Here is a 55,219-nt window from a genome sequence, read left to right on the forward strand (position 1 = left end):
CTTCCTGCCGAGCGCCGCGACGCAGGCCGCGCGCCTGGCCGCGCTGCCCGACCCGGCGGCGCTGGCGGCGCGCCTGGCCGCCGCGCGCGCGGGGCTGCCCTTCCGCCCCACCGCCTTCGATCCCTTCCTGGCCGATGTCGCGGCGGCGCGCGGCTTGGCGCCACTGACGCCGGAGGGGCTTGCCGATGCCCCGCTGCTCGCCGCGCGGATCGCCCCGCTGCTGCGCCGCGAAGGCGATGGCTGGCGCGCCCTGCTGCTGCCCACGGAGCTGCGCGACCTGGCCGCGCTGCGCGCCGCCGCCGCCGGCGTGCCCGGCTTGCTGGTGGTCGACATCAAGGCGGAGACCGAGGCGCTGGTCGCCACCCATACCGGCGCCGCGCTGCGTTGGGGCCTGCTGGGGGGCGTGGCGGTGCTGGTGCTGCTGGCGGCCGGGCGGGGCGTGCTGGCGGGGGCCCGGATCGCCCTGGCGCTGGCCGGGGCGCTGCTGCTGACCTTCGCCGCGCTGGCGGCGCTGGGCGAGGCGATCACGCTGTTCCACCTGACCGCGGCGCTCTTGCTGGCGGGCGTGGGCATGGACTATGCGCTGTTCATGTCACGTTCCGAGAACAGCGACCGGGAGGAGGCGGCCCGGGCGCTCGGGTCGGTGATCACCTGCATGGTGACCACGCTGCTGACCTTCGGCCTGCTGGCGCTGTGCCGCACGCCGGTGCTGCACGCCACTGGGCTGACCGTCACGATCGGCGTGGCCTGCGCTTTCCTGCTCGCCTGCGCGCTGGCGCCGCGGCGGAGCGCGCCCATCTGACCGCCATGACACCGTTGCGGATCACCGCCATCACCGCGACCAGCGCCATGGGGGTGGGGCTGGCGGCGATGCGCGCGGCGCTGCACGGCCGGCGCGGCGGCCTCGCACCCTGCGCCCTGCCGGCCATGCCGCCCGGCATCTGGATCGGCCGCGTGCGGGAGGCCGAGGCGATCGACCCGCCGCCGCCGCTCGGGGCCTTCGCCTGCCGCAACACGCGGCTGGCGGAACTCGCGCTGCGCCAGGATGGCTTCGTGGCGGCGGTCGATGCAGCAGTGGCGCGGCACGGCGCGGGACGGGTCGCGGTGGTGCTCGGTACCTCGACCTCCGGCATCGAGGAGACCGAGCGCGCCTGGGCGCGCGCCGGCGCCGATCGCGCGCTGACCGGCTACGACTACGCGCGCACGCACGACCTGCATGCGCTGCCGCGCTACGTGCGCGCGCGGCTCGGGCTGGCGGGGCCGTGCGTGTCGATCTCCACCGCCTGCACCTCCGGCGCGCGGGCCTTCCTCGATGCCGGCACGCTGATCGCGGCGGGCCTGGCGGATGCCGCCGTGGTGGGCGGGGCGGATACGCTGTGCCGCCTCACGCTGCACGGATTCGGATCGCTGGAACTGCTGGCGAAGGGACCGACCCGGCCCTGCGCCGAGGATCGCGACGGCATCTCGATCGGCGAGGCGGCGGCCTTCGCGCTGCTGGAACGCGCCGGGCCCGGCGATGCCGGTGCGCTGGCGCTGCTCGGCGCCGGGGCGTCGTCGGATGGTCACCACATGTCCTCGCCGCAGCCGGACGGGCATGGCGCGGTGGCGGCGATGCAGGGCGCGCTGGACAGCGCCGGGCTGGCGCCGGGGCAGATCGGGTACGTCAACATGCACGGCACCGGCACGCGGGCGAACGATGCCATGGAGGACCGCGCCATCGCGCGGCTGTTCGGCGATGCGGTGCCGTGTTCCTCCACCAAGGGCTGGACCGGGCATACGCTCGGCGCCTCCGGCGCGCTCGAGGCCGCGGTCGCGGCGATCTGCGTCGAGGACGGGCTGGTGCCGGGCTGCCTGGGCGTGGCGCGGCCGGACCCGTCCTTCACGGCGCGCATCGCCGTGGCCAATGCCGCCGCGCCGGTCGACCGCGTGCTGTCCAATTCCTTCGGCTTCGGCGGCAGCAATTGCGCGCTGGTGATCGGGCGGCTGGCGTGACGCTGGCGGTCGGGATCGCCGGCATCGGGGTGCTGGCGCCGGGCATGGCCGGCTGGGCGCAGGCGGCGCCGGTGCTTGCCGGGCGGGCGCCCTACGATCCCGCGCCGCTGGTCCCGCCCGCGCCCACGCTGCTGCCCGCGACCGAGCGGCGGCGCACCGGGCCCTCGGTGCGCCTGGCGCTGGCGGTGGCGACCGAGGCCGTGCAGGCCAGCGGCCTGGCGCCGGAGGAGCTCGACACCGTCTTCGCCAGTTCGAATGGCGAGGGCCAGGTCATCACCTCGATCCTCGAGGCGCTGCATGCGGATGGCGGCGCCATCTCGCCGACGCAGTTCCACAATTCCGTGCACAACGCGGCGGCGGGGTATTGGGGGATCGCGGTCGGATCGTCCCGGCCATCGGTCAGCCTGGGCGGGCATGACGGCGTGTTCGGCACCGGGCTGCTGCAGGCCGCGGCGCAGGTGGTGGCGGGCGGGCGCGCGGTGCTGTTCGTCGCGCATGACGTGCCGATGCCGCCCCCGCTCGATGCGCTGCGGGTCACCACCGAGCCCTTCGCGCTGGCCCTGGTGCTGGTGCCCGGCGCCGGCCGCCACGGCGCGCTGGGCCTGACGCCGCAGGACGGCGCGGCGGCCCTGCCGGACCTGCCGGGCGGGTTGCGCGCGCTGCGCGATGCCAACCCGGTGGCGCGCGCGCTGCCCCTGCTGGCGGCGCTGGCCGGCGGCGCCGCCGCCACGCTGGACCTGCCGATGCTGGATGACGCGCGGCTGCGCGTGGCCTTCGCGCCATGACGCTGCCGCAGACCCGCGCGGCCATCGCGCGCCTCATTCCCCATCAGGGCGCGATGTGCCTGCTGGAGAGCGTGTCGGCCTGCGACGCCGAACGCATCGCCTGCGCCAGCGCCACGCATCGCGACCCCGGCCATCCGCTGCGCCGCGACGGCGCGCTGCCGGCGATCTGCGGCGCCGAATACGGCTTGCAGGCGATGGCGCTGCATGGCGCGCTGACCGCCGGCGCGCCGCAGCCCGCCGGCTTCGTCGCGGCGCTCGCGGGGGTCGAGCTGGCGGCCGAACGGCTTGACGACGTGCCGGGCGCGCTGGAGGTGACCGCCACCGCGCTGTCGCGCGAGACGCGCGGCTTCATCTACGCCTTCGCGGTGGCCGGCGGCGGGCGCGTGCTGGTGTCCGGGCGCGGCACCGTGGTGCTGGCGTGATGCGTGCAATCCGCGCATTGGTGACAGGCGGGACCAGCCCGCTGGGCGGCGCGATCTGCCGCGCGCTGGCGCGCGACGGGCACCAGGTGATCGTGCATGGCCACGCCAATCCCGACCGTGCCGCGGCGCTGGCGGCGGAGCTCGGCGGCAGCAGCACGATCTTCGACATCGCCGACCACGACGCCACGCGCATGGCCTGCGAGGCGCTGCTCGACTCCGGCCCGATCCAGGTGCTGGTGCACAATGCCGGCGCGCATGACGACGTGCCGATGGCGGCGATGACGCAGGCGCAGTGGCAGCGCGTGATCGGCGTGTCGCTGGATGGCTTCTTCCACGTGGCGCGGCCGCTGCTGCTGCCGATGATGGGCACGCGCTTCGGGCGGATCGTCGCGATGTCGTCGGTGTCGGCCATCATGGGCAATCGCGGCCAGGCGAACTACGCGGCGGCCAAGGCCGGGCTGATCGGGGCGGTGCGCGCGCTGTCGCTGGAATGCGCGCCGCGCGGCGTCACGGTGAATGCGGTGGCGCCGGGGCTGATCGACAGCCCCGCCATCGCCGCCGCCGTGCCGCCCGAGGCGGTGAAGCAGATGGTGCCCGCGCGCCGCCTGGGCCGGCCCGAGGAAGTGGCCGACCTTGTCGCGTTCCTCTGCTCGGACCGCGCCGGCTACATCACCGGCCAGACGGTGTCGATCAATGGCGGGATGGCGTGATCGCGTTTCGTGCCCTCAGGCGCCGGGCGCGGCCCCTGGCCGCTTGGCTTTCGCCGAAGTCCCCGCCGGGCGGCAGGTCGATCCTGAGCGACGGGCGCTATTCGTAGCTGACCACCGGCCCCGAGGCCGGCACCGCGTCGCTGCCGCCGCGCCCGCCGCCCGAGACCGGCAGCCCCGCGCCGCTGCCCTGCAGGATGGCGCGTTCCAGCGCCTGCACGCGGTCATTGTAGGCCGAGTGGATCTGCGCCCCGTTGTAGTCGAGGTTCACGCTGTTCACGTAGCGGATGGTGAAGGTGCGGATGTCGAAGGAGATGTCGACCGTCATCTGGTGGCTGCGCCAGGTATTGGTGGCGCGCAGCAGACCCGGGCGCATGGACTGCACCGACCAGCCGCCCTGGGAGGCTGCGGCGCGGCGGATCAGCGCCTCGCGCTCCGCCAGGCTGCCGCGCCCCTGGAACTGGCCATTGGCGCTTTCGTAGATCGGCTGGGCGCGGCAGGCGCCCAGGCCGATGCCGGCGCCGAGGGCGATCAGCACCGGTGCAAAGCTGCGCAGCGTGGAACGGCGATCGATCACGGCTTCGGTCCCTTCTCCATGCCCGGGCGGGTGGCCAGGCTGCGATAGAGCCCGGCCGGATCCATCCCGCGGGCGAACAGCTTGCCCGCCACCATCATCACGATGCCGGCGATATCCGCAACGGGCCTGAAATGGCTGGCCCGCCGCAGCGTGCCCGCATAGAGCGCGGGGATATCCGCCGCCACCGTGGTGATGCCCTGGCGCGCCGCGTCGATCAGGATCTCGCTTTCGAACGAAAAGCGCCGTGCGCGGCCCTCGTAGCGGTCCAGTTCCGTCAACGCCGCCACCGGGTAGATGCGAAAGCCTGACTGGCTGTCGGCCACCGGATGCCGCGCCGCCCAGGAGATCCAGAAATCGGCCACCCGGTTGGCGCGCCGGCGGGCAGCCGGCTGGCCCTGCGCGTGGCGGCGCGACCCGAGGACGATGCGGTCCGGCCGTGCCAGGGCGGCCAGGCGGGGCAGGTCCTCGGGCCGGTGCTGGCCGTCGCCGTCCAGCGTCGCGACGAAGGCGGCGCCGCGCGCGATGGCGGCGCGCATGCCCCGGCGCAGCGCCGCGCCCTTGCCCTCATTGGCGGGGGCGGCGATCAGCTCGGCCCCGGCATTGGCGGCGATGGCGCCGGTGCCGTCGGTCGATCCGTCATCGACCACCAGCGGCACGATGCCGGGCAGCGTGGCGCGGATGCGCCCGACCAGCGCGGCGATGGTTGCCGCTTCCTGGTAGGCGGGCACCACCACCGTCAGGCCCGGCGGCAGCGGCGAGGGGTCCGTGGCGGTTGCTTCGGTCACTGCTTGTCGTGTGAAATGGTGGCCCCACCCTACGACTGAAGCGTCCCGGAACCCAGGGCCATGCCGCTCGATGCCTCGCCGACCCCGCTGGTGGGGGAGACCGCCTGCGACGTGCTGATCATCGGCGGCGGGCCGGCGGGGTCCACGGCGGCCACGCTGCTGGCCGAGAAGGGCCGCCGCGTGGTGATGCTGGAGAGGGACCGCCACCCGCGCTTCCACATCGGCGAGAGCCTGCTGCCGCTCAACCTGAAGGTGTTCGAGCGCCTGGGCGTGACGGACGAGGTCGCGGCGATCGGGGTGCACAAGCCCGGTGCGCGCTTCGTCTCGGACGAGCACGGCAAGCACACTGCCTTCTCCTTCGCGGCCGGGTTGAACCAGGACTACACCTATTCCTACCAGGTGCGGCGCAGCAGCTTCGACGAGGTGCTGTTCCGCCGCGCGCAACGCGCCGGCGCCGATGCGCGCGAGGGGATGCGGGTGTTGGATGTCGCGCTGGAAGCGCGCGGGAGAGGTGCGCTGGAAGCGCGCGGGGGAGGTGCGCTGGAAGCGCGCGGGAGAGGTGCGCTGGAAGCGCGCGGGGGAGGTGCGCTGGAGGCGCGCGGGAGAGGTGCGCTGGAAGCGCGCGGGAGCGGCGCGCTGGATGCGCCGGGCGGCCATCGCGTCACGGCGCGCGACGAGGCCGGCGCCATCCACGCCTTCCGCGCGCGCTTCGTGATGGATTGCTCGGGCCGCGACACGGTGCTGGCCAGCGCGATGGGCAGCAAGGCGCGCAACCCGCACAACAACACCGCGGCGCTGTATGGCCATTTCCGGGGTGTCGCGCCGTTCGGCGCGCGGGACGATAGCGCGCCGCTCAGTGCGCCGGACACAGGTGCTCCGCTCGGCGCCGCCGAGGACGGCAACATCACGATCCACCTGTTCGACGAAGGGTGGTTCTGGATGATCCCGCTGCCCGACGGCGTGATGAGCGTGGGCGTGGTCTCCAACCCCGGCTTCTTCAAGCGCCGGCGCGGCGAACCGCGCGAGTTCTTCCTGGAGACGCTGCGCGCCGTGCCCTCCGTCGCGCGCCGCATCGCCGATGCGGAGCTGGTCTCGGACGTCACCACCACGGGCAACTACTCCTATGCGTCGACGGTGATGCACGGGGATGGCTGGCTGATGGCCGGCGATGCCTATGCCTTCATCGACCCGGTCTTCTCCTCGGGCGTGCTGCTGGCGATGGCGAGCGCCGAGATGGGCGCCGACGTGGCCGATGCCTGGCTGGATGACCCGGCGCGCGCCGCGCCGATGGCCCGCGCCTTCGAAGCGAAGGTGAAGCGGGCGATCGGATCGCTGTCCTGGCTGATCTACCGGATCAACACGCCGGTGCTGCGCGACATGTTCATGGAACCGCGCAACCGGTTCCGCATGCGCGAGGGCCTGGTCAGCCTGCTGGCCGGCGATGTCCACACCAATGCCAACCGGCAATTGCCGGTGCTGGCGTTCAAGGGCGCGTTCTACGCGCTGTCCCTGGCCTATCGCCTGGGCTACCGGCTGCGCCCGGAAGGCTTGGTGCGGGTGCGCGCCGCGGCACCGGCGCCATAGCGCGGCGCGTCACGCGCCGATCCGTTCGAGCCAGGCCCGCCGCCGCAACACGCGCGACAGCCAGCGGCCGGTCACGTACCAGTGCACCATGAAGCCTTCCAGCAGCAGCCGCGCCAGGTCGGGCCGATAGGCCGGCTCGGCCGCCACCGGCGCGGGGTCCAGGCCCAGGCCACGCGCCGTGATCAGCGCGCGGTGCAGGTGCAGGCGGCTGGTGACCAGAGCCTCGGCGGCTGCGGCGGGATGCGCGGCGCGGTGGTTCGCCAGGTTCTCGATGGTGTGGCGGGAGGCGGTCTCGACGCCGATCCGCGCGGTGTGCAGGCCGCGCGCGACCAGCCAGTCGCGGCCGGCCTCGGCCTCGGCGGGCGCGCCCGGCGTGGTCTGGCCGCCCAGCACCAGCACGCGTGCGGCGGGGGCGGCCGACGCCAGCGCCAGCGCGCGCTCCAGCCGCGCGGCGAAGGCGGCGGACACCGCGCCGCCAGACAGCCGATGGCCGAGCACCACGATGCGCGCCGGCGGCCAGGGCGGCGCGGTGCCGGCATCTCGCGCCGCGCGCCGCACCGCGCGGGCCGCCAGCAGCGGCGCGAGGCCCATCGTCAGCACCGCCCCCAGCAGCGCCGCCGCCAGCGTGATCGCCCCGTCATGGCCGAGGAACGGCGGCGGCCGCGCCGTCACGCCGCCAGCCAGGCGCGGGCGGCGGCCTCGGCGCCCGAGGGCAGGATCGCGCGCCGGTCGGCCGCCCAGGCGGTGATGTCGCCGGCCACCAGCGCGCCCTGCGTGTCGCGCAGCAGCATGTGATAGCCGCCGGGGTAGAAGCCGATCCGCTGCGCCCCGTCCGGCGGCAGGGTGGCCAGCAGCCGGCGCGTCGGGCCGGCCGGCACCAGGCGGTCGCGGCCGCCATAGAGCAGCAGCGCGGGCGCCTGGAAGCGCGGCGCCGCGGCCACCGCCGCATCCATCAGGTCGACCAGCCCGGCCAGCGCATCGACCCGCGTGTGGCGGATCAGCAGCGGGTCGCGCGACCAGCGCTGCCAGGCGGCGATGTTGTCGGTCGGCTGGAAACCCGGCGCGGAATTGGCGAATCCCATCATGGGCACCACCGTGACCAGCGCATCGAGCATGCCGCGGGCGAACCAGCCCAGGCTGGCGCGCCCGACCACCGCGGGGGCCAGCAGGACATAGCCATCGACCGGCGGCGGGCTGGCCGAGGCGCCGGCCACCAGCAGCACGGCGCCGCCCATGCTCTCGCCCATCAGCACCAGCGGCACGCCGGGGTGGCGGGCGCGGACCAGGCGGGCGGCCTGGGTGGCGTCGGCGGCCATGGTCTCGTGCCCGGCCCAGATGCCGCGGTTGGGGGACCCGCCGAAGCCGCGCTGGTCGTAGGCATAGAGCGCGACGCCCTGGCTGGTGAACCACGGCGCGGCGTCCTCGGCGAAGGCGCGGGCGTGTTCGTTCATGCCGTGCAGGCCGATCACCACCGCGCGCGGCGGGCTGGGCGGCAGCCAGGCATGGAGCGGCAGGCGGGCGCCATCGGGCATGACCAGCGCGTCGTCGGCGATGCCCGGGGGGATGACGGGCGGGCCCATCGGCGCGCGGGCCGGCGTGCAGGCCGGCAGCGCCAGGCCCGCGAGCACCGCACGGCGCGGCAAGGTCGCCCGCCCTCCGCCATCAGTCCCCAACGGCCAAAAAAAGGAGGGGGATCGGGGGAGTTCCCTCCCCTGACCTTCCTTCTTCGCGCCTTCGTCCTGCCCGGTCATCCTGCGGCTGATGCTACCTGCCCCCAGGCTGGCCCGCCACGCTTGCCGCGACTATGCTGCCGGGCCTGTGACGAGGACCACGATGCGCGACCCCCTGATGACCGGATACGGCCCGAAATTCGTGGAGGGCCTGACCCCCGACCAGCGCGTCGAGGTGCACGCCCGCAAGGTCGCCTGCGACGGCGAGGCGGCGGGTGCGCTCGGCCACCCGCGCATCTGGCTGCATATCGACGACCACGAGGTCACCTGCCCCTATTGCTCGATCACCTACGTGCTCGCGCAGGGCGCGGGCGAGGATCATGGCCACTGACGGCGGCGCGGTGACGGCGGAGGCCGCCGGGCCGCTCGCGCCCGTCGCCCCCGGCGAACGCCACCTGATCCTGGTGGACGGGTCCGGCTACATCTTCCGCGCCTATCACGCGCTGCCGCCGATGACGAACCCCGAGGGCGTGCCGGTGAATGCCGTCTATGGCTTCACCACCATGCTCTCGCAGTTCCTCACGCGGCATGCCGGCAGCCACATCGCCGTGGTGTTCGACGCGCACCGGCTGAATTTCCGCAACGACATCTACCCCGACTACAAGGCGCATCGCCCCGACCCGCCCGAGGACCTGGTCCCGCAATTCGCGCTGATCCGCGACGCGACCGATGCGCTGGGCGTGTGCAAGGCGCAGCTGGAGGGCTTCGAGGCGGACGACCTGATCGCCGCCTATGCCAAGGCGTATCTCGCGGAGGGGCCGGGGCTGGTCACCATCGTGTCGTCCGACAAGGACCTGATGCAGCTGGTGCGGCCGGGCGTGCAGCTGCTCGACCCGATCAAGCAGAAGCCGATCCGCGAGGCGGAGGTCTTCGAGAAATTCGGCGTCACACCCGACAAGGTGGTCGAGGTCCAGGCGCTGGCCGGCGATTCCACCGACAACGTGCCGGGCGTGCCGGGCATCGGCATCAAGACCGCGGCGCAGCTGATCAACGAATACGGCGACCTCGAAGCCCTGCTGGCGCGCGCCACCGAGATCAAGCAGCCCAAGCGGCGCGAGGCGCTGATCGAGAACGCCGAGAAGGCGCGCATCTCCCGCCGCCTGGTGCTGCTCGACGAGGACGCGCCGCTGCCCTGCCCGATCGCGGACATGGTCGCGCGGCCGCCCGCCGATGGCAGGCTGGAAGGCTTCCTGCGCGCGATGGGCTTCCGGTCGCTGCTGGCGCGCATGGGCAAGCTCGGCGAGGGCAATGACCCGCCACGCCGTGGCGCCCCGCCCGCGGCATTGCGCCACGCGCCCACGGCCGGGCCGGTCGCGCCGGACCTCGCCGCGCCCTTCGGCGCCTATGACTGCGTGACCACCGAGGACGCCCTGGCGCGCTGGATCACGGATGCCACCGCGGCGGGCGTGGTCGGGCTGGATACCGAGACCGACAGCCTGGATGCGCGGCGTGCGAAGATGGTCGGCTTCTCGCTGGCCGTCGCCCCGGGCCGCGCCTGCTACGTCCCGATCCGCCATGGCGATACCGGCGACATGCTCTCCGGCCCCGCGCCGGAGCAGATCGCGCCGGAACGCGCCTTCGCCCTGCTGCGCCCGCTGCTGGAAGACCCCAGCGTGCTGAAGGTGTTCCAGAACGCGAAATACGACCTGGAGGTGATGGCGCGCGAGGAAAACGGCGGCTTCGCCACCATCGCGCCGATCGACGACACCATGATGCTGTCCTACGCCATGGAGGCCGGCCGGCACGGGCATGGCATGGACGAGCTGTCGGTCCTGCACTTCAACCACGCCCCCATCAAGTTCGACGAGGTGACCGGCACCGGCAAGGCACGCATCCCCTTCGGCCTGGTCGCGCTGGACCGCGCCACCGCCTACGCCGCCGAGGATGCCGACGTCACGCTGCGTCTGTGGCTGCTGCTGAAGCCGCGGCTGCGCGAGGATGGCGCGCTTGCCACCTATGAACAGGTCGAACGCCGCATGATCGGCGTGCTGCGCGACATGGAAGCCGCCGGCATCAAGGTGGATGGCGCGGAGCTCGCGCGCATCGGCGAGGATTTTTCCCAGCGGCTGGTCGTGCTGGAAAAGCAGATCCACACCCTGGCCGGGCGCGAATTCAATGTCGGATCGCCCAAGCAACTCGGCGAGATCCTGTTCGACGAGATGAAGCTGTCGGGCGGGCGCAAGGGCAAGACCGGTGCCTATTCCACCGATGCGGCGGTGCTCGATGAATTGGCCGCGCAGGGGGTGGAACTCGCGTCCCGCGTGCTGGAATGGCGCCAGCTGGCCAAGCTGAAATCCACCTATGTCGAGGCGCTGGCCGCGCAGATCGACCCGGTGGACCGGCGCGTCCATACCTCCTACGGCATGGCGGGGACGTCGACCGGGCGGCTCTCCTCGAACGACCCGAACCTGCAGAACATCCCGATCCGCTCGGAGGAAGGGCTGCGCATCCGCCGCGCCTTCGTCGCCGAACCGGGCCATGTCCTGCTCGCGGCCGACTACAGCCAGATCGAACTGCGCCTGCTCGCGCACCTGGCCGATGTGCCGACGCTGCGCGAGGCCTTCGAAAACGGCGAGGACATCCACGCCCGCACCGCGGCGGAAATCTTCCACCTGGAGCCGGGCCGCGTCGACAAGGAAGCGCGCCGCCGCGCCAAGATGATCAATTTCGGCATCATCTACGGCATGTCGGCCTTCGGCCTGGCGACGCGCCTGGGCATCCCGCCCGGCGAGGGCCGCACCATCATCGACGCCTATTTCGCCCAATACCCCGGCATCCGGCAGGAGATGGAACGCTGCAAGGAGGAAGCCCGCATCCACGGCTTCGTCCGCACCCCCTTCGGCCGCAAGCTCTGGATCCCCGACATCGCCACCAAGGACCCGGTGCGCCGCGCAGGAGCCGAACGCGCCGCCATCAACGCCCCCTTCCAGGGCGGCGCCGCCGAGATCATCAAGCGCGCCATGGTCCGCCTGCCCCGCGCCCTGCGCGAGGCTGGCCTGTCCGCGCGCATGCTGCTCCAGGTGCATGACGAACTGGTATTCGAAGTGCCGGACGCCGAGGTCGAAGCAACCTCCGCCGTGGTGAGGGACGTCATGGAATCGGTCGCCGTGCTGCGCGTGCCCTTGTCGGTCGAGATCGGCACCGGCCAGTCCTGGGCCGAGGCGCACTGACCATGGCCGCCGGCTGGACCGCCGACGAACGCCGCACGCTGATGCAGATCTGCGCGGCGCATTTCGTCAGCCACGTGCACTACCTGGTGATCCCGCCGCTGTTCCCGCTGCTGCGCGAGAGCCTTGACGTCTCCTACGTGGAGCTCGGGCTCGCGCTGACCGCCTTCAACGTCGTGTCCTTCTTCGTCCAGGCGCCGATGGGCTTCGTGGTGGACCGCGCCGGGCCGCGGCGGATGCTGGCGGCGGCGCTGATGCTGGGCGGGCTGTCCTTCATCCTGCTCGGGCTGACCGGCACCTATGCCTGGCTGATCGCCGCGGCGGCCATGGCGGGGCTGGCCAACAGCGTCTACCACCCGGCGGACTATGCCATCCTGGGGTCCTCGATCGCCGAGGAACGGGTCGGGCGGGCCTTTTCCATCCATACCTTCGCGGGCTTCCTCGGCGGGGCGATCGCGCCGGCCTTCGTGCTCGGCATCGCCGCCTGGCAGGGCATGTCGGCGGCGCTGATCGCGGCCGGGCTGCTCGGGCCGCTGGCGGCGCTGCCGCTGCTGCTGGGCAGCGCACCGGTGGCCGCGCCGCGCGTGGCCATGGCCAAGGCAGCAGCCAAGGCCGGCGGTGTGCGCGCCGTTCTCACGCCAGCGGTGCTGGCGATGATGCTGTTCTTCGTCACCCTCGCGATGTCCAACGGCGCCATCCAGAACTTCTCGGTCGCCGCCTGGGTCGATGGGCAGGGCCTGTCGCTGACCCTGGCGAATGCGGCGCTGACCGCCTTCCTGTTCGCCTCCGCCGGCGGCGTGCTGTTCGGCGGCATCGTCGCCGACCGCACGCGCAACCATGGGTTGGTGGCGGCCGGCGGGTTCGGCTCGGCCGCCGCGCTGGTGCTGCTGGTGGGCAGCGGCGCCATTCCCGGCCTGGTGCTGGTGCCGGTGATGGCGGCGGCGGGGTTCCTGTCGGGCATGATCATGCCATCGCGCGACATGCTGGTGCGCGCCGCCGCCCCGCCGGGCCAGGCGGGGGCGGTGTTCGGCATCGTCTCGACCGGGTTCAACCTCGGCGGCATGGTTGGGCCGCTGCTGTTCGGCTGGCTGCTCGATGGCGGGCAGCCGCGGCTGGTGTTCTTCGGCGCGGCGGGGTTCATGCTGCTGACCGCGCTGATGGCACTCGCGCAGGAGTGGCGGCTGCGGCGCCGGCGTCGCCTGGCCCCGGCCCCCGCCGAATAGCGCAACCGCAGCGAGGCCTTGATCGCCGCAGGCCGGATGCGGCAGCCTGCGCGCTGCCGTGGCCGGGCCGGGGGCGGAACGGCAGCCCATCCCGCGCGCCTGCCATCCCCGTCGTGGTCCCCGGGGTCGCGGCGAAACGCGCGATAGGATGATTCGCAACGCGGCGATGATCGAGGACAAGGCCCGGTTGGACACGGCGGCACCACGCACAGGACGCAGCAGGCCGGCGCCGATCTCCGCGGTGATCGTCCTGGTGCTCGCGGTCGCCATTCCCCTGGGGCTGATGGCGCTGCTGACCAGCCAGGACCGCGCGCAGGCGCGCGACGCGGCGAAGCGCGACACCACCACCGCCGCCACCATCGCGCGCGAACACGCGCTGCGCGTGCTGCAGGCCGGCGGCGCGGCGCTCGACCGCCTCGATGACCTCACGGCCAACCTGAACTGGGCGCAGATCCAGGCGCGGCGCACGCCCCTGCAGGGCGACCTGCGGCGCCTCGAACAGGCGCAGCCGGAGGATATCGCGCTGGTGCTGGTGCGCCCCGACGGGCGCGCCGTGGTGGCAGGGCGGGGCGAACCGGCGCCGCTCGCGGACCTCTCCGGCCTCGATGGCATCCGCGCGGTGCGCGAGGGGCAGCGCGGCCTGCTCTTCGACCCGGCGCCACGCGATGTCTTCGGTGAGGGCGCCGGGCTGCTCATCGCGCGCGGACGCGCCGCCGAGGGCCGCCCGCCCGACGGCACGCTGCTTGGCGTGCTGAAGGCGGAGACCTTCCTTGGCGAATGGGACAGGCTGAGCCAGGGCCAGGGCCGCTTCGCGCTGCTGCGCTGGGATGGGCTGACGCTGCTGCGCCAGGGTGGCGGCCCGATGCCGGTGCTCGGCGCGCGCGACCCGCTGCGCCTGGCGATCGCGCAGGGCGACCAACGGCCGGTCACCGCCGATCCCTTCGGCGACGGCGCGCCGCAGCTGGTCGCCTGGCAGCGCGTGGGCGACCTGCCGGTGTTCGTCGCCTATGCGGTGCCGCTCGCGCGGGTGCAGCCGACCATGGGCACGCAGTTCGGCCCGAACGCCGCGCTGGCCGGGGGGCTGGCGCTGGCGCTGCTGTTCGCCGCCTGGCGCATCTGGCTGGGCTCCCGCAGCACCGTCCAGACGCTGGACCGGCTGGAATCCAACGCTGCCGAGCTGCGCGCCGAGATCGCCCGGCGCGAGGTGGCGGAGGAAAGCCTGCGCAACGCGCAACGCATGGAGGGCCTCGGCCGACTGACCGGCGGCGTGGCGCACGACTTCAACAATCTGCTGACCGCCATCCTGGGCACGGCGCGCGCGCTGGAACGGCACCTGGGCCCACGCGCCGACGAACGCACCAAGCGGCTGCTGGCGGCGACCGTCACGGCGGTGGATCGCGGCGCGCGGCTGAATGCCAGCCTGCTGGCCTTCGCGCGGCGGCAGCCGCTGACGCTGACCAATGTCGATGCCAATGCGCTGCTGCGGGACTTCCTGCCGCTGCTGCGCCGCGCGCTCGATGAAAGCGTGACGGTGGAGCTTTCGCTCGACCAGAAGCTGCCGGCCTGCAGCGCCGATGCGGCGCAGTTGGAAGCGGCGCTGCTCAACCTCGCGATCAATGCGCGCGACGCCATGCCGCGCGGCGGCAAGCTGCGCGTGCTGACGCGCCGCGCCTGGCTGCAGGAACAGGCGCTGGCCGGCAATACCGAAGCACAGCCCGGCCCCTATGTGGCGATCGAGGTGCGCGACACCGGCACCGGCATGCCGCCCGAGGTGCGCGAACGCGCCTTCGAACCCTTCTTCACCACCAAGGGCCCGGGCCAGGGGACGGGCCTCGGCCTGTCGCAGGTCTTCGGCTTCGTGCGCCAGATCGGCGGGCATGTGGCGATCCAGTCCGCACCCGCGCGCGGCACCACGGTCACGCTGTATTTGCCGCTGGGGTCGGCCACCGACAACGCCGTGGGCGGCACCGCGGCGCCGCCGCGCATCCACGCCAATTCCGGCATCGGCTGGTCGGTGCTGGTGGTCGAGGACGAACCGGCGGTGCGCGCCGTGGCGGTGGACATGCTGCAGGATGCCGGCTTCGCGGTGCTGGCGGCGCCCGATGGCCCGACGGCGATCGCGCTGCTGAAGGAAGGCGCGCAGGCCGACATCCTGTTCTCGGACGTGGTGATGCCGGGGGGGATGACCGGCGTGGATTTGGCGCGCGAGGCGCGGCGGCTGCGGCCGACGATCGGCGTGCTGCTGGCCTCGGGCTACGCGGCGGAGGCGCTGGCCGAGCACGGCGGCGCCGGCGAATTCGAACTCATCGGCAAGCCCTACGACGTCGAGACCGTGCTCACGCGGATCGCGGCACAACGGCCGACGCGGGCGCTGCCGAAGGTGCCGGCGGCGTAGCGCGGAGCGCGATCAGACGGCGCGATCCGGTCGGGTGACGCCGCGCGCGAGGAGAGCGTCTGGAAGCGCGGTCCTGATGCACGGCGAGCGCACCTGGCTCCCGCGCGGATCACTCCCGGACCGGGGCCTCAGCGCGATCTGCTCCGGCTCACGCCCCGTCGACGATCGCGTGCGCCGCCAGATGCGCGCGCGTCGTCACCCGCAACGCCGCCTCGTGCGTCGCTTCGAGCAACACCTTCGGCGCGGCACCCGCCTGCCGCGCTTCCTCCCAGCGCGCCGCACACAGGCACCAGCGGTCGCCCGGCTTCAGCCCCGCGAAGCCGTAATCCGGCCGCGGCGTCGAGAGATCGTTGCCGGCCGCCTGGCTGAAGGCGAGGAATTCGGCCGTCATCTCCGCGCAGACCACATGCAGCCCGTGGTCGTGCGGACCGGTATTGCAGCAGCCGTCGCGGAAAAAGCCGGTCAGCGGCGCCACCGAACAGGGCAGCAGCACGCCGCCCAGCACGTTGCGCGCGGCGGGCCTGCCGCCACCCCCGCCGTCACGCCGGAACACGTCATCCATCGCGCGCCCTCAGGCCCGCCGCGGGGGTTCGCGCGACAGGCCGCGCGCGCCGAGTTCCGCCAGATACGTCGACCACCGCGCCTCCTGCTCCGCCCCCAGCGTCCGCAGGTAGTCCCAGGAATAGATCCCGGTATCGTGCAGGTCGTCGAAGACGATCCGCACCGCGTAGTTGCCGACCGGCTCCACCCGCAGGATGCCGACATGCCGCCGCCCGGCGACGATCACCTTCTGGCCGGGACCATGGCCCTGCACCTCGGCGCTCGGGCTCTCGACGCGCAGGTATTCGGCCGGCAGCCGGTAGCGCGCGCCATCGGCAAACGCGACCTCCAGCAACTGCTCCGCGCGCTTCAGGCGGATCTCGGTCGGTGCGCCGGACATGCGCTCAGCCGTCGAGCTTGCGGGCCTCGTCCGGCAGCATGATCGGGATGCCGTCGCGGATCGGATAGGCCAGGCCGGCGCGCTCGCTGATCAGCTCGCCCTTCTCGCGATCATAGCGCAGCGGCCCCTTGGTCACCGGGCAGACCAGGATCTCCAGCAGGCGGGGATCGACCGTGCCGCCGTTGGGGGATGTCTCGGACATCGTGTTCGTCCTGCTTCGCGGCGGCCGCGCGGGCGCCGGGGTGGTGGGGGCCGGGGCGGGCGCGGCGCCCGTCCCCGGCGGGGAAATCAGCTCGGCCGGGCGTCGGAAGGCGGCGCATTCGCCGCCGCCCCCATGCGCATCAGCGCGACCAGCATCCGCGCCCGCTCGCCGCAATCCGGCGCCTCGAGCAGCGCCTGCTTCTCCGGCGGCTCGAAGGGGCAGACCATGGACAGGGTGGTGACCAGCATGTGGTCGGCGGTCTGTTCGATGGCCTCCCAGTTCGCCTCGATGCCGCGCGCCCGGAAATACAGCTTCAGCGCGCCCAGCAGTTCGGCGCGGTCGACCTCCGGCGCGGCATCCTCCAGCACGAGGTCCGCGGCGAATTCGGCATAGTCGGCCCGCACGCGGCGATACCCGCCCGGGGCCAGCGCCATCTCCTCGGCGATGCGGAAACGCAGCAACCCGGTCAGGGTGATCAGCAGCCGCCCGTCATCCGTCTCGCTGAAGGATGACAGCCGACCCAGGCAGCCGATGCGGTACAGCACCGACCCGCCGGGCCCCTTCGGCGCCCGCGGATCGGGCTGCGCCATGCCGAACATCCGGCCATTGGCCAGGCTGTCGATGATCATCGCGAGGTAGCGCGGTTCGAAGATGTTCAGCGGCAGCCGCCCCTGCGGCAGCAGCAGCGCGCCCGAGAGCGGGAAGACCGCGATCTCCCGCGGCAGGTCGGCCAGGCGTGGATGGAAGGGGAGCATCGGCGCCTGGCGCCCCTTCAGCGGAACAACAGGCCGGCGAGCTTGCGCCGGCCCGCCTTGCTGGCCGGGTCGTCGAAGCCCCAGGCCTCGAAGAACTTCAGCAGCTGCTTGCGCGCGGCTTCCTCGTTCCAGGCGCGGTCGCGGCGGATCGCCTCGATCAGCGCATCGACCGCGGCCTCGCGGTTGTCGGCGGCATTGAGCGCGATCGCGAGGTCGATGCGCGCGGCGTGGTCGTCGGGGTCGGCGGCCAGGCGGGTCTCGAACTCGGCCAGCATCGACCGGGCGCGGCGGCCCTCGACCTCCAGCTCGATGGCGCTGCGCGCGGCGGTGACCTCGGCGGCCTCCTTGATCTTGGCGGGCGCGCTGTCGAGCACGGCCAGCGCCTGGTCCTCCTCGCCCAGCGCCAGCAGCGCGCGGGCCACGCCGGCCAGCGCCTTGGCGTTCTCGGGCTCCTGCTGCGACACCGCGCCGAACAGCTCGAGCGCGGCGGCGTGGTCGCCGGCGGCGACGGCGGCCTCGGCCTCGGCCATCAGGTCGGCGCCCGGCATCTGGCCGCCGGCGGCCTTGAGCAGGCCCTCGACGAAGCGCTTCACCTCGCTCTCGGGCAGCGCGCCCTGGAACAGGTCCAGGATCTGGCCCTGCCAGAAGGCGACCACGGTGGGCACCGACTGCAGCGGCAGGCCCATCTGGGTCAGCTGCTGGACCAGCTGGCGGTTCTTGTCGATGTCGATCTTGACCAGGCGGACACGCCCGCCCGCGGCCTTGACCACCTTCTCGATCGCCGGGGTCAGCGTCTTGCAGGGGCCGCACCAGGTCGCCCAGAAATCGACCAGCACCGGAACCTCGCGGGACGCCTCGATCACGTCCGGCATGAAGGTCTTCTGGTCGCCATCCTTGATGATGCCGTCGGCGGCAGCACCGGGGCCGGCCTGGCGGGCGGGGTCGAACAGCACTTCCATGTCAGGCATTCCTCAGCTCTTGACGCATAGATGCGCCCTCCGGCGCGCGGCACAAGGCGTTTAGGCCGGGGGTGAGGCGGGAGGGAAGCCCCGCGGGGGGTGCGGGCGGCCACCCGCATCAGCACTGCACGACGTTCACCGCCAGCCCGCCCAGCGACGTCTCCTTGTACTTGTCGGACATGTCGAGGCCGGTCTGGCGCATGGTGGCAATCACCTGGTCCAGGCTGACCAGGTGCGTGCCGTCGCCATGCAGCGCCAGCCGCGCCGCGTTGATCGCCTTCACCGCGCCGATCGCGTTGCGTTCGATGCAGGGCACCTGCACCAGCCCCGCCACCGGGTCGCAGGTCAGCCCCAGATTGTGTTCGAGCCCGATCTCGGCGGCGTTCTCGACCTGCGCGTTGGTTCCGCCGAGTGCCGCCGCCAGCCCCGCCGCGGCCATGGCGCAGGCCGACCCGACCTCGCCCTGGCAGCCGACCTCGGCCCCCGAGATCGAGGCGTTGCGCTTGATGATGGCGCCGATCGCCGCGGCCGCCAGCAGGAAGGTCTCCGCCCCCGCCGTGTCCGCCCCCGGCACGAAATGGTCGTGGTAGCGCAGCACGGCGGGAATGATGCCGGCGGCGCCATTGGTCGGCGCGGTGACCACGCGCCCGCCCGCGGCGTTCTCCTCGTTCACCGCAAGCGCCCACAGGTTCACCCAGTCCATGGCGCCGAGCGGGTCGGCTTCGTTGCGGCGCGCGCGCGCCTCCAGCCGGCGCACCAGGTCCGGGGCGCGGCGGCGCACGCGCAGGCCGCCGGGCAATTCGCCCTCGGTGCGCAGGCCGCGGGCGATGCAGGCGGCCATCGCGGCGCGGATGCGGGCGATGCCGGCCGAGACCTCGGCCGCGCCGCGCTGGCTCACCTCGTTGGCGCGCATCAGGCCGGCGATGGTCAGCCCGGCGGCGGCGGCCTGGCGCAGCAATTCCGCGGTGTCGTGGAAGGGATGCGGCACGGCGCCGGCCACCGGCGCATCGGTCGCGAGCGGCGCGCCGCCGCCATCCACCACGAAGCCCCCACCCACCGAATAGTAGGTCCGCACCACGCCCGGCCCGCTCCCGGCCAGGGCCGACAGGCGCATCCCGTTGGTGTGCAGCGGCAGCGAGTCGCGCCGATGGAACACGATGTCGGCCTGCGGGTCGAAGCCGATGCGCCGCCCATCCGGCAGCGCCAGGCGCCGCTGCGCCCGCACCTGCTGCACCAGCGCCGCCGCGTCGTCCGGGTCCAGCGTGTCCGGCCGTGCCCCGGCCAGGCCCAGGATGATGGCCGCATCCGTCGCATGGCCCTTGCCGGTGAGCGCCAGCGAGCCGAACAGCTCGGCGCGCAGGCCATCGATCGGCGCCGCGGGGTCGAGCCCGGCGACGAAGGCCGCGGCCGCGACCATCGGCCCGACCGTATGGGAGCTGGAGGGACCGACACCGATCCGGAACAGGTCGAACAGGCCGATCCAGGGGGTGGCCGATCGGGTCATCGAGACCGACGCTAAAGCAGATGCCGGCCGGATGGAATCATCCGATCGGGCGCGGATGCGCCTGGCGACCGGGCGTTGCGGCGCGCCGGCCCGGCACCGGACCGCTCCCCCCACGAGCCTGTCCTCGATGGGTGGCCGGTTGGTGAGCAGGCCCGTGCCGGCCGCGCGTGTGCGGCTGAAGGCGCAGTCCCGAACCGGCTGTCAGGTGCTCGCGCGCTGGATGATCTCGAAGCCCAGGTCGACGCGCACGCGCTCCTGCGAACGGCCGGCGATGCGGTCGAGCAGGATCTCCGCGCTGCGCCGCCCGACCTCGCGCCGCGGCAGCCGCACCGTGGTGATGCCCGGGTTGAGATGCCGCAGCAGGTCGACATCGTCGAAGCTCGCGATAGCGATGCGCCCGGGCACCGCCACGCCGCGGCGCTGGCATTCCAGCAGCGCCCCCACCGCCAGCACGTCGCCGGCGAAGAACACCGCATCGACCGCCGGCGTGATCTCGAGCAGGCGCATGATCGCCTCGCAGCCCGAGGGCAGGCCCGGCGGCATCTCCAGCATGATGCGCGGGTCGGCGGGCAGGCCGGCCTCGGCCAGCGCGGCGGCATGGCCGCGGCGGCGTTCCAGCGAGCGTTCGTTGTTCGCCAGCGGCAGCGTGACCAGCGCGATGCGCCGATAGCCCAGCCGCACCAGGTGCAGCGTCATGGCCCGCGCCGCATCCACGTTCGAATAGCTCACCACCATGTCGAGCGGATCGTCGGCCAGCGTGCCGTTCTCGACCACCGGCACGCCGGACCGCCGGATCAGCGCGCGCAGCGCCGGGGTATGGGTGGTGTTGTGCAGCACCAGCCCCGCCACGCGCTGCGCCAGGAAGGCGGTGACCAGCGCCTCCTCCTCCTGCGGGCTATAGGCGCTGTCGGCGACCATCAGGTGGTACCCGTGCCCGTGCAGCACGTCGGAGATGCCCTGGATGGTGTCGGAGAACAGCGTGTTGCGGATGCTCGGCACCACCAGCCCCGCGACATTGGATCGGCTGGAGGACAGGCTCCCGGCCAGCCGGTTCGGCACGTAGCCGATGGCGCCGACCGCTTCCTCGACACGCCGGCGGATCGCCGGCGAGACGCGGTCGGGCGTGTTCAGCGCGCGCGACACGGTCATGGCCGAGACGCCGGCGCGCTCGGCCACGTCGCGCATGCGGATCGCGCCCTCGCCGGGCCTGGCGCGGCGCTTCCGCCCGTCCTCGCCGGCCGCCTGGCCCGGCGGCCTGCCGTCATCCATGGGTCGAATCGGTCTCCTGTCGCGCCGCCCCCTTCATAGGGCGCGCGCCGCCCCGACCGCCACGGCGGGCAGCGATCATTCGACCGCGATCCGCGCCTCGCGCACCACGCGGCCGATCGTATCCATGTCGCGGCGCAGCAGCGCGCCCATCTCGGCCGGCGTGCCGCCGACGACCAGCGAGCCGAGGTCGAGCAGCCGTGCGCGCCCCTCCGGCGTGCCCACGATGGCCATGAACTCGCGGTTCAGCCGGTCCACCACCGGCGCGGGCATGCCGGCCGGGCCGATCACCGCGTACCACTCCACGATGTCGAAGCCGGGCAGCGCGGCCTCGGCGATCGAGGGCACGTCGGGCAGGTAAGGCTGGCGCCGGGCCGAGGTGACGCCGAGCGCCCGCAACGCGCCCGAGCGCACATGCGGCAGGGTCGAGCTGCCGTTGCCGAACATCAGCTGGATCTCGCCCGCCACCAGCGCCGCGATGGCCGGCCCGCCGCCGCGATAGGGCACGTGCACCATGTCGATGCCGGTCATCAGCTTGAACATCTCGCCCGAGATAGGCACTGCCGATCCGATGCCGGGCGACCCGAAGGACAGCTTGCCCGGATTGGCGCGGCCATAGTCGATCAGCTCGCGCACGCTGTGGACCGGCAGGCTCGGATGCACCGCCAGGATATTCGCCACATCCGCCAGGTGCAGGATCGGCGTGACGTCGTTGACCGGGTGATAGGACTGGCGCGTCAGCAGCGCGGCCGAGACCAGCGTGCTGGTGACGATGCCGATGTTGTGGCCATCCGGCGCCGAGCGCAGCAGCTCGGCGGTGCCGATCGCGCCGGAGGCGCCGCCGCGGTTCTCGATCACCACGCTCTGGCCCAGCGCGGCCGACAGCGGCGGCTGGATGATCCGCGCCAGGATGTCGGTGGTGCCGCCCGGCGGCCAGGGGATCACCATGCGGATCGGTCGCGCCGGCCAGGCCTGCGCCATCGCGAGCCCCGGCAGCGCGAGCGTCGCGGCCGTGACCGCCAGGATGTCCCGTCGTTTCATGTCGTTTTCCTCCCTGGGTCGGTGCGGTTCAGCTGGCGGACCACCCCCCGTCCATCGGCAGGGTGGCGCCGGTGATGTCGTCGCCGGCCGGGCTGCACAGGAAGGCGACCATGGCGGCGACGGCCTCGGGCCGGATGAAGCGGCGCGTCGGCTGCTTGCCGGCGAGGAAGTCGCGCGTGGCCGCGTCGCGGTCGGTCTCGCCGCGCGCGGCCATGCCGGCGGCGATGCGCGATTCGATCGCCGGCGTGGGCGTCGAGCCGGGGCAGATCGCGTTGCAGGTGATGCCGTCCTGCAGCGTCTCCATCGCGACCGCGCGCGTGAGGCCGATCAGCGCGGTCTTGGTCGTGACGTAGCCGGCCCGCCCGCCGGTCGCGAACAGGCCATAGACCGAGGAGATGTTGACGATGCGCCCCCAGCCGCGCGCGCGCATCGCCGGCAGCGCCAGGCGGGTGGCGTGGAAGGGCGCGGAGAGATTGACCGCCAAGTCCATCTCCCACTCGGCGGCGGTGAAGGCCTCGATCGGCTTGAGGTGCCGGGTGACGGCATTGTTCACCAGGATGTCGGGGGCGCCGGTCGCGTCCAGCAGCGCCTCGACGCCACCGCAGGAGGCGAGGTCGGCGTGGCGGTAGGTCACGGCGGTGCCGTGCCGCGCGGTGAGTTTCCCGGCCAGCGCGTCGCCCTCGGCGGCCGGCAGCAGGCCATGCAGGGCGACCGCGCAACCGGCCGCGGCCAGGCCTTCGGCGATGGCAAGGCCGATGCCGCCGGTCGAACCGGTGACCAGCGCGCTGCGTCCCGCCAGGCTGTTGCAGCCCATGCCTCGCCCCTGTGCGGCTTCGTGGGATCGGTAACCTATGCAGGCAATGCCGCCAGGGCAAGTACAGCCCACCCCGCCAGCACGCTTGCGCGATGGCGCCCGGCAGGCATGATATCGATAACGGGAGCCGCCGGCTTCGACCGGGCGCGAGGACGCAGCATGCCACACACGACACCCCTGCGCCGCCGCGCGCTGTTCGCCGGCGACACCGCGGCCGGCCCGGCGCGCCAGTGACCACGATGACCGCACCGACCGTCTGCGCGGCGCTGGCCGATTTCGTCGCGGCGTCGCGCTGGGCGGACCTGCCGGCCACGCTGCGCCATAACGCACGCCGCGCATTGCTCAACCACCTGGGCTGCGCGATCGGCGTGGCGCGCGACCCGGCGGTGCGAACGGCGCTCGCGGTGATGCGGCCGTTCTCGGGCGCGGCCACGGCCACCGTGGTGGCGCAGGGGCTGCGGCTCGATCCGATGGCGGCGAGCTTCGTCAATGCCATCGCGTCGAACCTGCTGGACTACGACGACACGCACCTCGCCACCGTGATCCATCCGGCCGCGCCGGTGGCGCCGCCGGTGCTGGCGCTGGCGGAACAGCGCGGGCTGTCCGGCGCGGCGGCGCTGCATGCGGTGCTGCTGGGCATCGAGGTCGCGTGCCGCGTCGGGCTCGGCGTCTCGCCCGGGCATTACGCGCGGGGTTGGCACATCACCGCGAGTGCCGGCGTGTTCGGCGCGGCGGCGGGCTGCGCCAGGCTGCTCGGGCTGACCGCGGCGCAGACCGCGCAGGCGCTCGGCATCGCGGCCAGCCAGTCATCCGGCCTGGTGGAGAACCTGCCGACCGCGGCGAAGAACGTGGCGGTCGGCAATGCCGCGCGCAACGGGATGCTGGCCGCGCTGTTCGCGGAGGCCGGCTACGAGGCCGCGCCGACCGCCATCGAGGGCCCGCTGGGCTGGGCTCGTGCGATGGGCGACGTGCCGGATGTGGGCGCGATGGCCGGCGAGCTCGGCACCCGCTGGGAAGCCGCGCGCAACACCTACAAGCCCTATCCCGCCGGCATCGTGTTCCATGCGGTGATCGACGCCTGCCTGGAGTTGCGCGAGGCGATCGGCGGCGATGCCGCGAGAATCGAGGGCGTGACCGTCGCCGGCGACGCGTTGCTGCTGGCGCGCGGCGACCGCGTGGTGCGCAACGAACGCGATGCGCGCGTGAGCATCCATCATGCCGCGGCTATCGCGCTGACGCTGGGCCGTGCCGGCGTGGCGGAGTTCGAGATGCCGGCGGTGGATGATGCGGCGCTCGCGCGGTTCCGCGGCCGGGTCGTGGCGCAGCTCGACGCCAGCCTGCCGCGCGGCGCCGCGCGCGTGACGCTGCGCCTGGCCGATGGGTCCGAGCAGCTGCGCACGGTGATCGCGCCGCGCGGCAGCCTGGAGGTGCCGCTGAGCGATGCGGAGCTGGCGGCGAAGTTCCGCAGCAATGCCGCGCTGGGTGGCCTGGAGGAGCGCAGCGACGCGCTCGTCGCGGCGCTGTGGTCGCTCGATGAGGCGCCGTCGCTGCTGCCCTTGATGCGCCTGCTGGCGTAGCGCGGCGCCCGATCCCCTGGCCGGGCGGGGAGGGTCGCGAAACCGCGTGGCGAAGGGCATTGCCGCGCGGCGAGGCGCGCGATCCCCCGCGCCGGGACGCACGGCGCTACAGCGCCTCCCAGCCCCCCTCGCGCGCCGCCGAGCGCAGCGCCGCCTCGATGAAGCGCAGCCCGTCGAGCCCTGCCTGCGCGCCCGGCAACGTCAGCGCCAGCGGGTCCGGCGCGACGCCGCGCCGCCGCGCCACCGCCTGCGCCGCGAGGTCGAGGTAGAGCGTCGCGAAGGCCTCGTGCAGGCCTTCCGGATGGCCCGTGCGACGGAAGCGCGTGGCGCGCGTCGCGGCCGCCGACAGCATCGGGTGGCCGCGCGAGAGCATCATCGGGAAGCCATCCAGCGGCGCCAGGCGCAGCTCGTTGTGCGCGGCGTGGCGCCATTCGATGTGGCCGTGCTCGCCGAAGACGCGCAGCAGGATGTGGTTCTCCGCCCCCGCCGCGCCCTGGCAGAGCACCATCGACCCGCGCGCGCCGCCGGCCAGGCGGAAGCGCGCCTGCGCGTAGTCCTGCACGACGCGACCGGGCATCAGCGCGCCGACTTCCGCGCTGATCGCGGCAAAGGGTTCCCCGGCGACGAAGCAGGCCAGGTGATGCGCATGGGTGCCGATGTCGCCCAGCACCAGCGACGGCCCGCTGCGCGCGGGGTCGAGCCGCCAGCGGCGCGATGCGTCGGGCGCCTCCTCGACCCGCGCGGCGAGGCCGGCGCCGAAGTATTCCACCTGCACCATCCGCAGCGCGCCGATGCGCCCGGCGGCGACCAGCGCGCGCGCCTCGCGGATCATCGGATAGCCGGAATAGGCATGCGCGACACCGACCGCTACCCCGCGCGACGCGGCGGCGCGGGAGATCTGCTCGGCCTGCGCCACGCTGTTGGCGATCGGCTTGTCGAGCATGACATCGAGCCCGGCGGCGATCGCGGCGAGCGCCTGCGCGTGGTGCAGGTCATTCGGCGTGACGATGGCGACGGCCTCGATGCCGTCGGGGCGCGCCGCCTCGCGCGCGATCATCTCCTCGATGCTGGCATAGGCGCGGTCGGGCGCGATGCCGTATTCCGCCGCCGCGGCGCGGCCGCGCCCGGCATCGCTCGACAGCGCGCCGGCGACCAGCGCGAAGGCGTTGTCCATGGTGGCGCCACGGCGATGCACCTGGCCGATCATGGATGGCGCGGCACCGCCCACCAGGCCGAGGCGCAGCGGCGCCGTCATGCGCCGATGCCCAGGATGCGCCGCGCCGCCGCGTCATCCAGCGGCCGGCGCAATGCCGCGTCGAAGGGCTGGCCGGTCATCGCGATCATGTGGCGCGCGATGAAGGGGGCGCCTTCCGCGGCGCCGTCCTCCTTGCGCTTGTAGCAGCATTCCCATTCCAGCGTGGCCCAGCCGTCGTAGCCGACATGCGCGAGGCGCGCGAAGACGCCGGGGAAATCCACCTGCCCATCGCCCAGGGACCGGAACCGCGCCGGCCGGTCGCGCCAATCCTGGAAGCCGCCATAGACGCCGCTGCGGTCGCTGCGCACGAATTCCGCATCCTTGGCATGGAAGGCGCCGATGCGACCACCGTAGCGCAGGATGAAGCCGAGGTAGTCCATGTGCTGCAGCAGCATGTGGCTCGGGTCGAACAGGATGCGCGCGCGGCGATGCCCGTCCACCAGCGCCAGGAAGCGGTCGAAGGTGGCGCCGTCGTGCAGGTCCTCGCCGGGATGCAGTTCGAAGCAGATGTCGATGCCCGCGCGATCGGCGTGGTCCAGGATGGGGCGCCAGCGGCGCGCGAGCTCGCCGAAGGCGGTGTCGATCAGGCCGGGCGGCGCCGGCGGCCAGGGGTAGATGTAGGGCCAGACGAAGGCGCCGGAGAAGGAACACAGCCGCGTCAGGCCAAGCCGCGCGGCGGCTTCGATCGCCAGGTGCAGCTGCTGCTCGGCCCAGGCGCTGCGGGCGGCCGGGTCGCCGCGCGCCTCGGGTGCGGCGAAGACCTCGTTCAGCTCGGCGAAGGCCGGGTTCACCGCCATGAGCTGGCCGGCGCGATGGGCGGCGAGCTCGCTGATCTCGACACCCAGCCCCGCCAGCCGTGCCCGGTAGTCGCGGCAATACCCATCGTCCTGCGCGGCGCGCGGCAGGTCGATCAGGCGCGGGTCATGGACCGGGATCTGCACGCCCGTGTAGCCGAAGCCGGCCAGCCAGCCGACCACGCCATCGAGGCTGTCGAAGGGCGCGGCATCGCCCATGAACTGCGAGAGCATCACGCCGGGACCGCGGATCGGCATGGCGGTCAGCCACCCGGCACGGGGGCGGCGGGATCGAGCAGGCCCTCCGCCTTCAAGTCATGCCACAGCGCGGCGGGGATCGGGCGGCGCAGATGCGCGATGTTCGCCTCGATCTCGCTGCGCGCCAGCGCGCCCGGGATGACCGAGCAGACCACCGGATGCGCCAGCACGAACTGCAGCGCCGCGGCCGGCAGCGGCGTGTCGTGGCGGCGGCAGACCGCCTCGATGCGCCGGGCCTTGGCCACCACGGCGGGCGGCGCGGTGGCGTAGTCGTAGGTGGCGCTGTCCTTGACCTCGGCGGCCAGGATGCCGGAATTGAAGGGGCCGCCCAGGATCACGCTCATGCCGCGTTCGGCGCAATAGGGCAGGAATGCCGCCATCGCGCCCTGTTCCAGCAGCGTGTAGCGGCCGGCCAGCAGCATGCAGTCGAAATCGCCGGCGCGGGCGAATCGCAGGCACATCCCGGCGTCGTTCAGCCCGCAGCCGATGGCGCCGATCACGCCCTGTTCGCGCAGTTCGTGCAGGGCGCGGTAGCCGCCATCCATCGCGGTGCGGAAGCGGTCCTCCAGCACGTCGGGGTCGCCCACGCTCCAGAGGTCGATGTCGTGGATCAGCACCACGTCGATGCGGTCGAGGCCCAGGCGCAGATGCGATTGTTCGAGCGACCGCATCACGCCGTCATAGGTGTAGTCGAAGCGCGGCAGGAAGCCGGGCAGGCCGTTGGGGCGCATCCCCGCCGGTGGTGCCTCGCCAGGGCGTGCCGCATGCATCACGCGGCCGATCTTGGTGGACAGGATGTACTGGTCGCGCGGGCGCTGGCGCAGCGCATGGCCGAAGCGCAATTCGCTGCGGCCGTGGCCGTAGAAGGGGGAGGTATCGAACAGCCGCACCCCGCCCTCCCAAGCGGCATCGAGGATGGCCTGCGCCTCGGCCTCGGGGATGGTGGCGCGGAAGCCGCCCAGCGGCGCGCCGCCGAAGCCGAGCGCGGTCGCCTCCAGCGCCGTCCGTCCGATCCGGCGCTTCGCAGTCGGGTCCATGGTCATCCTTTCACCGCGCCGCCGGTCAGCCCGTGCACCAGGTACTTCCGCACCAGCAGCGAGAAGACCAGCACGGGCAGCATGACCATGGTGCCGCCGGCGGCGATGCGGCCCCACTCCCAGCCTTCGTAGTTCATGAAGTTCACCACCGCGACGGGGGCGGTCATCGCCTCGGTGCGCGTGAGGATCAGCGCGAAGAAGAAGTCGTTCCAGGCGAACAGGAAGCACAGGATGGCGGTCGCCGCGAGGCCGGGGGCGGCCAGCGGCAGCACGATGCGCCAGAAGCCCTGCGCCGTGGTCGCGCCGTCGATCCAGGCGGCTTCCTCCAGCGCGCGCGGCAGCTGGTCGAAGAAGGGCCGCATCATCCAGATCACCAGGGACAGGTTGAAGGTCAGGTAGATCAGCACCAGCCCCGCCCAGGTGTCGATCAGCCCGAGATGCCGGTAGGCCAGGAAGTACGGGATGGTGAAGGCGATCGGCGGCGCCATGCGCGAGGCCAGGATCCACAGGCTGATGCCGGACGCCGCGCGCGCCTGCCAGCGCGACAGCGCATAGGCGGCCGGCACGCCCAGCAGCATCGGCAGCACCGTCGCCGCCGTGCTCACCACCAGCGAATTCAGGAAGGACTGCCGGAAGCCGGTGTTCCACAGCGCCGCGTAGTTCTCCAGCGTCGGCGTGAAGAACAGCTCCGGCGGGAAGGTGAAGACCTGCGCGTTGGTCTTGAAGGACATCTGCAGCAGCCACAGGAAGGGCGCCATCGCGAGGAAGGCGAGCGCCAGCGCGAGCAGGTTCAGGATTCGGCGTTCGCTAGTCACGATGCCCCCAGCCGATGGCGCGGATGATGACCCAGCTCAAGGCGATGCTGGCCGCCAGCAAGACGACGGTGATCGCGCTGGAATACCCCAGCAGCGAGAAATTGAAGGCCTGCTGGAAGGAATAGTAGTTGGTCACCTCGGTCAGGCTGCCGGGTCCGCCATCGGTCAGGATGAAGATCAGCGGGAAGGCCTTGATGCTGTCGATCAGCCGGAACAGCCCGGCCACCAGCAGCACGCCGCGCAGGAAGGGCAGCGTGACGTGCCAGGTCATCTGCCAGGCGGAAGCGCCATCCACCTTGGCCGCGTCGATCAGCTCCTGCGGCATCATCTGCAACGCCGCCAGCGTCATCAGCATGGTGAAGGGGAACCACTGCCAGGTATCGGCGATGATGATGGCGGTCAGCGCCCAGTCGGGATCGGTGATGAGCGACGGGATCGTCACCCCCAGCACCGAAAGCCCCCAATGCATCGGGCTGATGTCCGGCGTGTAGATCACCTTCCAGATGATCGCGACGACGATCGGCGGCAGCACCATCGGGATCAGGAAGACGGTGCGCAGCGCCTCGATCATGCGGTCGCGGCTGTTGAGCAGCAGCGCCAGGCCGAAGCCGATCAGCAATTGCAGCAGCACCGTCCAGAAGGACAGCTTCGCCTGCACCCAGACCGAATTGCCGAGCCGACCATCCGCCAGCATCAGCCGGAAATTCTCCAGCGGGCGCGAGAAATCCCCCACCGTCTCCGGCCGCGTGAGGTCGAGCGGCGTCAGGCTGCTGACCAGCAGGAAGACCGCCGGCGCCAGCGTGATGACCGCCAGCACCGCCAGCGACGGCGCCAGGCACAGCTGGAAGAAGCGCGTGCGCGCGCGTTCGACGCCGTGGCGCCGAACGGATGCCGCCGTCACGCCCTCAGCCGCCGTCCAGCCGCACGCCCGCGCGCGTGAGCACCTGCACCGCATCCTGCTGGGTCTGGCGCATTGCCGCCTCCGCGCCCTGCTGGCGCGTGGCGATCCGGTCGATGCCGCGGTTGATGGTGTCCCCCACCTGCGGGAAGACCGGCACGGTGCGGTACTTCATGTAGCCGCTGCGCCCACCGAGTTCGAGCACCTGGAGATACAGCGACGCCACGTCCTGCCCGTTCAGCGTCAGCGCGGTCTTGAAGGCCTCGCCCGTGATGACCGACCGCCGGCACACGCTCGGATAGCCATGGGTTCGGACGATGCGGTTCAGCATGTCCTTCGACAGCGCCCATTGGATGAACTCCCAGGCGAGTTCCTTGCGGCGCGACCCCGCCGGAATGCCCAGGCCGTGGCTGTTCGACCCCGGGTAGTTGCCCTGCGGCCCCGCCGGCATCAGCGCGTAGCGCACGGTCGACTTCACCGTGCTTTCCTCGTGCTTGGCGAGCGGCACCAGCCAGGTGATCGCCTGGGTGCGGAACATCGACCGCCCCGACATCTGCGCGCGCATCGCCTGGTCGTCGGAGAAGGACAACCCGCCCGAGGGCGCGAATTTCGACAGCAGGTCGGCATACCATTGCGCGGCGCGGATCGCCTCGGGCGTGCCGAGCATCGGCGTCAGGTTCCCGGGCGGATCGCGGAAGACCTGGCCGCCCATGCCCATCAAATACGGGATCCAGTTCCAGTGGTGCAGCCGGTCGGCGACGAAGGCGGTCATGCTCTCGCGCCCCTGCACGGCGTCGCAGGCCGCCAGCAGCGCGTCGAAGGTGGTGGGCATCGGCTGGTTCGCACGGTCGAGGATGTCGGCGCGGCTCGCCGCCAGCAGCATCGCGCCGGCTTCCCAGGCGAAGCCGAAGGTCTGGCCCTGCGCGTTGGTCATCGCCGATTGCGCGCCGGAGACGAAATCCGCCGCATCCCAGTCGGCCGGCGTGCGGTTGCGGTCGGCCACGAAGTCACTGAGGTTGGTCAGCCACCCCGCGCCGATCCAGCGCCCCGAGTAGATGAAGGTGACGTTCACCACATCCAGCGCGCTGCCGCGCGTGGACAGCTCCAGGTCGGTGCGCTGGTTGTAGACCGGGAAGGCCTGGGTGTTGAAGTTGACCCGTGCGCCGGTGCGTTCCTCGAATTCCGGGAAATAGCCGCGCAGGTATTCGAAGAAGGTGCTCTGGAACGCGGCGCCATTGAGGGTCTGTCCGGCATAGGGCTTCGCCTGGCCGAGCGCCGGCGTGGCGCCCAGCGCGGCGGCACCCGCCAGCAGGCTGCGACGGGCAATGCGCGGATGCGTCATGGCGTCCCCCCTTGGCGGTCGCCATGGCGGGCGCCGTCCTGTTGTGGCGGCGAGGCTATCGGCGCGGTTTTCCGCCCGTCAAGCGTTGGGTCTGCGACGACAGCGATGAGTCGGTTTCATGCCGCGCGAATCATGGTCGCGCGGCGCCGGCAGGGGCCGGACATGGAACCGCCGGTCCCGATCACTCGGAAACCGGCGGTTCAACTGGTGGAGCCAATCGGAATCGAACCGACGACCTCTTGAATGCCATTCAAGCGCTCTCCCAACTGAGCTATGGCCCCCCGGGGAAGAGGCGCGCGGTATAGCCCCGGTGTCCGACCCCCGCAAGGGGGCACGAACCCCTTCCGGCGCGACGCGCGGAACGCTAGGGAGAAGCCTTCCAGGAAACGTTCGGGGGTTCCCCATGGGCAAGCTCTATCCTGACGCGAAGGCGGCTCTCGCCGGCGTGTTGCGCGACGGCATGGTCATCCACTCCGGCGGATTCGGCCTGTGCGGCATCCCCGCCCTGCTGATCGAAGCCATTCGCGACTCCGGCGCCAAGGACCTGACCGTGGTGTCGAACAATGCCGGCATCGACGATGCGGGGCTCGGCCTGCTGCTCAAGACCCGCCAGATCCGCAAGATGATCAGCTCCTATGTCGGGGAGAATGCCGAGTTCGCGCGGCAATACCTGGCCGGCGAGCTCGAGATCGAATTCAACCCGCAGGGCACGCTCGCCGAGCGCATCCGCGCCGGCGGCGCCGGCATCCCCGCCTTCTTCACCAAGACCGGCGTCGGCACCGAGGTCGCGAAGGGCAAGGAGACGCGGGAGTTCGACGGCGAGACCTATGTGATGGAGCGCGGCATCTTCGCCGACCTCGCGATCGTGCACGCCCATACCGGCGACACCGAGGGCAACCTCGCCTATCGCAAGACCGCGCGGAACTTCAACCCGATGATGGCGACCGCGGCGAAGGTGACCATCGCGCAGGTCGAGCACCTGGTCGATGCCGGCACAATCGACCCCGACCACATCCACACGCCCGGCATCTTCATCAAGCGCATGATCGTCTGCCCCGCGGGCTACGAGAAGCGCATCGAACAGCGCACCGTGCGCAAGCGCGCGGCCTGAAGGGGAACACGGACATGGCCTGGAACCGCGACGAGATGGCCGCGCGCGCCGCGCGCGAACTGCAGGACGGCTTCTACGTGAACCTCGGCATCGGCATCCCGACGCTGGTGGCCAACCACGTCCCCGCCGGCTTCAACGTGCAGCTGCAGAGCGAGAACGGCATGCTCGGCCTCGGCCCCTTCCCGATCGAGGGCGAGGAGGATGCAGACCTGATCAATGCCGGCAAGCAGACCATCACGCAGCTGCCCACCAGCAGCTATTTCGACAGCGCGCAGTCCTTCGGCATGATCCGCGGCGGGCATATCGACCTGTCGATCCTGGGCGCGCTGCAGGTCGCGGCGAATGGCGACCTGGCGAACTGGATGATCCCCGGCAAGATGGTGAAGGGGATGGGCGGCGCCATGGACCTGGTGGCGGGTGTGAAGCGCGTGATCGTGCTGATGGAACACACCGCCGGCGGCAAGCCCAAGCTGCTGCCCGAATGCACCCTGCCGCTGACCGGCGCGCGCGTGGTGGACATCGTGATCAGCGACCTCGGCGTGTTCGAACTGGCGCGCAAGGGACCGACGCGCCTGGTGCTGACCGAACTCGCGCCCGGCGTGACGCTGGAGGAGATGCGCGAGAAGACCGGCGCATCCTTCGACGTGGCACTGGCGAAGGCGGCGTAGCGGCTGTCGTGGGTGTGGCGGGGCGCAGCGCCGCCTATCCCACGCGGCCGCGCAGGAAGACGCTCAGCCCGAACAGCCGGTTGGCGGGAAACACCGGCAACTCGGCCGCGCAGAAGGCGCCGAGCACCCGGTCGGCCAGCGCCCCGTGCCGCCGCATGTCGCACTGCGGGGCCGGGTCGGGCCCGCCCGCGCCGCGGCGCAGGATCGCGGGCAGCCGCTGCGCCACGGCCAGCGGAAACACCGCCGCGAAGAAATAGCAGGCCCTGTCGACCACGATGCCGGCAGCGCGCGCCGTGGCCTCCAGCCGCGCCACGCTGTAGCGGCGGCGGTGGCCCAGGAACACGTCGTGCCCGCTCCAGAGCCACCCGAAGGCCGGTGCCGTCAGCAGCACCGTGGCACCGCGCGGCGCGATGCGCGCATGGTCGCGCAGCAACGCGACATCGTCCTCGACATGCTCCAGCACATCCATCAGCAGCAGCAGGTCGGCATCGGTGGCCGCCACGGCGCGGCGGAACAGCAATGGCCTGCCCGCCACCGACTCATCGCGATCGGCGGGGTAGTGCGGATCGACGCAGGTCGCGCGTTCCGCGCCCCCGCGCAGCAGCCATTCGCGCGCGAAGAAGCCGGACCCCGCCCCGATGTCGAGCACCGATCGCGGCGCCACGCCCTCCAGCAGCCGGAACATCGCCCGCGACTTGCTGCGATAATACCAATGCGCGCCGATCGCCTCGCCCAGGATGTCCTGTTCGCGCAGATCCACCCGGTGTCAGCCGCCCGCGCCCGGCAGCGGGCGATAGGGCAGCCCGGCGAAGCGCGTGCCATGCAGCGTGATGTCGCGCCACACGTCGCCGGTCACGTAGGGGTCCTCGGCGATCCAGGCCTGCGCCTCGGCATCGGTTGCATGGCGCGTCACCGCGATCGAACCGCGCATGGCGCCGGCCTCATCCACGATGGCGCCGCCCATCGCCAGCACGCCCTGCGCGGCCAGCGGCGCCACGCGGGCCATGTGCTGCGCGCGCACGGCCTGGCGGCGCGCCGGCGCCTGCGCATCGGCACCATCCATCGCGACGATCACGGTATGGGTGCGCGAGGCCGAGACCGGGTCGCCCGGCTGCGGCAGCGGCCGATAGGGCAGCGGCGCGATGCGGAAGGGATGCACGCTCCAGCGGTCCCACACGCCCTCCACCGCGAAGGGCTCCTCGGCCAGGTAGGCGTCTAGGCCCGCCTGGTCGGGCACCTCCAGCACCATCAGCGACCCGGCCGGGCGCCAGTCCGGCGTGAACAGCGGCAGGCCGAGCGCCAGCCGCCCATCCCCCGCCCAGCGCGTGAGCACCGCCATGTGCCGGTCGCGCGCGGCGGCGCGCCGCGCCGGATCGGTGCCGTCCCAGGCGATGATGACGTAGCCCATGGCGCGTTCTCCTTGATCCGCTGACGGGCGCGATCCTGGCACGCGCCGCACGGCGCGTCAGCGGTACGCCGCACGGCGCGTCAGCGGTATGCGGCACGGCGCGTCAGCGGCATGCCGCACGGCGCGTCAGCGGGATGCGCGGGTTCCTGCGCGATCGGCGTCGCCGGGCCGCGGCAGCGGTCGATAGGGCAGCGGCCGGAACCGCGTGGCGTGAATCGTCACCGCGCAGCGGCGCAGCAGCGCGTCGGCGCCGACGAAGGCCAGCGCCGCGGCATCGTCGCGATGCGCCGTCACCAGGATGGCGCCGGGCCGGTCGAGCGTCTCGGCCGCGAAGACCAGCAACCCGGACGCGGCGGCTGCGGCCAGCCGTGCCGGCTGCGCCTCGCCCTCCAGCACCAGGATGGTATGGCCGCGCCCGGGCGGCAGGTCCGCCTCCACCGGCCAGTCGCGCCACGGCAGGGACGGGATGCCGATCGGCCGGCAGGCGACATCCCGCCACACACCCGCGACGGCGAAGGGCTCGCGCGCCAGGTAGTCGTGCGGCGCCGCCACCACCATCAGCGAGCCTTCCGAGCGCCCCTGCGGCGAATGCAGCGGCAGGCCGAGCAGCAACAGCCCCTCGCGCGCGAAGCCCTCGATGGCGGTGATGTGGCTGTCGCGCGCGACGGCGCGGCGCGACGGGTCCGGCCCGTCGCGCCCGATCACGGCGACGGCGCGCACGGGCCGTGCCTGGCGCGCAGCCGCCACGCCGCGTCGATTCGCAGCAAGGCTTCCGCCGACCCTGCGCGCGGATGCGTCGGCGCCGCCGCCGGACGCATCAGTACATGTGCTGCCCGCCATTGATCGACAGCGTCGACCCGGTGATGAAATCGGCATCGTCGGCGGTCAGGAACAGCACGCCGCGCGCGATGTCGTAGGCGCGGCCCAGTCGGCCCATCGGAATGCGCGCGATGATCTTCTCGAGCACGTCGGGGGGGACGGCGCGCACCATCTCGGTGTCCACGTAGCCGGGCGCGATGGCGTTCACGGTGATCTGCGCACGGGCGCCTTCCTGCGCCAGCGCCTTGGTGAATCCGTGGATGCCGGACTTGGCGGCGGCGTAGTTCACCTGGCCGTACTGCCCCGCCTGGCCGTTGATCGACCCGATATTCACGATGCGGCCGAACTTGCGCGCCGACATGCCGTCCCAGGCCAGCTTGCACATGTTGTAGCAGGAACCGAGGTTAGTATCGATCACCGCGTCCCACATGTCGCGCGACATGCGCTTCATGGTGCCGTCGCGGGTGATGCCGGCATTGTTCACCAGGATCTCGACCGCGCCGACCTCGGCATCGATCTTCTTCATCGCGGCGGCGCAGGCCTCGTAGTCGCCGACGTCGAACTTGTAGCAGGGGATGCCGGTGCGCTTGGTGAAGGCCTCGGCCGCCGCATCGTTGCCGGCATAGGACGCGACGACCTTGCGGCCGGCGGCCTGCAGGGCCTCGCTGATGGCGGCGCCGATGCCGCGCTGGCCTCCGGTGACGAGTGCGACGCGTGCCATTCTGATCTCCTCCCTGTCTGGATCGATGCGACCGGCCTGATGCGGCAGAGGTGTCGCGCCGTCCTTGCCCGCGATCAAAACCCGATGCGGCGTGATGCGCCAGTGGAAATGCAACCGGTCGCCGGCGGATCGCGCCTGCGGCGTGTCGGGCATGGCACGCCGCGCGAAGGCTGCGGGGCATCGCGGCGCGCGCGCCCCCGCCGATCGTCGCTCCCCGGATCGGCGCGCGCCGCCTCAGCCCGGCGTCGCGCCCGAGGCGCGCACCACCGGCGCCCAGGCGGCGATCTCGGCGCGCACGAAGGCCTGCGCGTCATCCAGGAACAGCGTGCCGGGCAGCGTCGCCGTCTCGGCGTAGCGGCGCGCGACCTGGGGTGCGGCCATCGCCTCGCGGATCGCCGCCGCCAGGCGTTCCTGCAAGGCGCGCGGCGTGCCTGCCGGCGCCGCGATGCCGGCCCAGCCATCGGCGATGATGTCGGGGAAGCCGCTCTCGATGAAGGTCGGGATCTGTGGGAAATCGGCGATGCGCGCGCGCGTCGTGAAGGCCAGCGCGCGCAGCGACCCGGCGCGGATATACGCCGATGCGGCGGTCAGGCTGTCCATCACCGACGGCACGGTGCCGGCGATCGCATCGGTGGCCGCCTGCGACCCGCCGCGATACGGGATGTGCTGCAGTTCGAACCCCGCCGCCTGCGCGATGCGCAGCCCGACCAGGTGCGGCACCGACCCGATCCCGCTGGTGGCATAGGCGACACCGCGCGGCGACTTCGCCGCGGCGATGAAATCCGCCACCGTGTTCATCGACGTGGCAGGGTTCACCAGCAGCAGGTACGGCGTGCCGAGGATGGTCGCGATATGCGCGAAGTCGCGGTCGGCATCCCACTGGATGCGGTCGCGGTACAGCGTATTGCCCACCGCCATGCCCGAGATGGTCGAGACGAGCAGCGTGGTGCCGTCCGGCGCCGCGCGCGCGACCAGCCCGGTGCCGAGCGTGGCACCCGCGCCCGGCCGGTTCTCCACGATCACCGTGGTGGACAGGCGCCGGCCCATTTCGTCGGCGATCAGGCGGGTGATGATGTCGGTGGTGCCGCCGGTGGCGAAGGGCACGATGATGCGGACCGGCCCCGGGTAGGATTGCGCGAGCGCCGGCGCCGCCAGCAGCGCGGGGACGGCGAGGATCAGGTGGCGGCGGCGCATGGCGGTGGCTCCCGGGTGACAGGATCGTGACCCTAGAGCAGATCGCGACCAGGTGGAATCACCCGGTCGGACAAAGAGGCGCACGAAAACAAGGCGCTAGGTCTCATTGCCATGGGCCACGGCGCGGGGCCATGGCCATTGGACAGCGCGGCGCGGCGTGGACGCCGCCGGCCGACCCACGGCGGGGCGGAACGCGATCGTCGGCACCGGCCGGCACGATCCGTTCCGCGCCGGCCTCGACCCCGCGACCGGGCGCTTCATCGTCGGCGACATCGGCCAGACGGCGCGCGCGGTCCCCGCATGGGTCGCGCCAGGCGACGGCTCCGGAAGGGCGGATCGGATCGCCGCGTGGCGTCGCGACAACGCCCGGCCCGACCCGCACGCGCCAAGGCCGGCCGAATGCTGCGCGGCGCAGCGGGCAGGCTGCGCATTGCCTGCGTCCGGCACCGGCGGGCCGCACGGAAGTTGCTCATTTCGCGTCGTCGGTTGCCAGGCCCTGCGCGAGGCTGGTGCAGGGGCACCGGCATCGCTAGGCTGCGTCGCATGGCAATGGTTCCGCGCATCGCAGGTCGAATTACCGGCACGGCCCGTTAGGGACGCGCTCCGGGGCGGGCGTGCCCTCGGCCGACCGGCCCGCGCCGCCCCTCCTGCCAACGACCGAAGCGATCCCTGCCATGAACAACCCCGAACACTACGTACGCGCGCGTTTCGACCTGCTCGTGGAAGCCGTGCCCGGCATGCTCCCGCGCCTGCTGCAGCCGCTGGCGAAGCGCGACCTGACGCCCGACCTGGTGATGGCGCGGCGCGAGGGCGAGGCGTTGCGCGTCGAGATCGCCTTCGACGCCATGCCGGCGGGCATGGTCCACCTGGTGGCCGGCAACCTGGGGCAGGTTGTGGGCGTGCTGGACCTGCGCGGCGGCACCGAGGCTTTGCGCGCGGCGTGAGCCTCAGCGCAGCGCCAGCACCGCCATCATCACCAGCCCGAGCCCGATGCGGTACCAGCCGAAGGGCGTGAAGCCGATGCGCCCGATCACCGCCAGCACCGCGCGCACGGTGAAATAGGCGACGACGAAGGCGGCCACGAACCCCACGCCGATCTGCCCGAAGGCCGAGACGTCGATCTCGGCGCGCGCCTTGTACAGCGAGTAGACGGTCGCCGCGACCATGGTCGGGATCGCCAGCACGAAGGAGAATTCGGCGGCGGTCTTGCGGTCCACGCCGATCACCAGCGCGGTGATGATGGTGGCACCCGAGCGCGAGGTGCCCGGGATCATCGCCAGCGCCTGACCGCAGCCGATCAGCACGGCGGCGAGCGGCCCGATCTCGGGCACCGAGTGGATGCTGGGCGCCGGGCGTGCGCGTTCGATCGCGATGATGGCGGCGCCGCCGACGATCAGCGCGACGCAGACCACCCAGGGATTGAACAGCGCGCCGGTGATGGTGGAATGCAGCGTGGCGCCGATGATCGCGGCCGGCAGGAAGGCGAGCACCAGGTTCATCACGTAGAAGCGTTCGAGCCCCGGCCGCCACATGCCGCGCAGCAGGTTCACGATCAGCCCCCGGTAGATCACCACGACCGCCAGGATGGCGCCGAGCTGGATCGAGATCTCGAAGGTCTTGCCGGGCGGGCCGCGGAAGCCGATCAGTTCGCCCAGCAGGATCAGGTGGCCGGTGGAGGAGATCGGCAGGAACTCGGTGAGCCCCTCGACGATGCCCATGAGCAGGGCGGAGAAGAGCGAACCGAAATCCATGGCCGAATCCGCGCGCGGTGTGAGGGCGACCTTATGCGCTGAAGGTCATGGCGTGAATCGGGCGGCCACGTGAATCGTGGGCCATGCGCCGCCCATCTTTCGGATCGCGGCAGCGATCCGGGAGCGCAAGGCGCGACCGCGCCCAGACCATCACTCGCCCCCGGCGCACCAGTCCATGGCGCGAAGGCAAGGCGGGCGGATGCCCGCCGCCCGCCGTCTGAGGGACGAAAAAATGCTGCCTTTCTGGCGGCTACCGCGCGCTTTCAGCGCGCTGCAGCCGCCGGAAAGGCGAAGTTGTCGAAGGAATTCTCCGCCACGCGGAACCACTGGTAGGATTCGTTCCGGTACGGGATGTAGGAGTCCAGGATCTTCTTGAACCGCGGGTTGCGCCCGGCGGTCTCGGTATAGACCTCGGTCGCTGCGTTCCACGCCGCCTGCATGATGTCGCGGTTGAAGAAGCGCAGCTGCGCCCCGGCCGCCACCAGGCGGCGCAGCGCCTTCGGGTTCAGGTCGTCGTAGCGCGCCAGCATGGTGGTATCGGCCTCGGCGCAGGCGACCGCGATGGCGTTCTTGTAGATGTCCGGCAGCGCGTTGTAGGCCGCGCGGTTCGCCATGAAGTGCAGCCGCGCGCCCGGCTCCCAGAAGCCCGGCGCGTAGTAGAAGCGCGCCACGCGCACGAAGCCGAGCTTCTCGTCGTCATGCGGGCCCACGAATTCGACGGCATCGAGCGTGCCGCGCTCCAGCGAGGGGTAGATGTCGGCCGCGGCCACCTGCGTGGGCGCCGCGCCAAGCCGCTGGAACACCTGCCCCGCGAAGCCGGCGATGCGGAACTTCAGCCCGTTCAGCGCGGCCAGGTTCGGCACCTCGTTGCGGAACCAGCCGCCCATCTGCGCGCCGGTGTCGCCGGCGGGGAAGGAGACGGCGTTGTACTCGCCCATCAGCTCGGCACACAGCTCGCCGCCGCCGCCATGGCGGAACCAGGCGTTGTACATGCGGCTGTTCAGGCCGAAGGGCATCGCGGTGAAGAAGGCGAAGCCGGGCTCCTTGCCCACGTAGTAGTACGGCGCGGTATGCGCGCATTCGACCGAACCCGACTGCACGGCATCGAGCGCGGCCAGCGGCGGCGCGATCTCGCCGCCCGGGAAGGCGGTGATGCGGAAGCGCCCGTCGGTGAGCTCGCCGACGCGCCGCGCGATGCTCTCGGCGGTGCCGAACAGCACATCGAGGTTGCGCGGGAAGGAGGAGGTGAGGCGCCAGCGCACCTCCGGCATCTGGGTCTGCGCCAGCGCGGGCGCGGCGATGGCAACGGGGGCGACGGCGGCAGCCCCCATCAGGGCGCGACGATTCATGCGGGGGTCCCTCCCTAGGACGAAGCTGTGGCTGTCACATACGGGATTGCCGGCGCGCGGAAAAGCATCACGCCGGGACCGGGCGGGGATCCGGCGGGCTGCCGCGCAACGCATAGGCCACCTGGATGGCCCCGGCGGTCAGCCCCATCCCCACGCCGAGCTGCCAGGCCAGCACGTAGTCCCCGTTCAGGTCGAACAGCACGCCGCCGCCAAAGGCCCCCAGGAACGACCCCAGCTGGTGGGACATGAAGGCGATGCCCTGGATCATCGCCTGGAAGCGCAGGCCGAAGAATTCCGCGACCAGCCCCGCCACCAGCGGCGCCACGCCAAGCCACAGGAACCCCATGATGGCGGCAAATACCAGGGTCGATGCCTCGCTGGGCGGCCAGGCGAAATACAGCCCGAGCACCGCCGAGCGTACCAGGTAGATGCCGCCCAGCAGCGCCCCCTTGTTCCACCGCCCGCCGGCCCAGCCGAAGAACAGCGACCCCAGCACGTTGAAGGCGCCGATGGTGCCGAGCGCCTTGGCCGACAGCATCGGGTCCTGCCCGCACAGCGCGAGATACGACGGCAGATGCGTGGTCAGGAACACCAGCTGCAGCCCGCAGACGAAATACGCACCCGCCATCACCAGGAAGGGCACATGCGTCATCGCCTGCTTCAGCGCGACCCCCATGCGGGGCGACTCGCCGCGCGCCAGCGGCGGCACCGGCACGGCATCGACCCGCCCGGCGATCCAGGCCGCCGGCACCATCGCCAGCGCGATCAGCAGGAAGCCCGCCACGCCCGCCCGCCAGCCCCAGCCCTCGGCCAGCACCTGCCCGACCGGCGCGGCGATCAGCGCCCCCACCGATCCCGCCGCCGAGACCATGCCGAGCGCCGTCGACCGCACCGCCACCGGCACCGGCCGCGACGCCACGGCCAGCGCCATGCCACTGCCCGTGCAGGCCAGCGCCAGACCGATCAGCAGCCCCGCGCCGATCATCATGGACCAGGCACCCTGCGCCAGCCCCATCACCGCCAGCCCCGCGATATAGGCCGCCACCCCCACCATCAGCACCGGCCGGAACCCCCAGCGCGACGTCGCCGCCCCGGCAAACGGCGTGAGGAACCCCCAGCCCAGATTCTGCACCGCGATGGCCAGGGTGAACTGCGCCACCGCCATGCCGAGGTCCTGCGTCGCCGGCGCCATGAACAGCCCCAGGCTCTGGCGGATGCCCATGGCCAGGGACAGCATGACGGACACGCCGATCAGGATCGGCATCGCGGCGCGCAGGGACGGGTTCATGCCATCAGCCTGACGCGGCGCCGCATGGCGCGTCGAGCGCAATGACCATGCGCCCGGCGCACGGGCGCCATGCGCCGCCCCGTCACGCCGGCAGCGGGAAACGCTCCAGGTAGGGCTGGTAGTCCGGCTCCACCTGGATATCGAGCGAGGACAGCACCCGCACCACCGCGCAGTAGAAGCTGATCACCAGCACCAGGTCGACCAGGCGTTCATTGTCGAACTGAGCGCGCAGCCGCTCGAACGTGGCTTCGCTGACGCCCGGGCCGTGATACGCCTCGCGCGCCGCCAACAACACCAGTTGCGCCATCGGCTCCAGGGCGGATTGCGCGCCCGCGGTCTCGGCGATCAGGCCGCGCACATCCTCCTCGGTCACGCCGAAATCGAAGCCGATCTTCACATGGTGCGACCATTCATAGGGCGATCGCGCCAGCCAGCCGACCTGCAGGATGGCGAGTTCGCGCAACCGCGGATCCAGCTTCGATCCATACCGGATGAACTGCCCCAGCCCCGAGAAGGCGCGCGCCCCGTTCGGGCTGTTCGTCAACGCCCGATGCAGCGCGATGTTGCGCTTCAGCAGGTCGCGATCGGCCTCGGCCAGGTCGTTCACGGTCATGTCGGGCACGCGGGCCATGGCGGTCTCCTCCTCGATGCGGGCCGCATGGCAGCATGGCGCGGCGACGGCGCGAAGGGGGCGCGCGCCGCGGCGCGCCGCACCGCCTCCAGGCCATGGCATCGGCGCGCCTCCGCAGCCGATCGAGGTCTGCGCTACGCCGGGCGCGCCCGGTGGTCGCTGCGCGGCAGCGCCAGTCGCAGCAGCGCCGCGCGGTCAGGCACATCCACCCGCCGGCCGTCCAGCCGCAGCAGGCCCGCCGCCTCCAGCCCATGCAGCGTGCGCGACAGGCTCTCCGGCGTCATGCCAAGCCTGGCGGCGATCGCGGCGCGCGGCTCGGGCAGCTCGGCGGCACCCTGCGGGCTCGGCAACCGCCGCGCCAGGAAACGCGCCACGCGCTGCGTCGCGTCGCGGGTCTTGAGGTCGACGACCTGGTCGACCAGCAACCGCCATTGCCGCGCCATCTGCTCCAGCGCCGCCTGCATCAGCCCGGCATCGGCGACAGCCTCGGCGCGGACCAGTTCGGCCGGGATCATCACGATGCGCGAGGGCGCCAGCGTAGCCGCCGAGACCGGGCACGGCAGCCGCAGCATCGCCGCACCCACCACGAAGGCATCGCCCGGGTCCAGGATCTCCACCAGCGTCGCCGCCCCGCCATCCTCCATGGTGCTGAGCCCGACCGAGCCCTCCAGCAGCACATGCAGGTGGTCGGCCGGCGCGTCCTGCGCGAAGACCGCGGCACCGCGCGGCAGGACCAGCGGCCGCGACTGCGCCAGCAGGCGTTCGCGCGTGCCGTCTGCCGCGGCCGCCAGCAGCGGGCCCGCGTCCCTCACGGGAGCGCCCGATCGTGCCGTCGCCATGCACCTCGGTTCCACATGCGCGCCAGCATCGCAGCCAGCGCGCCGCGCACGATTGATCCATGTCAACGTGCCCGCGAGGATGCGCCGCGCGCCATCCCGGCGGTGCCCCCGGCCCTGCAACCCTGCCCGGCGACCGACGCGGCCAGGCGCCGACGATCGTTCAGGCCGCCTGCGCCTCCACGATGCGGCCATCCTCCATCGCCACCACACGGTCGGCAATGTCGAGGATGCGCGGATCATGGGTGACCAACAGGATCGGCGTGCCGCGGGACTTCGCCATGTCGCGCAGCAGATGCGCCACCTCCCCGCCCGACACCTTGTCGAGCGCCGCGGTCGGCTCGTCCGCCAGCACCAGCCCCGGCCCCGCCACCAGCGCCCGCGCGATTGCCACACGCTGTCGCTGCCCGCCCGACAGCTTGCCCGGCGGCTTGTCCTCGTGCCCCGCCAGGCCGACCGCGCGCAACATCTCCCCCGCCCGCTCCAGCCGCACACGCTCGGGCAGCGCCGCGTCGATCTCCAGCGCCATCGCGACATTCTGCCGCGCGGTCAGGAACCCCAGCAGGTTGTGGTTCTGGAAGATGAAGCCGATCGACCGGCGCAGCCGCACACGATCACGCTCAGACGCGCCCATCAACTCACGCCCCAAGACCCGGCACGACCCCTCCTGCATGGCGCGCAACGCCCCGATCAAGGTCAGCAACGTCGTCTTGCCCGACCCCGACGGACCCGTGAGCAACACCACCTCACCCGCATGCACCGTCAGGTCGATGTCCCGCAGCACGGGCCGGCGAAGCTCACCCTCCCCATACGCGAAGGTCAGGCGGGATATGCCGATGGGGTCGGTCATGGCGCGGCTGCCGGAGAGGGGCTTTGCCCCCCTCCGGACCTCCCCCCACCAAGGGGCAACGGCCCCTTGGATCGCGGGCTTTTGAATCGGGGAGATTGGGGAAGGGCATCGTCGGTGTGCCCCTGCGCGAAGGTCGCGCCCTGCCCCTCCCCAATCTCCCCGATCAAGTCGAGGGGTCCAGGGGCCCTTAGGCCCTTGGCGGGTGGGAGTTCGGGGGCGGGCAGAGCCCTCTCCCGCAGCGCGCCCTGACCAACCCCCATCAGAACATGTCCGCCGGGCTAGCGTCGCGGAGTTTGCGCATCGCCAGCAGGCCGGCGGCGGCGCACATGGCGAAGATCAGTGCGAAGACCAGGGTGGCGCGTTCGGCGGTCATGGCCAGTGGCAGGAAGGTGGCGCCGGCCACCACGTCATAGAGCCAGATGCACAGGGCGGCGCCGGGAATGAAGCCGATGACGGCGAGGATCAGGGCGGCGGCCATGACCACGCGCGCGAGGTAGAAATTGGAGTAGCCGATGGCTTTCAGCGTGGCGTATTCGCGCAGGTGGTTGGCGATGTCGCTGAACAGGATCTGGTACACGATCACCATGCCCACGATCAGGCCCATCACCGATCCGAAGGCGAAGATGAAGCCGATCGGGGTTGCGGTTTCCCAGTAGTTCCGTTCGTGCGCGACGAGTTGCGCGTGGGTCAGCACGACCACGTCGGGCGGCAGGATCCCGCGCAGGCGCTGCTGCGTGGCGACGACGTCGGCGCCGGGCTGCAGGCGGATGGCGACCAGGTCGGTGTTGGAGGCCTGGCGTTCGCGCACCATGCGGCGGAAATTGACCTCGCTCATGACCAGGTTGCCGTCGGCACCGAAGGACGGGCCGATCGACACCAGCCCCGCGACCTGCACCATGCGGTTGCCGACCTGGACCTCGAACGGGCCGCGTTCGGCGAAGATGCGCGCCACCGCGCCGAATTCCGGGCGCGACCGGTCGTCGAAGCCCACCGCATCGACGCGGCGCAGCGCGGGGCTGATGGCGTCCAGGCCCTCGAACTCCATCGCGCCGGCCTCGGTGTCGAAGCCGATCATCTGGATGGCGCGGCGCGACCCGTCCTCGGGGTTCCGCCAGGTGGACTGCGCGAGATAGACGGGCACCGCCTGCGCCACTTCGGGCAGGGCCAGCGCCTGGTGCGCGCGCACGCGCGGCAGCGGTTCGGGCCGGAAGGATGCGGTGGTGAGCGGGTTCATCAGGAACAGCTCGGCGCGCATGTTGGTCAGCAGCGCGGTGGCGCTGTCGAACAGCGCGGACCGGAAGCCGAGCTGCATGAACACCAGCACGGCGGCGAACATCACGCCGGCCATCGCGGAGAACAGCCGGGCGCGTTCGGCGCGCAACTGCCGCCAGGCCAGGCGCGCGGGCAGCAGGAAGGTCGCGAGCGGGCCGGGGCTCGGGGGCGGCGTCGCGGCGGCGGCCGGGGCGTCGCCGGTATTCTCGGGCGCCCAGGGCAGCAGTGTCGTTTTCGTCAGCGCGTTCATGGCCGGATCGCCACCTGCACCTGCATGTTGGATCGCCGGCGCAGCACCGCGCTGGCCGCCTCGTCGAGGGTCAAACGCACCTCGACGGTCCGGCTATCCACCGCGGCGACCGGATCGGTATTGGCCTGGGTGGTGCGACGCACGGTCCAGCCGATCTCGCGCAGCGTCGCGTTGAAGCGCTGGGGTTCGCCGGGCACCACGATCTCGGCCGGGGCGCCGAGGCGCAGGCGCGCAATGTCGGTCTCGTAGACATCCGCCACGATGTCCATGCGCGACAGGTCGCCGATCTCCATCAGCCCGTCATTGCCCACCTGGTCGCCGGGGCGGGCGATGACGCGCAGGATGGTGCCGGCGAAGGGGGCGCGCACGCGCGACAGTTCGGCATCCGCCTGCGCCTTGGCCAGCGCGGCCTGCGCGGCGGACAGGCGCGCCTGCGCCAGCGCGATATCCTCCGGGCGGGACGACATCAGGCTGTCGAGGTCGGCCTGCGCCTGGGTGCGTTCGGCGGCGAGGCGCACCGCGGCGGCGCGCGCGCGGTCGGCGGCGGCGACGGCGCCGGCACCGGTCGGCACCAGGCGTTCGGATCGCGCCGCCTCGCGTTCCGCGAGGTCGAGCTGCGCGGCCAGCGCGTCGATGCGCGCACGCTGGGCGGCGACCTCGGACGGCCGGCCGGCGGCGCGGATACGATCGAGGCTGGCGCGGAACTCCGCGACCGACGCCGCGGCCTGCGCCACCGCGGCGTCCTTCTGCGCGGCATCGGCGAATTCCGCAAGCAGCTGGCCTTCCGCGACCTGGTCGCCCTCATTCACCAGCAGCCGGTCGAGCCGCGTCACCGCCATGCCGCCAGGCTGGGTCAGGCGACGGATGCGCGAGGCCGGTTCGACGCGGCCCAGCGCGCCGACGCCGACCGGCGCGGCGGGGGCGGACGCGACGGTCGCGGCGGGGCGCGTTGCCTCGCCCCGCGTCAGCACGGCGTAGCCGCCGCCGGCGACGGCCAGCATCGCGATGCCGGCCAGGATGCGCCCGCGGCCGGTCACGGCGTGTCGTCCAGCAGGGCCTCGAGCGTCGCGCGCAAGGCCAGCATGTCCGCCACGGTGGGGCGGTACATGGTGAACAGGTGGGCCATGAACATGCCATCGGTCGCGGTCTGGATGGTCATGGCGACGCCATGGGGGATGCCGTCGGCGATCAGCTCGGCCTTCATGCGCTCGATCACCGCGCGCAGCGGGTCGAGCAGCGCGGGGTCGTGGTGGAAGGCGGCGAGGCAGACCGCGGCCATGCGGTCGTTCTTGTCCTGGCCGGGCGAGCAGTCGCTCTCCCCGAAGGCCCAGGCGATCTGGGCGCGGGCGGCGCGGCCGGGTCCCTCGGGCTGCAGCGCCAGGCCGGCCTCGTAGTCGATCGTGACCTGCTCGGCCAGGCGCTGCATGACGCCGACCAGCAGCGCCTCCTTCGAGCCGAAGTGATAGAGCAGGCCACCCTTGGAGACCCCGGCCTCCCGCGCTGCCGCTTCGAGCGTCAGGCCGCCGACGCCCTTTCGCACGACAAGGGTTTCCACGGCATCGAGGATGCGGGTGCGGGCGTCGAGGGGTGGCGGCGCGATCGAAACACTCATGGTGACGCGTGACTATACCGTCCGGACGGTTTTGTCCACCGTCCAGACGGTACATAAGCGTTATGGGCGGGATGATATGCGTCCAGCGCCGCGATGGTTCCACCGGGCGGCGCCCTGCCCTAGGCTCCAGCGCAACGAATGGGGGGGTTCGGCATGATCCAGGACATCGCAAGGCGCACCGTGCTGCTCGCGGCACCGGCGCTTCTGGCGACAGGCCCCGCCCGCGCGCAGGCCTGGCCCGCCCGCCCGGTCCGCCTCGTGGTCGGCTTCGCCGCCGGCGGCGCCAACGACATCATGGCCCGGCTGCTCGCCGCCAAGCTGACCGAGCGCATCCCGGGCAGCAGCTTCATCGTCGAGAACCGCCCCGGCGCCAGCACGCAGGTCGCCGCCGACCTGGTCGCCCGCGCAGCGCCGGACGGCACGACCTTCATGTACACCTCGCCGTCCACGCTGATCGCGCTGGCGGTGAACCGCAGCGCAACGCTTGACCCGGTGCAGGCCTTCGCGCCGGTCTTCATCGCGCAGAATTCGCCGCTCGCGCTGGTCTGCCGCGCCGATTTCCCGGCGCGCACGGTGGCCGAGTTCATCGCCGTCGCGCGCGAAAGGCAGGGGCGGCTGACCGTCTCGACGCCCGGCGCCGGCGCGATCAACCACCTGGCGCTGATCCTGCTCAGCAAGCAGGCGGGAATCGAGGTGACGCACGTGCCCTATGCCGGCAACCAGCCCGCCATCACCGCGCTGATGCGCGGCGACGTGGACGTGGCGCATGACGGCCTGTTCGCCACGCGCGCGCAGCTGGAAGCCGGCACGCTGCGCGCCATCGCGGTGACCAGCGCCCAGCGCGCACCCGCCTACCCCAACGTGCCCACCTTCGCCGAGACCGTGCCCGGCCATGTCGTCGGCTTCTGGGGCGGCATGCTCGCACCCCGCGGCACGCCGGAACCGATCCTGGACCGCATGAACGCCGAGCTCGACGCCATCCTGAAACTGCCCGACGTGATCGAACGCACCCGCAGCTTCGGCGCCGAACCCGCCGGCGGGCCCCGCCAGGCCTTCGCACGCGTCTTCGCCGACGACTGGGCCCGCTGGCGCCAGGTGGTGACGGAGAACAACATCCGCGCGGAGTGAGCGGCGGCGCGGCGGGCGCGGGCGGGGGAGGCGCTGCCTCCCCCGGACCCCCACCGCCAAACGCCTAAGGGCCTCTGGACACCAATACTGATCGGGGACGTTGGGGAGGGGCATGGCGCGCCCGCCGCGTCAGGCGCACCCACGATGCCCCTCCCCAACGCCCCCGATTTAGTTTCCGCGATCGAAGGGGCCGTTGCCCCTTGGTGGGAGGGGTCCGGGGAGGGCAAAGCCCTCCCCGCCTTGCATCCGCCGCGCCGCCGGCGCATCCCGTCGCGTGATGTTGCGTTCCGTCATGACTGTCGGCGCCTGGACCATGCTCTCGCGCGTGCTGGGTTTCGCGCGCGACATGCTGATCGCGTCGCGCCTGGGGGCGGGCCCGGTGGCGGATGCCTTCTTCGTCGCGCTGAAGTTGCCCAACCTGTTTCGCCGCCTGTTCGGCGAGGGTGCCTTCAATGCCGCCTTCGTGCCGGCCTTCGCCGGCACGCTGGCGACGCAGGGCCGCGCCAACGCACAGGCGCTGGCCGAGCGGATGGGCACGCTGATGACGCTGTGGCTCGGCGTGCTGGTGGTGCTGGGCATGGTGTTCATGCCGCAGGTGATGACGGTGCTGGCCCCGGGCTTCACCGACAACCCGGCGAAGTTCGCGCTGGCGGTCGAGCTCACGCGGATCACCTTCCCCTACCTGCTGTTCATCTGCCTGACGGCGCTGGTGGCGGGGGTGCTGAATGGGCTGGACCGCTTTGCCGCGGCGGCGGCGGCGCCGGTCTTCTTCAACCTGATCTCGATGGCGACGCTGCTGTTCCTGACGCCCTATGTCGCCACACCCGGGCATGCGCTGGCCTGGGGTGTGACGGCCTCGGGCGTGGTGCAGCTGGCGCTGGTGATGTGGGCCACGGCGCAGGCCGGCATGGCGCTGAACCTGCTGCGGCCGCCTTCCGTCACGGCCGAGGTGCGCCAGGTGCTGAAGCGCATGATCCCCGGCGTGATCGGCGCGGGTGTGGTGCAGCTGAACCTGGCGGTGGACATCATCATCGCGTCGCTGCTGCCCTCGGGCGCGATATCGTTCCTGTACTACGCGGACCGCGTGGCGCAGCTGCCCCTGGGCGTGATCGGGGTGGCGGTGGGCACGGCGCTGCTGCCGCTGCTGTCGCGCCAGTTGCGCAGCGGGCAGGCGCTGTCGGCGCACCGGTCGATGAACCGGGCGGTGGAACTCGCGCTGCTGCTGACGCTGCCGGCGGCGGTGGGCCTGGCGGTGGCATCAGGCCCCATCATCGCGGCCCTTTTCCAGCGTGGCGCCTTCGGACCGGCCGAGGCGGCGGCGAGTTCGGCCGCGCTGGTCGCCTATGCCATCGGCCTGCCGGCCTTCGTGCTGGTGAAGGTCTTCGCGCCGGCCTTCTTCGCGCGCGGGGATACCGCGACGCCGGTGAAGGTCGGGCTGGCCGCGGTGGCGCTGAACCTCGGCTTCAACGTCGCGCTGATGGGCCCGCTGCAGCATGTGGGGGTGGCGCTGTCGACCGCGCTGGCGGCGTGGGTGAATGCGATCGTGCTGGGCTGGCTACTGGTGCGCCGGCGCGACTGGGTGCTGGACCGGCGGGCGCGGCGCGCCCTGCCGCGCATCCTGGCGGCGGCGGCGGTGATGGGGGTGGCGGTGGGCGCGCTCGGCTGGGTGCTGACGGCGGGCGGGACGTCGCTCGCCCGGATTGGGCTGGCGGCGGCGCTGATTGGCGCGGGCGGGGTTGTGTTCCTTGGCGTGGGCGTGGCCCTGCGTGCCTTCGACCCGCGCGAGGTGCTGCGGATGCTGCGGCGGCGGCGCGCCACCCCTGCACCGGGGACGAGCATTTGAGGCGCGGCCTTCGCGGCAACGGCGGTCGGTCAGCAGAAATGCCCGCCCTGCGCGAAGCAGGCGCCAGGTGCCGCCATGCTAAGCTGCGCCGCGCAGTGTCGAGCTTGCGAACGTCGCGTTGGAGGCATTGCCCGCGGACCGCAAAGCGTGAATAGGCTGTGAACACGCATCAGAGAGGGCATGGCGCAGCGTGATCTCCGTGGCACGGCATCTTCGCAGGACGGTCGACGGCGGTTGCCGGCGTCTGGTCGTGGCTGCGGGCTTGGGCTGCCCGCCTCGCTGCGTTACGCAGGATCGCGGGGCACGCGCCTTCTTCGCACTCATCCCGGTGGCTTTAGCGGTGGAACCTGGCGCGACGCCGGACGCATCCTTCCGCCCGGCAGAGGGCGCGCCAGCGGCGCCGGTGATCGCCGCGACAGGCGCACGCGCGCGCGGCCGCACAGCCCGGCCCGCCACACGCCGCTCCGCCGGAGCGCGCCGTCCGGCGGCCAAGGGCGGCAAGGGCCGAAGTCGAGGCCCCGCGGGCTCACCCGGGCTTGCCCCATCATCCGCCCTGGCGCACGCCTCGGTGACGGCGCGCGGGCCCAGGGTCCGGAGCCCTGCCCGGGCGCTCCACGCGGCCGTCGCGTGCGGCCCGGCAATCTCAAGCCACCGCGCCCCATGTGGCGACGCCCCGCTTCCCGCCACCCACACGCATGGCCGCCGGCCGCTGCCGTCAACCACAGGATAGGAGACACTTGCGATGTCTGGAACCTGGTACGATGCCTCCGGCACGCCGCGCTCGCCGAACACGCCAACCAATGGCGCCGACTCCTTCACCGGGACCAGCGGTGTCGATGTCGCCGCTGGCTTGAACGGCAATGACACGCTGTCGGGCGAGGGGGGCACCGACGTCCTGGGCGGCGGAAACGGTGACGACGTCCTGATCGGCGGTACCGGCAACGATGCCCTGTCAGGTGGCAGCGGCAACGACGTCTTTGTCTGGAACACCGGCGACGGCAACGATGTCATCAACTTCGGGAGCGGTTCGGACACGCTGTCGCTTCAGGGATGGACGGGCGGCAGTGACGACCCCTGGGACACCAGCGCCGGCGCGCTGGGCACCACATTGTTCACCAATGGCACCGATACCATCTCTGTCGTGGGCTTCAGCAGCAACGATGTCATCACCTGCTTCGCCTCGGGCACACTGATCGCGACCGCGCGCGGCGAGGTCGCGGTCGAGGACCTTCGCGTCGGCGAGCTGCTGGTCGCAGCACATGGCGGTGCGCCGCTGCAGCCGGTGGTCTGGCTCGGCCACACCAGGGTCAACGTGGCCAGGCAGCGCAACCGCGCCGCCGCGGCGCCGATCCTGATCAAGGCCGGCGCGCTGGCCAACGGCGTGCCGCATCGCGACCTGCGCGTCAGCCCGGAGCACGCGATGTTCCTCGACGGACGCCTGGTGCCCGCGCGCCTGCTGGTCAACGGCACGTCGATCATCCAGGAACTCTGGTGCCCCGAGGTCACCTACTGGCATGTCGAACTGCCCGCGCACGGCCTGCTTGTGGCCGAGGGCGCGGTGTCGGAATCCTACTTCGACGACGGCAACCGCAAGCACTTCGACAATTACGGCATCACCACGCTGTTCAAGGATTTCGAGAGCGAGCGCCACACTGGCCGCTATGCCCAGGCCGCCTGCCATCCGCCGCTGACCGAGGGCCCGTTGCTCGACCGCATCCGCAGCCGGATCGCCGACCGCGCGGCGGCGGTCACCCAGGGTGCCGTGCGCCGGATCGCGTGACATCGGCGGCGCCCCTGCCTCGCGGGCCTTGCTGCACTGCACCAATCCGGGCCATAAGCGGCCTCCGTCGCAGGGGGCCGCCATGTCGGAACGCAAGCTTTGGTTCGTCTGGGGCGGTGTGTTCGCCGATGCCGCCTGGCAGGAGCTCGAACCCGGCAGCGAGCAATGCTTCGGCCCCTTCCACGATGCCGACACCGCCGAACGCATCTGGCGCGACGAGATGCGCCGGCGGGTCGACACCGCGCAGCACCGGCTGTTCGTGATCGAGGTGCCGCGCCCGGGCGGGCCGGCCGCCTGAACGCCACGGCGCCGCGGTGCGGGGCGGCACTCGTCAGAACAGCGGCCGCACCGGCGCCGGCTGTTCCCAGTATTGCGCGATGCGGCGCAGCGACCTGAGGTCGCCCACCGCCAGCCGGCCATCGCCGATGCGCACCAGGCCCATCCGGCGCAGCCGCTGCATGGTGCGGTTGGTGTGCACCACCGACAGCCCCAGCGCATCCGCGACATGCGTCTGGGTCAGCGGGAAGGGCACCGAATCGCCCTCGCGCAGTCCCGCCGATTCGGCGCGCTTGAACAGGCTGACCAGCAGCGCGGCGACGCTCTCGACCGCGGTGCGCCGCCCGACCGACAGCATCGCATCGTCGACCAGGCGTTCGCCATGCGCGGCAAGCCAGGTGAGATCGAGCGCCAACGGCGGGTGCACGCGATAGACCGACCACACCGTGTCGCGCGCGAAGGCGCAGAGCGACACCTCCGTCAACGCCTCGACGCCATGCGCCGTGGCCTCCAGGAGTTCCGCCTGCAGACCCAGGATATCGCCGGGCAGCAGGAAGCTCATGATCTGCCGGCGACCATCCGTCATGGTCTTGAAGCGGAACGCCCAGCCCGAGAGCAGCGTGAACACATGCGCGGCGGCGCCACCCTCGGCGACGATGCTGCCGCCGGGTTCGATACGCCGCTGGCCGACCTTGCGCCGGGAGATGAAGGCGAGTTCGCCCTCGCGCAGCGGCTTGAAGCCCGGCAACGGGCGCAGCGGACACTGCGCGCAGGGCAAGGGGGGCTCGAGTCCGGACCGACGCATTTCGATGCGAGCCTATCACAGGTTAATGCCGCCGGCGGAGCGATCGCCTAGAGCATCATCCGTCCGGCCGATGTCGGCTGGGTGGACAAGGATGCCCTCGAAGACACCGGGCCGGAGCATGTGCCGCGCGCCATGCCAAACGGAACGGGCTCCAGGGCAGGGTACGACCGGATGGAACCATAGCGCCGGACACATCTGCCCGGAATGCCTCGACCCCGAACACCCGATGTCCCGCCGGGACGCATGGTGAGCGGGCAGCAGGTTCAACGACAATGTCAGGAACCGCCATCATATCGCTCCGTCATCCTCGACTGCATCGGCTCCTGCTGCTGGAGCCGGCCCATGGCGTGCGCGTTGCGGCGGCGACCCTGGCGGTGGCGGGTGGCGCGGCCTTGCGCGTCGCGCACGGCGCGATCCCCGGCGAGCTGCCGGCGATCGCGCTGCTGCCGCTCACGCTCGGCGTCGCCGTGCTGTTCGGCTGGCTGCCGGGCGCCGCGCTCGCGGCGGCGGCCCTGCTGGCCTGGCGCGCCGACCCGATGGCGCTGCTCGGCTTCGGCGTGGCGGCGGCGGCGCAGCTGGCGCTGGTCGCGGTCCTGCGGTCCGCCCTGCGCGGCAGCGAGGCGGACCGCGCCGCGCTGCGACGGCAGCTCGATGGCGACCGCGCATTGCTGCGCGAGATGCAGCACCGCATCGCCAATGCGCTGCAGTTCCTCGCCAGCCTGCTGTCTCTGCAGGCGTCGCGCGTCACGGATGCGGACTCCGCCGGCGAGGCGCTGGCCGATGCCGCGGCGCGGCTCGGCACCGTCGCGCGCATCCATCGCCGCCTGCACGACCCACGGCTGACCGGCGCGGCGCTCGGTGAATTGTTCCAGGACGTGGCGACGCAGATGCTCGCCGCGCGTGGGTTGGGGCCGTCGGCGGATGGCGCGGTGCGCGTGCGCGTGCACGTCGACGAGGGCGCCGGCAGGCTCGACCCGACGCAGGCGACGGCGCTCGCGATGATCGTGGCGGAAGCCGCCACCAATGCCGCGAAGCACGCCTTCGACACGACCGGCCGCGGCGCCCTGACCATCGTGCTGGAGGAACGCGCCGACGCCTTCGTGCTCGCCGTCACCGATGACGGGCCGGGTCCGCCGGATGCCGCGCCGACGCAGGACAGCCTCGGCCTGTCGGTGATGGCGGCGATGGCACGCCGGCTCGATGGCCAGTTCCGCTTCGGCCCGGGCGCCGCCGGCGGCGCCGCGGTGGAGGTGGTGTTTCGCGCAACACCCGCTGACGCCGCCGCATAAAGCGTCACCCGCTCGAACGGGATCGTTCGGGCGGGTGAAGATGCTCGCGGGAACAAGCGCCGCAAGCGGCGCCGCGAGGCGAAGCGAGCGGAATCGTCTCCGGCGCCATCACGCGGTTCGTGGCCGTCGCGCGCATCGGGGACACCATCGGGTCGGGATCATCCCGCGAGCCGCGTCCGCTCGCCGTAGCGCGCTGCGGCAGCCCGGGCTGCGACCGGCCGATCACGACTGACCGCACCGGAGGGAAAGCCTCCGCGCCCGCCCTGCGCGTAGCGCGCGTCGCGCGCAACCATCGGCGGGGCTGCGCGTTGGACCGACACATGGCCGCATCCCGCGGCGTCACGGAGGCAAGCAGATGCGTTCGATCCTTCTCTACTTCCTCGGCGTGCCGGTCGTCGTGATCGTGCTGCTGAACGTCTTCAACGTGATCTGACACCCCACACCCTGGTCCAAGGAGGCCCACGATGCTCCGCATGATTCCCGCCACCATCGCCCTGGCCGGTGGCCTTGCCCTGGCCGCCTGCGGCAATTCGCCGGGCGAACGCGCGGTCGGCGGCGGCCTGGTCGGCGCCGGCGCGGGTGCCGCGATCGGCTCGCTGTCCGGCAACGCCGGCACCGGCGCGCTGATCGGCGGCGCGGTCGGTGCCGTGGGTGGCGCGGTGACGGCACCCGGCAACTACTGATCCGCCGCGTGGCGTGACGAAGGGGCGGTTGGCCGAGGGCCACCGCCCCCTTTTCATGCGCGCTGCACGGCACCCTCCGCCGGTGAAACGCAAAGCGCCCGCAGCATCCGCTGCGGGCGCTTTGCCGTGCGCGAAGCCGCGGTGTCGATCAGCGGCGCCGCAGCCAGCTGGCGATCGCCTCGCCCGCCATGGCGCCGAGCACCGGTCCCGGCGCCGATCCCATCGCGAAGGACGCCGCATTGCTCAACGGATTGCGCGTCGCGGCGTCCAGCATCATGCGGCGTACCGCCAGCGCCTCCTGCGCGACAGGATCGACGCGCGTCCGCCCGAACAACGCCAGCCCCCCCGCCAGCGCCAGGTCGGCCAGTGCGACCAGGCCGCAGGCCGCCGCCAGGCCGTAGCGCGGTTCGAGCCAGGCGATCGCCGCGACATGCGCCAGGCCGACCGCCGCGACGCCGAACAGCGCGGCGCCGGCCAGCCAGGCGGCCCGCCGCGCCACGCTGCCCGCGTTGCGCCGCAGGCGCAGGCTCTCCGCCTGCGCCGCGACGCCGAGAAGGCGGAGAACCCGCACGGCTCAGCGCCTGAGCAGCAGGCCGATGGCGATGCCGGCCAGCGCGGCCGCGCCGACGGCGGCGATCGGCTGCTCGCGCACCGTGGCCGACAGCGTGTTCTTCTGGCGGCGCACCGCTTCCATCGCGTCATGCGCAGCATCCTCGGCGCGCCCGGCGACTCCGGCCAGCGCCGGCGTGACGCGGTCGCGCATCAGCGCCTCGACCTTCTCGCGCAGCGCGGCCAGCTCGGCGCCGGCGGCGTCCCTGGCATCCTGCGCGA

General features: G+C 72.4%; 56 protein-coding genes and 1 tRNA gene (1 of these 57 cut by a window edge). 20 read left to right on the forward strand and 37 right to left on the reverse strand.

The annotated features are described in order from the left end of the window. The 5 genes from LQ222_RS16895 to fabG form a co-directional block, all read left to right on the forward strand. Positions 1 to 802, forward strand: an 802-nt coding sequence (locus LQ222_RS16895; protein ID WP_230168008.1) for an MMPL family transporter, incomplete at its 5' end; no start/stop codon positions are given. 5 nt (positions 803 to 807) lie between these two features. Next, positions 808 to 1,992 carry a beta-ketoacyl-ACP synthase gene (locus LQ222_RS16900; RefSeq protein ID WP_230168009.1) on the forward strand — a complete coding sequence of 395 codons (1,185 nt, stop codon included), beginning with the start codon at positions 808 to 810 and terminating at the stop codon, positions 1,990 to 1,992. Beyond that, entirely contained in the window at positions 1,989 to 2,777 is a 789-nt protein-coding gene (locus tag LQ222_RS16905; protein ID WP_230168010.1) for a beta-ketoacyl synthase chain length factor, read from the forward strand. The genes LQ222_RS16900 and LQ222_RS16905 overlap by 4 nt, the downstream gene beginning before the upstream one ends. Next, positions 2,774 to 3,199, forward strand: coding sequence for a phosphotransferase (locus LQ222_RS16910; protein WP_230168011.1), 426 nt, complete (start codon positions 2,774 to 2,776; stop codon positions 3,197 to 3,199). The genes LQ222_RS16905 and LQ222_RS16910 overlap by 4 nt, the downstream gene beginning before the upstream one ends. Beyond that, complete coding sequence (gene fabG, locus LQ222_RS16915; protein WP_230168012.1) at positions 3,199 to 3,909, forward strand: 3-oxoacyl-ACP reductase FabG; 711 nt, start codon at positions 3,199 to 3,201, stop codon at positions 3,907 to 3,909. The genes LQ222_RS16910 and fabG overlap by 1 nt, the downstream gene beginning before the upstream one ends. 97 nt (positions 3,910 to 4,006) lie before the next feature. On the opposite strand, the gene LQ222_RS16920 is transcribed toward fabG, so the two are convergent. Both LQ222_RS16920 and LQ222_RS16925 read right to left on the reverse strand, forming a co-directional pair. Next, positions 4,007 to 4,483 (reverse strand): hypothetical protein, encoded by a 477-nt coding sequence (locus tag LQ222_RS16920; protein ID WP_230168013.1) that lies wholly within the window; start codon positions 4,481 to 4,483, stop codon positions 4,007 to 4,009. After that, the gene (locus tag LQ222_RS16925; RefSeq protein ID WP_230168014.1) at positions 4,480 to 5,268 is read right to left on the reverse strand and encodes a glycosyltransferase family 2 protein; all 789 of its coding nucleotides are present in this window, start codon (positions 5,266 to 5,268) and stop codon (positions 4,480 to 4,482) included. Before LQ222_RS16925 ends, LQ222_RS16920 begins: the two co-directional genes overlap by 4 nt. A 60-nt stretch (positions 5,269 to 5,328) precedes the next feature. On the opposite strand from LQ222_RS16925, the gene LQ222_RS16930 reads away from it, so the two are divergent. Beyond that, a complete protein-coding gene (locus LQ222_RS16930) occupies positions 5,329 to 6,852 on the forward strand; it encodes an NAD(P)/FAD-dependent oxidoreductase (RefSeq protein WP_230168015.1) in 1,524 nt (507 codons plus the stop codon). A gap of 9 nt (positions 6,853 to 6,861) precedes the next feature. On the opposite strand, the gene LQ222_RS16935 is transcribed toward LQ222_RS16930, so the two are convergent. Beyond that, positions 6,862 to 7,524 (reverse strand): YdcF family protein, encoded by a 663-nt coding sequence (locus LQ222_RS16935; protein ID WP_230168016.1) that lies wholly within the window; start codon positions 7,522 to 7,524, stop codon positions 6,862 to 6,864. Continuing rightward, positions 7,521 to 8,495, reverse strand: coding sequence for an alpha/beta hydrolase (locus tag LQ222_RS16940; RefSeq protein WP_230168017.1), 975 nt, complete (start codon positions 8,493 to 8,495; stop codon positions 7,521 to 7,523). Before LQ222_RS16940 ends, LQ222_RS16935 begins: the two co-directional genes overlap by 4 nt. A 205-nt stretch (positions 8,496 to 8,700) precedes the next feature. Here LQ222_RS16940 and LQ222_RS16945 point away from each other — a divergent pair, with 205 nt between their 5' ends. The 4 genes from LQ222_RS16945 to LQ222_RS16960 all read left to right on the forward strand — a co-directional run bounded on the left by LQ222_RS16945 (position 8,701) and on the right by LQ222_RS16960 (position 15,367). Beyond that, positions 8,701 to 8,913, forward strand: a complete 213-nt coding sequence (locus LQ222_RS16945) for a zinc-finger domain-containing protein (RefSeq protein WP_374202172.1) — start codon at positions 8,701 to 8,703, stop codon at positions 8,911 to 8,913. Beyond that, the gene (gene polA, locus LQ222_RS16950) at positions 8,903 to 11,752 is read left to right on the forward strand and encodes a DNA polymerase I (RefSeq protein WP_230168019.1); all 2,850 of its coding nucleotides are present in this window, start codon (positions 8,903 to 8,905) and stop codon (positions 11,750 to 11,752) included. The genes LQ222_RS16945 and polA overlap by 11 nt, the downstream gene beginning before the upstream one ends. Positions 11,753 to 11,754: 2 nt before the next feature. Continuing rightward, positions 11,755 to 12,972: an MFS transporter gene (locus tag LQ222_RS16955; RefSeq protein WP_230168020.1), complete on the forward strand. Its 1,218-nt coding sequence runs from the start codon at positions 11,755 to 11,757 to the stop codon at positions 12,970 to 12,972. 148 nt (positions 12,973 to 13,120) lie between these two features. Beyond that, positions 13,121 to 15,367, forward strand: a complete 2,247-nt coding sequence (locus tag LQ222_RS16960) for an ATP-binding protein (protein WP_230168021.1) — start codon at positions 13,121 to 13,123, stop codon at positions 15,365 to 15,367. Positions 15,368 to 15,515: 148 nt separating this feature from the next. Here the strand turns inward: LQ222_RS16960 and LQ222_RS16965 are convergent, their stop codons facing one another. The 9 genes from LQ222_RS16965 to LQ222_RS17005 form a co-directional block, all read right to left on the reverse strand. Then, positions 15,516 to 15,929: a DUF2237 family protein gene (locus tag LQ222_RS16965; RefSeq protein WP_230168022.1), complete on the reverse strand. Its 414-nt coding sequence runs from the start codon at positions 15,927 to 15,929 to the stop codon at positions 15,516 to 15,518. 9 nt (positions 15,930 to 15,938) lie between these two features. Next, positions 15,939 to 16,307 carry a gamma-butyrobetaine hydroxylase-like domain-containing protein gene (locus LQ222_RS16970; protein ID WP_230168023.1) on the reverse strand — a complete coding sequence of 123 codons (369 nt, stop codon included), beginning with the start codon at positions 16,305 to 16,307 and terminating at the stop codon, positions 15,939 to 15,941. Between the two features lie 4 nt (positions 16,308 to 16,311). Further along, the gene (locus tag LQ222_RS16975; protein WP_230168024.1) at positions 16,312 to 16,509 is read right to left on the reverse strand and encodes a Trm112 family protein; all 198 of its coding nucleotides are present in this window, start codon (positions 16,507 to 16,509) and stop codon (positions 16,312 to 16,314) included. 86 nt (positions 16,510 to 16,595) lie between these two features. Next, a complete protein-coding gene (locus tag LQ222_RS16980; protein ID WP_230168025.1) occupies positions 16,596 to 17,264 on the reverse strand; it encodes an LON peptidase substrate-binding domain-containing protein in 669 nt (222 codons plus the stop codon). Between the two features lie 17 nt (positions 17,265 to 17,281). Then, complete coding sequence (locus LQ222_RS16985; RefSeq protein WP_230168074.1) at positions 17,282 to 18,223, reverse strand: tetratricopeptide repeat protein; 942 nt, start codon at positions 18,221 to 18,223, stop codon at positions 17,282 to 17,284. 118 nt (positions 18,224 to 18,341) lie between these two features. After that, positions 18,342 to 19,727 (reverse strand): L-serine ammonia-lyase, encoded by a 1,386-nt coding sequence (locus LQ222_RS16990; RefSeq protein WP_230168026.1) that lies wholly within the window; start codon positions 19,725 to 19,727, stop codon positions 18,342 to 18,344. 201 nt (positions 19,728 to 19,928) lie between these two features. Further along, on the reverse strand, positions 19,929 to 20,996 hold the full coding sequence (locus tag LQ222_RS16995; protein ID WP_230168027.1) for a LacI family DNA-binding transcriptional regulator: 1,068 nt from the start codon (positions 20,994 to 20,996) through the stop codon (positions 19,929 to 19,931). A gap of 75 nt (positions 20,997 to 21,071) precedes the next feature. Then, on the reverse strand, positions 21,072 to 22,034 hold the full coding sequence (locus LQ222_RS17000; RefSeq protein ID WP_230168028.1) for a tripartite tricarboxylate transporter substrate binding protein: 963 nt from the start codon (positions 22,032 to 22,034) through the stop codon (positions 21,072 to 21,074). Positions 22,035 to 22,062: 28 nt separating this feature from the next. Beyond that, positions 22,063 to 22,848 carry an SDR family oxidoreductase gene (locus tag LQ222_RS17005; protein WP_230168029.1) on the reverse strand — a complete coding sequence of 262 codons (786 nt, stop codon included), beginning with the start codon at positions 22,846 to 22,848 and terminating at the stop codon, positions 22,063 to 22,065. Positions 22,849 to 23,087: 239 nt separating this feature from the next. Here LQ222_RS17005 and LQ222_RS17010 point away from each other — a divergent pair, with 239 nt between their 5' ends. Continuing rightward, the gene (locus LQ222_RS17010) at positions 23,088 to 24,425 is read left to right on the forward strand and encodes an MmgE/PrpD family protein (RefSeq protein WP_230168030.1); all 1,338 of its coding nucleotides are present in this window, start codon (positions 23,088 to 23,090) and stop codon (positions 24,423 to 24,425) included. A gap of 106 nt (positions 24,426 to 24,531) precedes the next feature. Here LQ222_RS17010 and LQ222_RS17015 read toward each other — a convergent pair whose 3' ends face one another. From LQ222_RS17015 to LQ222_RS17045, 7 genes are all read right to left on the reverse strand, one after another. Continuing rightward, positions 24,532 to 25,680 (reverse strand): Gfo/Idh/MocA family protein, encoded by a 1,149-nt coding sequence (locus tag LQ222_RS17015; RefSeq protein ID WP_230168031.1) that lies wholly within the window; start codon positions 25,678 to 25,680, stop codon positions 24,532 to 24,534. Continuing rightward, complete coding sequence (locus LQ222_RS17020) at positions 25,677 to 26,732, reverse strand: sugar phosphate isomerase/epimerase (protein ID WP_230168032.1); 1,056 nt, start codon at positions 26,730 to 26,732, stop codon at positions 25,677 to 25,679. The genes LQ222_RS17015 and LQ222_RS17020 overlap by 4 nt, the downstream gene beginning before the upstream one ends. Positions 26,733 to 26,737: 5 nt before the next feature. After that, positions 26,738 to 27,769, reverse strand: a complete 1,032-nt coding sequence (locus LQ222_RS17025) for an aldo/keto reductase (RefSeq protein WP_230168033.1) — start codon at positions 27,767 to 27,769, stop codon at positions 26,738 to 26,740. Positions 27,770 to 27,771: 2 nt separating this feature from the next. After that, complete coding sequence (locus tag LQ222_RS17030) at positions 27,772 to 28,584, reverse strand: carbohydrate ABC transporter permease (protein ID WP_230168034.1); 813 nt, start codon at positions 28,582 to 28,584, stop codon at positions 27,772 to 27,774. Beyond that, positions 28,577 to 29,485, reverse strand: coding sequence for a carbohydrate ABC transporter permease (locus tag LQ222_RS17035; RefSeq protein ID WP_230168035.1), 909 nt, complete (start codon positions 29,483 to 29,485; stop codon positions 28,577 to 28,579). Before LQ222_RS17035 ends, LQ222_RS17030 begins: the two co-directional genes overlap by 8 nt. A 4-nt stretch (positions 29,486 to 29,489) precedes the next feature. Then, on the reverse strand, positions 29,490 to 30,824 hold the full coding sequence (locus LQ222_RS17040; RefSeq protein WP_230168036.1) for an ABC transporter substrate-binding protein: 1,335 nt from the start codon (positions 30,822 to 30,824) through the stop codon (positions 29,490 to 29,492). Positions 30,825 to 31,029: 205 nt separating this feature from the next. Beyond that, a tRNA-Ala gene (locus LQ222_RS17045) sits at positions 31,030 to 31,105 on the reverse strand. Positions 31,106 to 31,227: 122 nt separating this feature from the next. On the opposite strand from LQ222_RS17045, the gene LQ222_RS17050 reads away from it, so the two are divergent. Both LQ222_RS17050 and LQ222_RS17055 read left to right on the forward strand, forming a co-directional pair. Next, positions 31,228 to 31,935, forward strand: coding sequence for a CoA transferase subunit A (locus LQ222_RS17050; protein WP_230168037.1), 708 nt, complete (start codon positions 31,228 to 31,230; stop codon positions 31,933 to 31,935). Positions 31,936 to 31,949: 14 nt separating this feature from the next. After that, entirely contained in the window at positions 31,950 to 32,603 is a 654-nt protein-coding gene (locus tag LQ222_RS17055) for a CoA transferase subunit B (protein WP_230168038.1), read from the forward strand. A 34-nt stretch (positions 32,604 to 32,637) separates the two neighbouring features. Here LQ222_RS17055 and LQ222_RS17060 read toward each other — a convergent pair whose 3' ends face one another. From LQ222_RS17060 to LQ222_RS17080, 5 genes are all read right to left on the reverse strand, one after another. Beyond that, positions 32,638 to 33,363 carry a class I SAM-dependent methyltransferase gene (locus LQ222_RS17060; protein ID WP_230168039.1) on the reverse strand — a complete coding sequence of 242 codons (726 nt, stop codon included), beginning with the start codon at positions 33,361 to 33,363 and terminating at the stop codon, positions 32,638 to 32,640. 6 nt (positions 33,364 to 33,369) lie between these two features. Next, the gene (locus LQ222_RS17065; protein WP_230168040.1) at positions 33,370 to 34,011 is read right to left on the reverse strand and encodes a YciI family protein; all 642 of its coding nucleotides are present in this window, start codon (positions 34,009 to 34,011) and stop codon (positions 33,370 to 33,372) included. 126 nt (positions 34,012 to 34,137) lie between these two features. Beyond that, a complete protein-coding gene (locus LQ222_RS17070; protein WP_230168041.1) occupies positions 34,138 to 34,731 on the reverse strand; it encodes a hypothetical protein in 594 nt (197 codons plus the stop codon). A 97-nt stretch (positions 34,732 to 34,828) separates the two neighbouring features. Next, positions 34,829 to 35,551: an acetoacetyl-CoA reductase gene (gene phbB / locus LQ222_RS17075; RefSeq protein ID WP_230168042.1), complete on the reverse strand. Its 723-nt coding sequence runs from the start codon at positions 35,549 to 35,551 to the stop codon at positions 34,829 to 34,831. 234 nt (positions 35,552 to 35,785) lie between these two features. Next, positions 35,786 to 36,745: a tripartite tricarboxylate transporter substrate binding protein gene (locus tag LQ222_RS17080; protein WP_230168043.1), complete on the reverse strand. Its 960-nt coding sequence runs from the start codon at positions 36,743 to 36,745 to the stop codon at positions 35,786 to 35,788. A gap of 674 nt (positions 36,746 to 37,419) precedes the next feature. Here LQ222_RS17080 and LQ222_RS17085 point away from each other — a divergent pair. Next, entirely contained in the window at positions 37,420 to 37,689 is a 270-nt protein-coding gene (locus LQ222_RS17085; protein WP_230168044.1) for a hypothetical protein, read from the forward strand. Between the two features lie 3 nt (positions 37,690 to 37,692). Here the strand turns inward: LQ222_RS17085 and LQ222_RS17090 are convergent, their stop codons facing one another. The 9 genes from LQ222_RS17090 to LQ222_RS17130 form a co-directional block, all read right to left on the reverse strand. Further along, entirely contained in the window at positions 37,693 to 38,496 is an 804-nt protein-coding gene (locus LQ222_RS17090; RefSeq protein WP_230168045.1) for an undecaprenyl-diphosphate phosphatase, read from the reverse strand. A 263-nt stretch (positions 38,497 to 38,759) separates the two neighbouring features. Beyond that, positions 38,760 to 39,845: a TRAP transporter substrate-binding protein gene (locus LQ222_RS17095; RefSeq protein ID WP_230168046.1), complete on the reverse strand. Its 1,086-nt coding sequence runs from the start codon at positions 39,843 to 39,845 to the stop codon at positions 38,760 to 38,762. Between the two features lie 67 nt (positions 39,846 to 39,912). After that, a complete protein-coding gene (locus LQ222_RS17100; protein ID WP_230168047.1) occupies positions 39,913 to 41,133 on the reverse strand; it encodes an MFS transporter in 1,221 nt (406 codons plus the stop codon). Between the two features lie 82 nt (positions 41,134 to 41,215). Continuing rightward, positions 41,216 to 41,764 (reverse strand): carboxymuconolactone decarboxylase family protein, encoded by a 549-nt coding sequence (locus LQ222_RS17105; protein ID WP_230168048.1) that lies wholly within the window; start codon positions 41,762 to 41,764, stop codon positions 41,216 to 41,218. Between the two features lie 134 nt (positions 41,765 to 41,898). Continuing rightward, positions 41,899 to 42,576, reverse strand: a complete 678-nt coding sequence (locus tag LQ222_RS17110) for a Crp/Fnr family transcriptional regulator (RefSeq protein WP_230168049.1) — start codon at positions 42,574 to 42,576, stop codon at positions 41,899 to 41,901. A gap of 187 nt (positions 42,577 to 42,763) precedes the next feature. Continuing rightward, positions 42,764 to 43,450 (reverse strand): ATP-binding cassette domain-containing protein, encoded by a 687-nt coding sequence (locus LQ222_RS17115; protein WP_230168050.1) that lies wholly within the window; start codon positions 43,448 to 43,450, stop codon positions 42,764 to 42,766. Between the two features lie 259 nt (positions 43,451 to 43,709). After that, the gene (gene devC / locus LQ222_RS17120; protein WP_230168051.1) at positions 43,710 to 44,972 is read right to left on the reverse strand and encodes an ABC transporter permease DevC; all 1,263 of its coding nucleotides are present in this window, start codon (positions 44,970 to 44,972) and stop codon (positions 43,710 to 43,712) included. Beyond that, positions 44,969 to 46,009 (reverse strand): efflux RND transporter periplasmic adaptor subunit, encoded by a 1,041-nt coding sequence (locus LQ222_RS17125; RefSeq protein ID WP_230168052.1) that lies wholly within the window; start codon positions 46,007 to 46,009, stop codon positions 44,969 to 44,971. Before LQ222_RS17125 ends, devC begins: the two co-directional genes overlap by 4 nt. Beyond that, the gene (locus LQ222_RS17130; protein ID WP_230168053.1) at positions 46,006 to 46,584 is read right to left on the reverse strand and encodes a TetR/AcrR family transcriptional regulator; all 579 of its coding nucleotides are present in this window, start codon (positions 46,582 to 46,584) and stop codon (positions 46,006 to 46,008) included. The genes LQ222_RS17125 and LQ222_RS17130 overlap by 4 nt, the downstream gene beginning before the upstream one ends. Before the next feature lie 153 nt (positions 46,585 to 46,737). On the opposite strand from LQ222_RS17130, the gene LQ222_RS17135 reads away from it, so the two are divergent. The 4 genes from LQ222_RS17135 to LQ222_RS17150 all read left to right on the forward strand — a co-directional run bounded on the left by LQ222_RS17135 (position 46,738) and on the right by LQ222_RS17150 (position 51,633). Continuing rightward, positions 46,738 to 47,712 (forward strand): tripartite tricarboxylate transporter substrate binding protein, encoded by a 975-nt coding sequence (locus LQ222_RS17135; protein WP_230168054.1) that lies wholly within the window; start codon positions 46,738 to 46,740, stop codon positions 47,710 to 47,712. Between the two features lie 277 nt (positions 47,713 to 47,989). After that, a complete protein-coding gene (gene murJ / locus LQ222_RS17140) occupies positions 47,990 to 49,555 on the forward strand; it encodes a murein biosynthesis integral membrane protein MurJ (protein ID WP_230168055.1) in 1,566 nt (521 codons plus the stop codon). Positions 49,556 to 50,297: 742 nt separating this feature from the next. After that, positions 50,298 to 51,335, forward strand: coding sequence for a Hint domain-containing protein (locus LQ222_RS17145; protein ID WP_230168056.1), 1,038 nt, complete (start codon positions 50,298 to 50,300; stop codon positions 51,333 to 51,335). Between the two features lie 82 nt (positions 51,336 to 51,417). Further along, on the forward strand, positions 51,418 to 51,633 hold the full coding sequence (locus LQ222_RS17150; protein ID WP_230168057.1) for a DUF4170 domain-containing protein: 216 nt from the start codon (positions 51,418 to 51,420) through the stop codon (positions 51,631 to 51,633). A 33-nt stretch (positions 51,634 to 51,666) separates the two neighbouring features. On the opposite strand, the gene LQ222_RS17155 is transcribed toward LQ222_RS17150, so the two are convergent. Next, entirely contained in the window at positions 51,667 to 52,359 is a 693-nt protein-coding gene (locus LQ222_RS17155) for a Crp/Fnr family transcriptional regulator (protein ID WP_230168058.1), read from the reverse strand. A 329-nt stretch (positions 52,360 to 52,688) separates the two neighbouring features. Between LQ222_RS17155 and LQ222_RS17160 the strand changes: the two genes are divergently transcribed. Together LQ222_RS17160 and LQ222_RS17165 are read left to right on the forward strand one after the other, a co-directional pair. Then, positions 52,689 to 53,705, forward strand: coding sequence for a sensor histidine kinase (locus LQ222_RS17160; RefSeq protein ID WP_230168059.1), 1,017 nt, complete (start codon positions 52,689 to 52,691; stop codon positions 53,703 to 53,705). Between the two features lie 464 nt (positions 53,706 to 54,169). Beyond that, positions 54,170 to 54,388 carry a YMGG-like glycine zipper-containing protein gene (locus tag LQ222_RS17165; protein WP_230168060.1) on the forward strand — a complete coding sequence of 73 codons (219 nt, stop codon included), beginning with the start codon at positions 54,170 to 54,172 and terminating at the stop codon, positions 54,386 to 54,388. 148 nt (positions 54,389 to 54,536) lie between these two features. Here LQ222_RS17165 and LQ222_RS17170 read toward each other — a convergent pair whose 3' ends face one another. After that, on the reverse strand, positions 54,537 to 54,959 hold the full coding sequence (locus tag LQ222_RS17170; RefSeq protein WP_230168061.1) for a hypothetical protein: 423 nt from the start codon (positions 54,957 to 54,959) through the stop codon (positions 54,537 to 54,539). A 3-nt stretch (positions 54,960 to 54,962) separates the two neighbouring features. Then, positions 54,963 to 55,219, reverse strand: the 3' portion of a protein-coding gene (locus LQ222_RS17175; protein WP_230168062.1) for a hypothetical protein. It continues 61 nt past the right edge of the window; 257 of the gene's 318 nt are visible here — the last part of the coding sequence; the start codon falls outside the window, past its right edge; its stop codon occupies positions 54,963 to 54,965.

The sequence above is a fragment of the Roseomonas sp. CECT 9278 genome, assembly GCF_918698155.1.
Lineage (GTDB): Bacteria > Pseudomonadota > Alphaproteobacteria > Acetobacterales > Acetobacteraceae > Neoroseomonas.

Coding starts and splice junctions, on each gene's coding strand:
- LQ222_RS17025 (WP_230168033.1), bottom strand. CDS start 27,769: ATGGACCCGACTGCGAAGCGCCGGATCGGACGGACGGCGCTGGAGGCG.
- LQ222_RS17150 (WP_230168057.1), top strand. CDS start 51,418: ATGTCGGAACGCAAGCTTTGGTTCGTCTGGGGCGGTGTGTTCGCCGAT.
- LQ222_RS16970 (WP_230168023.1), bottom strand. CDS start 16,307: ATGTCCGGCGCACCGACCGAGATCCGCCTGAAGCGCGCGGAGCAGTTG.
- LQ222_RS17055 (WP_230168038.1), top strand. CDS start 31,950: ATGGCCTGGAACCGCGACGAGATGGCCGCGCGCGCCGCGCGCGAACTG.
- LQ222_RS17005 (WP_230168029.1), bottom strand. CDS start 22,848: ATGGGCTGCAACAGCCTGGCGGGACGCAGCGCGCTGGTCACCGGTTCG.
- LQ222_RS16930 (WP_230168015.1), top strand. CDS start 5,329: ATGCCGCTCGATGCCTCGCCGACCCCGCTGGTGGGGGAGACCGCCTGC.
- polA (WP_230168019.1), top strand. CDS start 8,903: ATGGCCACTGACGGCGGCGCGGTGACGGCGGAGGCCGCCGGGCCGCTC.
- LQ222_RS17065 (WP_230168040.1), bottom strand. CDS start 34,011: ATGGGCTACGTCATCATCGCCTGGGACGGCACCGATCCGGCGCGGCGC.
- fabG (WP_230168012.1), top strand. CDS start 3,199: ATGCGTGCAATCCGCGCATTGGTGACAGGCGGGACCAGCCCGCTGGGC.
- LQ222_RS17115 (WP_230168050.1), bottom strand. CDS start 43,450: ATGACCGACCCCATCGGCATATCCCGCCTGACCTTCGCGTATGGGGAG.
- LQ222_RS16965 (WP_230168022.1), bottom strand. CDS start 15,929: ATGGATGACGTGTTCCGGCGTGACGGCGGGGGTGGCGGCAGGCCCGCC.
- LQ222_RS17135 (WP_230168054.1), top strand. CDS start 46,738: ATGATCCAGGACATCGCAAGGCGCACCGTGCTGCTCGCGGCACCGGCG.
- LQ222_RS17050 (WP_230168037.1), top strand. CDS start 31,228: ATGGGCAAGCTCTATCCTGACGCGAAGGCGGCTCTCGCCGGCGTGTTG.
- LQ222_RS17085 (WP_230168044.1), top strand. CDS start 37,420: ATGAACAACCCCGAACACTACGTACGCGCGCGTTTCGACCTGCTCGTG.
- LQ222_RS16960 (WP_230168021.1), top strand. CDS start 13,121: ATGATTCGCAACGCGGCGATGATCGAGGACAAGGCCCGGTTGGACACG.
- LQ222_RS17100 (WP_230168047.1), bottom strand. CDS start 41,133: ATGAACCCGTCCCTGCGCGCCGCGATGCCGATCCTGATCGGCGTGTCC.
- LQ222_RS16910 (WP_230168011.1), top strand. CDS start 2,774: ATGACGCTGCCGCAGACCCGCGCGGCCATCGCGCGCCTCATTCCCCAT.
- LQ222_RS17130 (WP_230168053.1), bottom strand. CDS start 46,584: ATGAGTGTTTCGATCGCGCCGCCACCCCTCGACGCCCGCACCCGCATC.
- LQ222_RS17105 (WP_230168048.1), bottom strand. CDS start 41,764: ATGGCCCGCGTGCCCGACATGACCGTGAACGACCTGGCCGAGGCCGAT.
- LQ222_RS16975 (WP_230168024.1), bottom strand. CDS start 16,509: ATGTCCGAGACATCCCCCAACGGCGGCACGGTCGATCCCCGCCTGCTG.
- LQ222_RS16955 (WP_230168020.1), top strand. CDS start 11,755: ATGGCCGCCGGCTGGACCGCCGACGAACGCCGCACGCTGATGCAGATC.
- devC (WP_230168051.1), bottom strand. CDS start 44,972: ATGAACGCGCTGACGAAAACGACACTGCTGCCCTGGGCGCCCGAGAAT.
- LQ222_RS17080 (WP_230168043.1), bottom strand. CDS start 36,745: ATGCGCCGCCGCCACCTGATCCTCGCCGTCCCCGCGCTGCTGGCGGCG.
- LQ222_RS17040 (WP_230168036.1), bottom strand. CDS start 30,824: ATGACGCATCCGCGCATTGCCCGTCGCAGCCTGCTGGCGGGTGCCGCC.
- LQ222_RS17015 (WP_230168031.1), bottom strand. CDS start 25,680: ATGACGGCGCCGCTGCGCCTCGGCCTGGTGGGCGGTGCCGCGCCATCC.
- LQ222_RS16990 (WP_230168026.1), bottom strand. CDS start 19,727: ATGACCCGATCGGCCACCCCCTGGATCGGCCTGTTCGACCTGTTCCGG.
- phbB (WP_230168042.1), bottom strand. CDS start 35,551: ATGGCACGCGTCGCACTCGTCACCGGAGGCCAGCGCGGCATCGGCGCC.
- LQ222_RS16995 (WP_230168027.1), bottom strand. CDS start 20,996: ATGGATGACGGCAGGCCGCCGGGCCAGGCGGCCGGCGAGGACGGGCGG.
- LQ222_RS16900 (WP_230168009.1), top strand. CDS start 808: ATGACACCGTTGCGGATCACCGCCATCACCGCGACCAGCGCCATGGGG.
- LQ222_RS17090 (WP_230168045.1), bottom strand. CDS start 38,496: ATGGATTTCGGTTCGCTCTTCTCCGCCCTGCTCATGGGCATCGTCGAG.
- LQ222_RS17160 (WP_230168059.1), top strand. CDS start 52,689: ATGTCAGGAACCGCCATCATATCGCTCCGTCATCCTCGACTGCATCGG.
- LQ222_RS17145 (WP_230168056.1), top strand. CDS start 50,298: ATGTCTGGAACCTGGTACGATGCCTCCGGCACGCCGCGCTCGCCGAAC.
- LQ222_RS17165 (WP_230168060.1), top strand. CDS start 54,170: ATGCTCCGCATGATTCCCGCCACCATCGCCCTGGCCGGTGGCCTTGCC.
- LQ222_RS16985 (WP_230168074.1), bottom strand. CDS start 18,223: ATGGAAGTGCTGTTCGACCCCGCCCGCCAGGCCGGCCCCGGTGCTGCC.
- murJ (WP_230168055.1), top strand. CDS start 47,990: ATGTTGCGTTCCGTCATGACTGTCGGCGCCTGGACCATGCTCTCGCGC.
- LQ222_RS17010 (WP_230168030.1), top strand. CDS start 23,088: ATGACCGCACCGACCGTCTGCGCGGCGCTGGCCGATTTCGTCGCGGCG.
- LQ222_RS17095 (WP_230168046.1), bottom strand. CDS start 39,845: ATGAATCGTCGCGCCCTGATGGGGGCTGCCGCCGTCGCCCCCGTTGCC.
- LQ222_RS17000 (WP_230168028.1), bottom strand. CDS start 22,034: ATGAAACGACGGGACATCCTGGCGGTCACGGCCGCGACGCTCGCGCTG.
- LQ222_RS17020 (WP_230168032.1), bottom strand. CDS start 26,732: ATGCCGATCCGCGGTCCCGGCGTGATGCTCTCGCAGTTCATGGGCGAT.
- LQ222_RS16945 (WP_374202172.1), top strand. CDS start 8,701: ATGACCGGATACGGCCCGAAATTCGTGGAGGGCCTGACCCCCGACCAG.
- LQ222_RS16980 (WP_230168025.1), bottom strand. CDS start 17,264: ATGCTCCCCTTCCATCCACGCCTGGCCGACCTGCCGCGGGAGATCGCG.